The following is a 57,671-nucleotide window of genomic DNA, read 5'->3' as shown; positions in this document are numbered from 1 at the left end:
TCCTGTTTTCTGCTATTGCCGCGCCATTCTGGGGCAGCCTTGCCGACCGGAAAGGCCGCAAAATCATGCTGCTGCGCTCAGCGCTCGGTATGGGGATTGTGATGGTATTGATGGGGATGGCACAGAATATCTGGCAGTTCTTGGCACTGCGAGCACTGCTGGGGCTATTGGGTGGCTTTATTCCTAATGCCAATGCACTCATTGCCACTCAAGTTCCTCGCAACAGAAGTGGCTGGGCTTTGGGGACGCTGTCAACCGGCGGGGTCAGCGGCGCATTAATTGGGCCATTGATTGGTGGGCTCTTGGCCGATAACTATGGCTTGCGCCCGGTATTCTTTATTACGGCCGGGGTTTTGTTCGCCTGTTTTGCTATGACATGGCTGTATGTCAGAGAGCAATTTGCCCCAGTACTGAAAAAAGACATGCTCAATGGGCGGCAAGTATTTAACTCGCTAAAAAATCCGAAGTTAATCCTCAGCCTGTTTGTCACCACCATGATTATCCAGATTGCCACCGGTTCTATCGCGCCGATCCTGACGTTATATGTGCGTGAACTGGCGGGTGATATTCATAATCTGGCATTTGTCAGCGGCATGATTGCTTCGGTGCCCGGTGTTGCCGCGCTGATGAGTGCGCCGCGCTTGGGAAAACTGGGCGATAAAATCGGCCCGGAACGTATTTTGATTGCCATGCTGGCGCTCTCCATCTTGATTCTGATCCCGATGGCTTTTGTTCAGACGCCGCTACAACTGGGCATTCTGCGCTTTTTATTAGGCGCAACTGATGGCGCATTGCTGCCCGCGGTACAGACGCTATTAATTTATAACTGCACTAATCAGGTGGCTGGTAGGATTTTTAGTTATAACCAATCATTTCGTGATGTCGGTAATGTCAGTGGCCCACTATTAGGTGCGGCGGTTTCCGCCAGCTATGGCTTCCGTGCCGTGTTCTGTGTCACGGCGGTCGTCGTGCTGTTTAACGCGATTTATTCTTACTGGTGTTTGCAGCGCCAGCCACTAAAAGCACGGCAGCGTGAAGTTCAACAACCGCAAGACAGTTGAAAATAAGACGCTGAACCAATAAAACCTTCAGTTTTCATTTTAACTTATTGATAAATATAATTAATAAGTCCACATTTCATTAGAAAATATCACGTATTATTGTAGCGAAAAGCGGTTAAAGCCAGAAACATAACCCTGATAAATGCGATGCGTGTCGACTTTTCATCTAAAAATACGATATAACCCCGATGGACACAAAAAAATGACGTTATTATTGCGTTAAATTCTACTGTAACGAGTGTTAAGCCTGAGAACCGGCCGCAGTGCCAAAAGGGTGACATTCGATGATGGTTTATTCGCTCATTTTACGGCGATTCTATGGGAAGACTTTATGCAAACCTCTGTTAACAACCAAAGCGGTCGTACGTTCTTTGGTCATCCTTATCCGCTCAGCGGGCTGTTTCTTTCCGAAATGTGGGAGCGTTTCTCGTTTTACGGCATCCGCCCCCTCTTAATTCTATTCATGGCCGCCACAGTATTTGATGGTGGTATGGGTCTGCCGCGTGAACAAGCTTCGGCTATCGTCGGGATTTTTGCCGGTAGCATGTATTTGGCAGCATTACCCGGTGGTTGGCTGGCTGACAACTGGCTTGGGCAACAGCGGGCGGTATGGTACGGCTCTATCCTGATTGCGCTGGGTCATCTGTCGATTGCTATGTCCGCCTTCTTTGGTAATGACCTGTTCTTTATCGGCTTAGTGTTTATTGTGCTGGGTACTGGCCTGTTCAAAACCTGTATCTCCGTGATGGTCGGGACGCTGTATAAGCCCGGCGATGCTCGTCGTGACGGTGGTTTCTCACTGTTCTATATGGGTATCAATATGGGATCGTTTATTGCGCCACTGCTCTCCGGTTGGCTGTTGCGCACCCATGGCTGGCACTGGGGCTTTGGTATCGGCGGGATTGGTATGCTGGTGGCATTACTTATCTTCCGTGGCTTTGCTATCCCGGCGATGAAACGCTATGACGCAGAAGTTGGCCTGGACTCAAGCTGGAATAAACCCACCGTTCAACGTCAGGGTGTGGGCAAGTGGGTTACCGCCATCATGGCCGTGGTCGTGGTCATCATAGCCTTGATTTCTCAGGGCGTTATCCCGATTAACCCGGTGTTGATTGCCAGCTTACTGGTATATGTTATCGCCGCTTCCGTTACCCTCTATTTTGTCTATTTGTTTGCTTTTGCCAACATGAGCCGTAAAGACCGCGCCCGCCTGCTGGTGTGCTTTATTCTGTTGGTGTCAGCGGCATTCTTCTGGTCAGCTTTTGAACAGAAGCCAACTTCATTTAACCTGTTTGCTAATGACTATACCAACCGTACTGTTATGGGTTTTGAGATCCCAACAGTCTGGTTCCAATCGATAAATGCACTATTTATTATTCTGTTGGCACCAGTATTCAGTTGGGCATGGCCTGCGCTGGCGAAGAAGAAGATTCAACCGAGCAGTATCACTAAATTCGTCATTGGTATCTTATGTGCCGCTGCGGGCTTCGCCGTAATGATGTATGCCGCGCAGCATGTGCTTAACAGTGGTGGTGCCGGTGTTTCGCCATTGTGGCTGGTGATGAGTATTCTGCTGCTGACGCTGGGTGAATTGTGCTTAAGCCCTATTGGGCTGGCGACGATGACGCTACTGGCACCAGACAGAATGCGCGGTCAGGTCATGGGGCTATGGTTCTGTGCCAGCTCACTGGGTAATCTGGCGGCGGGTCTGATTGGTGGTCATGTTAAAGCAGACCAGCTTGATATGTTGCCAACCCTGTTTGCCCGCTGCTCAATTGCTTTAGTTATCTGTGCGGCCGTGTTGATCTTGCTTATCGTGCCTATTCGCCGCTTGATGAACAATACTCAGGGCCAACAAGCCGCCTAATAGTTATTGCTCAACCAAGCTCGATTCAAAAACCCGTCCTTGTGGCGGGTTTCTTTATGGCAAGTTTATATTAGTGAAATAGCTATAGCGCCCACCCTCGTTGCTGCAATACCACTCGATAACCATCAGGATCCTCAAAGGTTTTTCCGCTCACATCCCAATAAGGGTTATAAGATGTTACTGAGTTAAAACCAGCGACTAACATTTGTTGGCATTGACTGGCCCACAACTCCTCGTCCGGTATATAAAATACCAATAAGTTGTCCTGCGTAGGTGCCCTTCCTACCTCAACGCCACGGTGATGAGTAAATTCTAAATGATAGGCGTGGTGCGGATGACCAAGAATGACGCCATCGAATCCCTGATGATCAGTAAAGCGGCCTAATGGGGTGAACCCCAGACCACAGCAATACATCTCACTGACAATTTCAAGGTTATCTGTCGGTCTGGCAACCCGCATTATCGAGGTTGACGCTAATACCGGTGGATGAGTGGTGGCTGGTTTGACTGGCATCTATATCGCTCCTGCTGTTATTCGTAGGGGCCGTGGCTGGCATCAATGGGGAGCATAAAAGTATCAACAATCATTGATAGGGGAACATCAATCACCGTGACATATTTCCATGGCCCCTCGCGCATATCCCATTGCACTCCGGGATAATATTGGTGTCCATGCCCCTGCCCCGGCACTGTACGGCTGATAATGCTACCGCAGCCGGACAACAGCATCAGACTTGTCCCCAGCAGTAAGCTTCGTATCAGGCCAGACCGGCGATTGATTGGTTTAAACATGGGACTCACACAATTTGCAGTTCAGATAATGAACGTTTTCAACTTCAGGACTGAATGTAGTTTATCATAGTGGCGTGTTAAGAAGCCGTGCAGCGAGTATTAAGAGACGGCTTGATTAGCTGTAAAAAAAAACGGGCAATACATGCTGTAGGCCCGTTCTCTATTTTAGTATTACCGGATTAGCTACTTAGCTGCCGGGAACGCCTTCATATTATGCGCCAACTGGCGATAATATCCGTTCCAGACTCGATATTGCTCCGGCTGCTGCCACACTTGCTGGTGCAAACGCGCAATCAGTACCGGATCACTAAGCAGTTCCAGTCGCTGTAATTTAGCCAGTTTCTCTGGCCCAGCGTCCAGCGCCTGCGCTACCCGCTCGGTACGCACCTGTTCGATAATCGCGCGAGTGTGATGACGCGCCGTTGCCATGGCACAAACCAACGCGTTATATGATGGGTTCATCACTGCATGAAAGAAGCCATTACTGAGCGCACGCTGATGGTTAAGCTTCAGATACTCTTCCGTCGCCACCAATTCCCGTGGTGGACTATATTCTTCCGGGATCAGGAACAATTTAGCCCGTTTACTGGCAAGCCCCAAAGTGCGGCGGCTAGACAGAACCGAAACTACTGGCGAGAGAATCAACGAAAAGACAATCGGCGATAGCCACCACAAGAAGCGCAGATCCAGCCAGGCCACTCCACCCGCCCAGACCAAACCCAGTAATAGCTGTGGCCCATGACGCACCATCGCTTCACTCCAGGGAGTGGCATCATCATCACGCTGCGGTGAATTCCATTGCACTGACCATCCGAGGAAAGCGCTGACCACGAATACGGTGTGGAATAACATCCTAACCGGTGCCAACAATACTGAGAACAGCATTTCAGACAACATCGATATCAGCAGGCGTATTGCCCCACCATACTCTTTCGCCCCTTTCGCCCAGATCAAAATGATGCTGAGTAACTTAGGCAAGAACAGCAAAACCAAAGTGGTGGAGAACAGCCCGATGGCCAGTTCTGGCCGCCATTGAGGCCAAACCGGGAACAACTGACGTGGTTGCAAGAAATATTGCGGCTCCATTAGGGTATGTACTGCTTGCAGCGCAGTACACAGCACCAAGAACATAAACCACAACGGTGCCGACAGATATGACATGACGCCGGTGAGGAACACGGCCCGATGAACCGGGTGCATACCTTTAACCAAGAACAACCTGAAGTTCATCAAGTTGCCGTGGCACCAACGGCGGTCGCGTTTTAGCTCATCAAGCAAGTTAGGTGGCAATTCTTCATAGCTGCCCGGCAAGTCATAAGCAATCCACACCCCCCATCCGGCACGGCGCATTAATGCCGCTTCCACAAAGTCATGAGACAAAATAGCGCCAGCGAATGAGCCTTCACCGGGCAAAGGTGCCAGCGCGCAGTGCTCAATAAAAGGTTTTACCCTAATGATGGCGTTGTGGCCCCAATAATGGGATTCGCCCAATTGCCAGTAATGCAGGCCGGCAGTGAACAGCGGGCCATAGACTCGGGTCGCAAATTGCTGAACGCGGGCATACAGCGTATCCATACCGGATGCTTTCGGCGCAGACTGAATGATGCCAGCATTCGGATTGGCTTCCATTAACCGCACCAAGCCAGTCAAGCAGCCACCGCTCATTACGCTGTCAGCATCCAGAATCACCATATAGCTGTACTGACTGCCCCAACGGCGGCAAAAGTCATCGATATTGCCACTTTTACGTTTAACCCGACGGCGGCGACGGCGATAGAAAATACGGCCATGACCATCAACATCGCGGCACAGTTCCAACCAGGCTTTCTGCTCTGCTACACAGATATCAGGGTCATAGCTGTCGCTCAGCACATAAATATCGAAGTGCTCAAGCTGCCCCGTCGCGGCCACAGACTCATAGGTTGCCCGCAGCCCGGCGAATACTCGCTCTACATCCTCATTACAGATAGGCATAATCAGCGCAGTTCGATGCGCGGGATTTAACGCCTCATCCCCTTTAATGGTGGAAGAGATACTGTATTTATCTTTGCCAATCAGTAATTGCAGGAACCCCATCAGCGCGGTCCAGAAACCGGCAGAGACCCAGCAGAACAGAATGGCGAACAGAATAAGGATGCCGGTTTGCAGTAAATAAGGCAGCAATTGCATCACCGACACCTGCCAGTTCTGTTGCCAGATCTCGAAAGGATCGATTAATGCCCAGCCCTGATAAGGCAGAATGGTCTTCATATAGCTGGTAGCTATCGTGGTTTGCAGCACGATCAGTATCAGCAAGATATAGCGGCGCAGCGAACCTACGCTACGCCACTTTTTCTCAGCCGCCGCTTCTTCATGGCTCTGTGCCCGCGAAACAGGGCTGCGACCCAGTAATGAATCCCAAAAACGGCCTACCGGATTGGTGCGCCATGCTTGCGGCGCCATACTGGTGCGTTTGATCGGCGGCATGGCATGAATAACCGTGCGCCCTTCTGCATCTTGCGCCAATAGCTTGCCATCATTCAGTGCATCCGGCCATGCAGCTTGCAAACGCGCATCAACGGAAGCCAACGCGCTGTCTTGCTCACTACAGGTGGGTTCAGATTCAGACATGCTGGCCGCCAGTTGCTGATGCAACCGAGGGATGGCATCCGGTGTGCTATCAAGTAGCACATCCTCAGGTAAAGCATCACGTAGCGCCCCTTGCTGCTGTGCAGTCAGGGGCAAGTCCGCAATGTAATCCTGTACAGGGGATTGATTTGACTTATTCATCGGCAGGTAGCTGATAGCTCCAGGTTTCAGTCAGGGTTTTATCGCCATTAACCAGCGCAGCGCGCATCTCTATCGGTTTTTTGGCATCCTTAACTTTTAGCCGCAGTGTCAAACGCCAGCCCTTAGTGACTGGGTTATAGCGGACAGAGTTTTCAATCAACTCACCGTTTTCATCAACACTCACCTGCGAGGCCAGTGGTGCATTCTCATCAAGTGATTTCAGCACTGGGCCGACAAAATCAACCAGGAAAGCCACACTGCCATCGGGTTGGCGAATCAGATTTGACTGTTTCACATCACCGGTTGAACGTAGAGTCTGTTTCACATAGGCCACTTCCGGTGAATGTAATTTCTCTTCATCACGGGTGAAATGCAGACGATAGTTTAGATCCAAGGAGTTCTTCGCATCTGGCAACACGTCAGGTGTCCAGAACGCGACGATATTATCGTTGGTTTCATCGGCCGTTGGGATTTCCACCAGCTCAACTTTACCTTTACCCCAGTCACCGCGCGGCTCCACCCACGCACTTGGGCGCAGATCGTAGCGGTCGTCTAAATCCTCATATTGCGAGAATTCACGGCCACGTTGCAGCAGACCGAATCCTTTAGGATTTTCCACCGTATAGGTACTGACTGACAGATGTTTCGGATTGTTCAGTGGTCGCCAGATCCATTCACCATTGCCCGCATGAATAGAAAGACCATTCGAATCATGCAGTGCCGGACGATAGTTCAACACAGTAGACGGCTGGCTCGGGCCAAATAGGAACATACTGGTTAATGGTGCAATCCCCAGCTTCTCAACTTTATCGCGCAGGAAGACTTTGGCTTGCACATCAATAGTGGTATCGCGCCCCGGATAAATCACAAAACGGTAAGCACCAGTGGCGCGCGGGGAATCCAGTAAGGCAAAAATCACCAAATGTTTATCATTAGGTTTTGGCCTTTCAATCCAGAACTCACGAAAACGCGGGAACTCTTCACCAGAGGCCAATGCCGTATCAATAGCCAACCCGCGCGCAGAAAGGCCATATACCTGACCTTTACCAATCACGCGAAAATAGCTGGCACCCAACATACTGATGATTTCGTCTTTTTTATCCGCCTTGTTAATCGGATAAAGCACTTTAAAACCGGCAAAACCCAAATTCTTCACTGAATCAGGATCGTGTTTGACCGAGCCGAAATTAAAATAATCCGGGCTATAATTGATAGGTTTTACACTGGTGGCAGTCACTTCATTAATCTGCACCGGGGTATCGAAATACATCCCCTGATGATAAAACTCTAACTTAAATGGCGTATCCAGTTTGGTCCAATATGACTTGTCATGGTTGAACTGAATCTGCTGGTAGTCGGCAAATTTCATTTCTCGAAATTGCGATGGAAGATTACTTTTTGGTGCTTCAAAGCTTTTACCCGCCAGAGCCTGTGCCTGTTTAGCCACATCATCTAATGAGAAAGCCATTGCCTGAGAAGTGAATAATGATAGCAGGAGAGTGATCCCCAGCCATTTGACGCTATTCGCGCGCGACCCTTTTGACATTCTATTGACGTTCGACAAAATATTAACTTGCACATCTCCCCCTAAATCACAACAGCCAAATTATTGACGGTTTATCCAGCAGGGCAAGCAGATAAATCCAGGTTATTGTTACGCCCGGAGTTAAACCGCCAGCTCATTGTGTAAACCAGTGGCTAAGCCACAAGCCTAGCAAGCCAGGCTAAAATACGCTATGGAAAATTATTAACCCTTATAGTAGTGTTTCTCGTCGCACTGATCCATTGATAACGTATATAGTTATCAACGAATATTTATTATAAAGAAAAAACCTCGGGCAAAATCAGATACGTTATTCTAATTCCGATAACAAATAGCGAATAAGTATGAAAAAAAACACTAACCAGCGGGAGTACTTTCTAGACGCAATACGCGCCTATTTGATGTTACTCGGCATTCCTTTTCATCTTTCTCTTATATACTCCAGCAATCATTGGGCCGTTAACAGCAGCCACCCGTCACTGCTATTCACTATACTGAATGATTTCATTCATGCCTTTCGCATGCAGGTTTTTTTTGTTATTTCAGGCTATTTTTCCTTCATGTTATATCAGCGTTATGAGCGCCAGCGCTGGCTCCAGGTCCGCCTGGAGCGTGTGGTTATTCCGTTAGTTACCGCCATCCCACTCATTACATTGCCACAGTTCTTCTTGCTCAAGAACTACACCGATAAATTACAAGATTGGAATTCATTTACAATTTATCAAAAAATAAATATTGCTATTTGGGAAGTTGTTTCGCACTTATGGTTTTTGTTAACCCTCGCATTACTGACCGGTATCTGCTTTTATCTGTTCCAGAAAATGAAGAATAAAAAACATGCAGTTCCTGCGGTGATAAAGGGGATGAATAATATAGGAAAAATCTCACTATCATTGTTTCTATTTGTATTTATTTATTCAGTAATACGCCGGATCATATTTCTCCTTAACCCAGAAATACTCTTTAATAGCGTCTTCAATTTCTTTGTTATGGAGACACTATTTTATCTGCCTTTCTTTTTGCTGGGTGCCTACAGTTTTATCTATCCTCCACTTAAGCAGGTATTTCTCAGGTTTTCACCGGGTGCGTTAGTGGCCTCAGTACTATTGTTCTGTGCTTATTATCTGAACCAACACATTAATACTTCTGAGTTTTTTGCTTTCGAGTTGGACCTTATTATCAAAGCATTAATGGGCGTTACCATGACAAACGTTGTCTACTCTTTTGGACATCGACTGCTCAATTATCCGTCACCACGTATCACTTATCTGGTTAACGCCTCGCTCTTCATCTATCTGGTACATCACCCATTAACCTTAATATATGGTGCCTTTATTACGCCACAAATTGACAATAATGGCCTGGGTTTCATACTTGGAATGGTCTTTGTTTGTCTGATTTCGTTTGTGCTATACGAGGTTCATCGCCGTATTCCTGTGCTGAAATTCTTGTTTTCTGGAAAGCCACAGCAGCAAACGGCGTAATCAAAGTATTATCCAAACGAATAATGTTATTGCTAAGCAATCTATGCATCTACATACCGTTTTGGCCATAAAACCGCTACACTGTCAAACCATCATGTAGATGCGGGATGGCAAGTGCCTCACTGTGCGCTCTGTTTTCAGAGCAACTATCCTGTTGATTCCTTAGCAGGATTTGTTTCACTTGCAGTGACAACAAAAAGAGGAATTGTGATGAATAAGCAAGAATCTGTTGAGAATAATCCCACATCTGATACTACGTCCATCACCGAGTTCAGCGCCCTGTTGGCCTTGGTCAGCCGCCTAAGCGGTGCACTGGACAGCGCGATAACGGGTAAAGATCGCAGTGTATTAGTCCATGAGCTGTCACAACTTTCTGTCGATACCCTGCCTGAGCAGGAAAAAATAGTCACCAGCGAGGCCCTACGCAGAGCATTAGCAACCTTAAAACGTGACTAGTTTATAAACCAACGCTCACCCTTGATTCCCCGCTGGGCGATTAAAGGTGAGCGACCTGGCGGTTATCTGTACAATTCTGCTCTTGTCCTCTTTCCTTCCCCAAAGTCATTGTCATTACGGCGTCAATAACACATTGAATTAGGTCATATCTTCCCATCGATTCCAGCAAATCTGTGTATAATAATTTTGCTCGCCCTTCATTTATTTCGTTTACATCAGGAGATCTTCCACCTTGGACGCCATCACTATTAATAGCCTTTTTTTGATCGGCGCTGTGCTGGTAGGAGCCAGTATTTTACTGAGCTCACTCTCTTCTCGGTTAGGTATTCCCATCCTGGTTATCTTTCTCGGCATCGGTATGTTGGCGGGGACCGATGGCATTGGTGGCATTGCTTTCAATAACTATCCCGCCGCCTATTTGGTCAGTAACCTAGCTTTGGCGGTAATTCTACTTGATGGTGGTATGCGCACCCGGGCTTCATCCTTCCGCGTCGCGCTCTGGCCGGCTCTCTCACTAGCCACGGTGGGTGTGTTAATCACCGCAGGCCTGACCGGTTTGGCGGCGGCTTGGCTATTCAACCTAGATATTATTCAAGGCTTATTAATCGGTGCCATCATAGGTTCCACGGATGCGGCAGCCGTATTCTCCCTATTAGGTGGCAAAGGCCTCAATGAGCGCGTCAGTGCAACTCTGGAGATAGAATCGGGCAGCAATGATCCAATGGCGGTATTTTTAACCATAACCTTAATTGCCATGATTTCCGCCGGTGAAAGCAGCCTCAGTTGGATGTTCTTGGTGCACTTAATTCAGCAATTTGGTTTAGGGATTTTCATCGGGCTGAGTGGCGGCGGATTACTGCTCTTGCTGATCAACCGGATAGAATTACCGAATGGTTTATACCCACTACTGGCGGTCAGCGGCGGGATTTTAGTCTTTGCACTCACCACCGCAATGAATGGTAGCGGCATCTTGGCGGTCTATCTCTGCGGCCTGTTGCTCGGCAACCGCCCCATCCGTAACCGGGCTGGAATTTTACAAACCTTTGACGGCCTGGCATGGCTCAGTCAGATTGGCATGTTCGTCGTCTTGGGGCTGCTGCTTAATCCGAGTGAGTTGTTACCGATTGCCATTCCGGCGCTGATCCTCTCCTTGTGGATGATTCTGTTTGCCCGCCCGCTGTCGGTATTCATTGGTTTGCTGCCATTCCCAAGCTTTAATTTGCGTGAGCGAATCTTTATTTCATGGGTGGGCTTGCGTGGCGCAGTGCCGGTTATTTTGGCTGTATTCCCAATGATGGCGGGAATACCCAATGCAAATCTATTCTTTAATGTCGCCTTTTTTGTCGTGCTGGTTTCACTACTATTGCAAGGGACCAGTTTGTCATTTGCCGCACGCAAGACAAAACTCGTGGTGCCTCCGGCCTTGGCTCCGGTCGCGCGGATTGGTTTAGATATTGATAAAAATAATCAGTGGGAGCAGTTTATTTATCAACTAAGCTCCGACAAATGGTGCATCGGTGCCGCCTTGCGTGACTTGAAAATGCCGCAAGAAACCCGAATTGCAGCACTGTTTCGTGGCAAGGACTTGCTGCATCCAACCGGCAGCACCCGCCTGAAAGAAGGCGATATCTTGTGTGTTATCGGTCAGGAGCATGACTTACCGGCATTGGGGAAACTGTTTAGTCAGTCGCCTAGTATCCAGTTGGATGAGCGTTTCTTTGGTGATTTCATTCTAGATGCGGATGCAAAACTCCATGACATCTCCCAGATTTATGGCCTTAATCTGGAGCCTGGCATCGATAAGCAGCAAACTCTGGGCCAATTCGTGCTCTATCTCTTTGGTGGTGAACCGGTTATTGGTGATCAGATTGAGTGGGATGGCCTGACTTGGACAATTGCCGAAATGGACTCTGATCGTGTCAGCCGCGTTGGGGTTAAAATTGTGACGGATAAAGCCTGATTTCCTCGTTACTTATTATCTTAGGCATGCCACAACTCACGGTGGCATGCCCAAATTATCGCTCAATCATTGTCATTCGACATTAATCATCCAGCCCACACCAAATTTGTCGGTCAGCATGCCGAAGCCTTTGGCCCAGAATGTCGCACCAAACGGCATAATCACCTGCCCCCCTTCAGATAAACGCTTGAACAGATCTTCACCTTTGCCCATATCTGCCACATTAATTGAAAGTGAATAACCTTTATGTGGGCTATCACCCTCATCAGGGCAACCATCAGAGGCCATAATGACATTGCTACCGATTTGCAGACGGGCATGCATGATGGACTCAGGATCAGTATTGGGAGGACAACTCTCAGGGTTGGGAATTTCTTTATAACGCATCATGGCAACCACATCGCCCCCTAATTGCCGGGCATAAAAGTTGACCGCTTCTTCGCAGTTGCCATTAAAAAACAGATAAGGCTGAATCAGCATGATTTTGCCCTCTTTAGAGACCCACGCACCGCAATCATTGTGGTGTGTGGGCCAGATAGTTATCACTAGCAATAATTGCTGGCAGTGACTTATTAGTGTAGTTCTGGGCAGAATAAAGAGGCAAATAATGTGTGTACTTTAAATAATAGTCTTGTTATTCAAGGTGAAAAACTAGGTTTTGCTCTGTTTAATCCGATTAACCAAGATAATCCCCACGCAAACCAGGACCAACGCAATAGCATTTTTCCATTCTAAAATACTTTCGTTCAGGAAAATGGCCGACAGAACCGCACCAGAAACCGGAATGAGGAAATTGAATGGGGCCACCATGCCAACCCGGTTGTATTTGAGCAATAAGCTCCATAAAGCAAATGCGGCCGACGATAACAGCACCAGATATGCCAGCAATAATAGTGCCTGCCAACCAAACTCACTCAAGTTACCACCGAATAGATAGCCACCAACCGTCAAGACCAGTCCGCCAATAGCCAGCTGGTAACCTGTCATCACCGTCGTATCCATGGTTTGTGAGATTCGTTTACCATAAATACTGGCCGCCGAAAGAATAAAAGCTGCCAATACAACACAACCCTCCCCCATCAGGGAAAAATTAAAATCCATCAAGTCGGAGCCGAAATTAACCACCATGACACCGGCAAAGCCCAATGCACAGCCAATGATTTTATTGAATGTTAGCCGGTCATTTTTATAAATGTAATGCGCTAATAGCACACTAAAAAATGTGCCTGTTGCATTCATAATCGAACCTTTGACTCCGGTGGTATATGCCAGACCAATATAAAAAAATACATACTGCAAAGCGGTCTGTGTTAACCCCAAAATAGCAATTTGCTTATATTGGCCTTTTTTAAGGCGACCAATGGCTTTACCACTAGCAATAGCAAAAAGAAGTAACACAATGCCGGCCAATAAAAAACGATACCCGGCAAACACCATTTTGCTCGGAATATCATCTGGCGCGATATGAAATAGCGCATAACCATTTTTAATAGCAGGATAAGCGCTGCCCCAAAGTAAACAACAGAAAGTCGCCACAAGAAAAACAAATTTTTTATTGGTAAAAAGCGGAGGACTACTGTCCACGTCAACATCCTTTTCGATAAAGAAATGAAACATTGTTTCGTTATAACCATTTCTCACCAAAAAGTCCTGTCTGATGTCACTTTTTCTCTAAAAAGATTGAGGCAATCCAATTACATCGCACCAATAGCCCATATCAAGCCCAAAAAGGTGTGAAAGGTTGAGTCGCCTGCCGAATAATTGTACAGTGATGTGGACTTTTATTTACCATTCACCTGAAAATTTAGCATCGTTCAATGTTTGCACTGACAGGCAAAGATCGTGTACGATGTTGTTTTAATTAAATAACTTTGGTTTTTATTATGTTAAAACTCTTTAACGTAAACTTTAATAATATGCCTGAAAGAAAGTTAGACGAGGTCTTTTCACTCAGAAAAATAACATTTAAAGATCGACTCGACTGGAAAGTAACTTGCATTGATGGCAAAGAAAGCGACCAATATGATGATGAGAATACCAACTATATATTGGGCACCATAGACGACACTATTGTCTGCAGTGTCCGATTTGTTGAGATGAAATATCCGACAATGATCACCGGACCATTCTCACCTTACTTTGCTGATATTGACTTGCCGATTGATGGATTTATTGAATCCAGTCGCTTTTTTGTTGAGAAAGCATTAGCAAGAGATATGGTAGGTAATAATAGTTCTCTTAGCACAATACTTTTTTTAGCTATGGTTAATTATGCTAAAGACCATGGGTATAAAGGGATATTAACAGTCGTCAGTCGCGGTATGTTTGTGCTACTTAAACGTTCCGGCTGGAATATCACGGTAGTAAACCAAGGTGAGTCAGAGAAAAATGAAGTCATTTATCTTTTACATCTTGGTGTCGATGTTGATAGCCAACAAAAACTCATAAATAAAATACGCAGAATACATCAAATTGAGCCTGGTATTCTTGAAAATTGGCCACTGACAGTACCCAATATCATAAAATAGATTTAATTAATTTTAACTCGATGCCAAGTCTTATTGCATGCTTGGCATTTAAAACGCCAAGTTTTCTGACAACATTACCAATATGGAACTTAACTGTACTTCTTTTTATTCCTAATATAATTGATATTTCAGAATAAGTTTTACCTACACTGGCCCAATATAATATTTCGTTTTCTCTAGGAGAGAATATATCCCGCTCTATTTTATTAGAGCCTGATTCATTTTTTTCGGTACTATTATGATAGAGCCCTAACATTTTCTCATGGGTAAGAATGAGCAACATTTGGATTTTTTCTTTATTTGTTTCAATGCTTTCATCAAAATAGATACTATCGTCGCTACCATTAGAAATACTTAGCGTAGCCATATTGTTACTATTATCATGGAGTACAAAAGTATAACCATTAATAATGTTATATTCTCTGGCTAGCTTAAATACTGCCGAATCTGTTGATTTCTTGTTGATAACCGAGTTGTCATCCCATGCAAAGGGGGCAACTTTGTCTTTCGCCGTCAAAATAACTGGATCAATAAGATGATAACTATTTTTTTTGTATTTTTTTACCCAATCCAATGGATAGTTAGAGATAATTGTAGGATGCAACGGTGTTTTCTTATTCATAACTAAATAAGAATAACGAAGATCACCATAAGACTTTATTCTTCTTTGAATATAGTTTCTGATGTCTTCATTAATACTTTCATTATCAAAATAATCAATTATCATAACAAACCAAATTTACCTGATGCGTAGTGCCACAGTACAATTTTATCACATTGTTTTCAATAGAAAATACGGTATAAGATATCCTCACAGAAATTTCTTATATGAAATTAGCTAACAACATAAAACGAAAAAAAACCTAGACCAAAGGATAGTTTTGGAAGCTAGACTTAAGGTCAGCTATTATTATAGCCCTATGTTAATTAAACTGTTTTTGCTTTACAGAATTAGTTTCAAATATAATAGAACTAATATCTTAGCGCACTAATGCTAAGAAAGTTAGTCTGCAATGAATATATTTTCGCCAATACCAGGGACTTTAGTCCACCAACACCAAGTTTTACCCTGCCGTCTGGATGGCTTTACATTCAGATGGCTACTATCCTTCTGAAATCTAAATTCCATATCCAATAACCATCCTGCCAGTTTAACCTTCAGACCAATATGCCATCCCACAGCACTATCATTCTTCATTTAACTGTCTGTTATTAAATAATTTTAATCTAATTATCATATTTATTTTACTGCTAACATGGCTCACTAACGCCCTTGTGCAACAGCATCAATAACCTCAGAACGAAAAAAAAACCTTTAATGGCATAATAAACATTAAACAAATTAATGTAATCTTGATAAACTTGACTTAAGTCATGTCATTAACTCAAATTAATCGTATGATAAATAAACGGTTATAATGTTTCCCTGGTGTTGGCCGAATTGGCATCCCTTACCAAATGAGATTGGTAAGGGTTTTTTTTGCCTATTATTTGAGCTTAAACCGCTATTTAACAAAACCCAATAATTGCCACCACACGAAGCCCACCGTCATTGTTACCACGAAACAAGCCATCGCAATCACAGCCCCTGAAGTCCACCATGTTTTGACGTCGCTATAACCGGCACCAAAGATAATGGGTGCAGCACCGCCTCCATAATGTGTCAATGAACCACCGTAAGAGTTTGTCGCTGCTAACACCAGCGCCAGCGCCATTGGGTCAGCGCCAGCCACCTTGCCCACAGTAAGAAATACTGGCAGCATAGCAATGGCATAAGAGCTGGCTGAGGCAAAGAAATAACGCACGATGATACTGAGGAAGCCAATAATGGTTAAGGTTAAGTAGGGATTGTTTCCAAAATCGATATTGTTTTGTAGGGTCTCCGCCAGCCAGTCAAACACTTTGGCTTTATTCAGTGCCGAAGCCAAACCAATAATACCGCCGAACCACAGCAAGGTATTCCAAGCACCTTTGTTGTTAAGCAGATCATCCCACTTAATAATCCCTAGCAGGAAGCACAACACCATTGCGACCATGGCAACCGCAGTAGCATCAATATTAAGTGTAATTCCTGTCCCTTGAGCCAACAGGGACGGTAAAGCCCAACCAATAAGAGCAAAGACAAAAATAGCCACTAAGATTTTTTCTTTTTTAGTCATCGGCCCGAGTTCTGCCAGACCCTCAGCTGCAATTTTTTTATTATCGATCTTGGTCAGTGTTGGCTTATCCATGTAATAGCCAATAGCCGGAACAATCAACAATAGCAACAAACCGGGGACGATCATCGCCAATGCCCAGACACCCCAGTCCAAATTTACACCCAATATTTGAGCGGCAAAATCTGCGGTCAGCAAGTTGGGTGCCATCGCCGTGATGAACATAAAGCTACTGACTTTCATTACGAAGTAGATGTTAGACATCAAATAAGAACCGGCTTTCTTTGCCGTTTCACCAGGCTCCGAACCCAAGGCTTTCACTACCGAGTGGATTATCGGAAAAACAATACCACCACTGCGCGCTGTATTAGAGGGGGTTACTGGTGAAATAACAAATTCCAAAAATGCTGTTACATAACCGAGCCGCAACGTGGTACTACCAAAAGCCCTGATCATCAGAAAAGCAATGCGCCGTCCTAACCCTGTTTTGACAAAAGCAACACTGATGCCGAAGGCTGCAAATACCAACCACACTGTTGATGAGGCATATCCACCAAGCAGTTGAGTCGTATTATTAAGGAAAAAACCGGCAAACCCGACCACACCGAGCAAAACAACCGCTTCCGAGAATGGTTTTAAAATAAGACCGAAAATCGCAGCCAGATAAAAACCAAACAGCCGCCATGAGGATGCAGTCAAACCTTCGGGGGGAGGGATAAACCATATCACTAGTGGGATGGCCACCAGCACGCCGAGTTTCCAGATTCTATCTTTCATAATGCAGTTCCTCTTTTTAGAGTGTAGTGATATTGGAACTTTGTAGGTAACGGTCAGACGAATTACTCCCGCCTATTTTTCCCGTAGTGAGGTAAGTTTATTGGTCATCAATGGCCCCCCCAAACAGAGCCTGATATAGCGACACGGCCATCAAATAGCAGGCGTGCAGTGCGAATTAACCCACTTTTAATGACCTCGCCCTCAGTATTACGGCTCAATAGCACACTGAATTCGCCACTGGGGTGTTCAACAGAGATACGCAGGTCCTGAGCTGAAGTGACCACGGCCATATCCTCGGCTACGCTACCTGGCAGCAAACAAACTGTTGCCACGCTGACAGCACCAAGTACACCGATTGAAGCGTGACAGCGGTGGGGAATAAAAGTACGTGTCGCGATAGTCCCACCGGAAGTAGCAGTGGCAATTAGGGTCATTTTGGGTACCGTGCGTAAGGTGACATCTCCCAGATTCATTTTCCGCCCTGCAATAAGGCGAATTGCCTCTAGCCGAGCCTTCAGTTCGCTGTCTTGATCCAACTGTTCGCGACTTTCGTAACCAGTGCGACCAACATCAGCAGCACGCAGAACGACAACCGGCATGCCATTGTCGATACAGGTCACATCCACCCCATTGATACTGTCACGTACTTGTCCAGTCGGAAGTAAAGCCCCGCAACTGGAACCGGCAACATCGCAGAAATTAAGTACCAATCCGGCAGCGCTAGCGGGCACGCCGTCGATACGCACCTCACCGTCATATTCCACATAACCTTCCGGCGTTTGCACCACCGCTTCCGCATCCTGACCGGTATTTTCCATATGAATACGAACCAGCGTTCGTGCTGCCTGAATGGGTACTAACCCTTTTTCGATAGCGAAGGGGCCGACTGCCGCCAAAATGTTTCCGCAGTTCTGCCCGTAATCGACGATAGCTTTATCGACATTGACCTGAGCAAACAGGTAGTCCACATCGGTTTCAGCACGTGCTGAGGAGCTGATGATCGCTACCTTACTGGTGAGTGGATCTGCGCCACCCAGTCCATCAATTTGACGCGGATCAGGTGAGCCCATGACAGCCAGTAGCACGCGATCCCGTAGCGCGGGGTTAGCGGGCAGATCAGTCGCCAGAAAAAAAGCCGCTTTCGAGGTTCCACCGCGCATCAGTACGCAAGGGATAGAAGTCTGTTTCATGATGAGCTATACCTCTAAGTCATCGAGGGAATCGACATAGCGCAGCCCTTTTTCCGCCAGTTGCGCCCGCATTTGATATATATCTAACCCCAGCTCTCCACTCGCCAAACGCTGACGTTTACTCTCTTCGAGGTTCATTCTTTTTTGTGCTGTATATGCCACATTCGCTGCCTGTAGCCGTGGCACGATCACCACGCCATCATCATCTGCCACTACGACATCACCTGGCGTCACTAACTGACCAGCACAAATCAGGGGGATATTGACGGAGCCGAGGGTCGCTTTTACTGTGCCTTGTGCCCAGATGGCACTGGACCATACCGGAAAGCCCATTTCACGTAGGGTTTCGCTGTCGCGAATGCCAATATCTCCAACTAATGCCACCACGCCGCGAGCTTGCAATGAGGTTGCCAAGAGATCGCCAAAAAAGCCGTCATGGCAGCGGGATGTGGGGGTGACCAGCAGCACATCACCGGGCTGGCACAACTCCACCGCCACATGAAACATCCAGTTATCACCGGGCGTGACCAGTACTGTCACGGCATTGCCCGCAATCTTGTGCCCTTGCTGAATAGGCCGAATGCGTGCATCCAGCAACCCCTGCCGTTGCTGTGCTTCGTGTACGGTTGCCACACCGAATTCAGCAAATTTTGGCAATAATGACGGGTCAACACGTTGGATATTTCGTACTGCAATCCCTTTCATACCGACGATACTCATGACAAATTCTCCGTTACACGGGGGAAGAGGCTTTGATAGCCTTCGCCATAAGTGATGACACGGGAGTCAGCAATACCGACGTTGCGTTTTGCCTGAACGCCACGTTGCAGCGCAACGCGGGTGTAGTATTCCCAAAGGTGTTCTTGGCCTGCCATACATTGGATTGCGGCATACTTTTTCGCCCAGACCGACGTGATATCCAGCAATACGTCAGGTTTCCACTGGCATTGCTCCGGCTGATGTGGCTCAAAACAGTAAACCGGCGGTGCTCCAATAATTTGTTCACCCGGACGATACCCTTCCGCTTGCGCAATAATCCGGGCTTCCTGTGTCAAACTGGCGGCCAGTGGATGGTCATAGTTGTAGGGGTCGGCGATGGAGTGTGTTAGTACAAAATGAGGCTGTTCCCGGCGAAATACGTCAGCCAAGCGGAACAATGTTTCTTTGTCGGCCCGCAGCGGGTAATCGCCCATATCGAAGAACTCAATGCTAGCCCCGAGAATGTTTGCAGCTGCTTCAGCCTCTATCCGGCGACTTGCTTTAACTCGCTCTTCGGTCATGTTGCCTTTGCGCCACAATTTTGCGGACTCACCGCGCTCACCAAAGGAGAGACAAACAATATGTACCTGATAGCCCTGTTCAACATGTAACGCGATAGCCCCTCCCGCCCGCCAGACGAAATCTGCCGAGTGAGCGCTGACCACCAGAGCACTTTTTTTCGCAATATTTACCATGTTCATGTCCTGTTTTGGCTGTTTTGTCTACTTAACATCCTTGCATGGCCCAGTTAACACGGGACAGTGCGTTTCATTGCATTAGCTATGATTTTTATTTATGTTGTTAAAAAATAGACAGCTGAATGAGCATGAGGGATGAGAAAAACAAAAACTGAAAATATGATTAATATTATGCAGATAAGAGCATTTTGCATGGTGGTAGAGCGAGGAACTGTATCCCGAGCGTCACACGATTTATTTCGCACGCAATCAGCAATCACTCGCTCTATTCGTGATCTTGAACACACTTTAGCCCTGTCACTGTTTGAAAGGCACAGTAACGGCATGCTCTTGACGGATATTGGAAAATGCATACTGCCGCGAGCCCAGCGCGCACTGGTAGAGTTGAATCAGATCCCTGCATTGCTGAACCGATTGCAGCAACAAGATGATCGTCGCCGTGAAGATACTGAACCTATTTGGTTATTCAACGTGCGCCGTTTGCAGATTTTTCTTCACCTGTACAACCTAAATCACACCCAAAGTGTGGCAAACACCTTGGGTATTACTCAGCCAGCCGTGAGCGCTGCATTAAAAGTTCTAGGGAAAGGTGCTGGAGTGGCATTATTTCAACGCACCCCTAAGGGTATGATGCCCACCCCTGCTGGTCGTGAAATTGCCGCTAATATCAGCCGAGCACTGAATGAGCTTCGCCATATTCCAGAGGATATTGCCGCAAGACAAGGGATGCTGACTGGAACTGTGCATGTCGGCGCACTACCACTAAGCCGTGCACGCCTCTTGCCGCAAGCATTAATAAAATTAATTTCTCGTCACCCTGGCATCAAAGTGGTGACTAATGAGAGCGCTTTTTCTGCACTGATCACCGAACTGCGCGCTGGCAATATCGATTTTATTATTGGTGCTTTGCGCAAAGAGGAGAAATTGCTGGAAATTCAAAATGAAGTGTTATTTGAAGAGGAATTGATTCTGCTCGCGCGACCACAGCATCCATTGGCTGGCCGACAAGTACTCAAGCAGGATTTGCGCAAAATTCAATGGGTTTTACCACGCGAAACCGCGCCATCACGCTTCTTGCTAGAGCAGGCTTTGCAGAGAATGGGGGTTGAACCACCGCATCCCGTAGTGGAAAGCGGCGATCCGGCGGTAGTGCGGGCACTGCTGCTGGGATCTGATATGGTGGCGGCAGTCTCCTCACATCAATTGGACTACGAAGTATCGGCGGGCATATTGATACCACTGCGTATCAACCTCGTGGCTACTCGCCGCGAAATTGGCCTAACTTTTCGTCAGGGAGCCCTGCTCTCCCCTGCGGCGGCGGCCTTGGTTCGCTGTGTGCACGAGGTTATTCCTGGCGAAACAATTTGAATATCCACTGACACACGCAATATTTATCCCAATGATACTTTGCTAGTTTCAAGCAAAATACCCCTCTTAGCCAATGACAGATAAGGGGGCATCTCAACAGTGTGTTGACTTGCCGAGCTTATTTTCCTTGTTGGCGGAACTCCGTCACGGTATCCCAGGCAACTTGTTGCAGCGCCCGGGCGGTCTGTTCTGTCATGTCACTATCAACTGGCAATGCGCCGCCAACAGGGGATTGGTCATAAATCGTAGCAAACAACACCGCGGCGGCCAGATAAGTACCCGCTAAAGAGGGATGATTACCATCACTGTGATACAAATCTATTTCTGGGTGGGCTTTGATTGCACGGCTAAATGCCAGACCGATCGGAGCCACATACCCGCCGGTTTTACTGGCAATATCGATATAGGCTTTGGCCAGTTTATCTGTTTGCTCTTGTTTATCCTTATTTGCCCATGTCATGAAATAAACAACTTTAGATCCCGCTTTATGAGCGGTATCCGCCATAGCAGTGGCTGAGTCAGTAAAATATTGGCGTGAGTCTGCTTTAGCCGAAATAGGCTCCATAGAGTTGCCCTGAAGAACAACAACATCCCATTTCTGGAGCGAATTTTGGAAACTCAAGTTAGGGATATGCCAGCCTAATTGTCCGCTGGAAATAGTTATCCCACGGAAGGCATATCCTTTAGCCTCATCGGATAACAGTGAACGGCTTAAATCACGCAGTCGGGTATTCACATGATTGTTGTAATGCATATATGAATTTCCGTAGAGCGCGAATGTTTTCCTTTCGCCATCCATTTTCGCCTGAGGCTGCGGCGCAATAATCGTATCCGCCCGAGCACTGGCTATCGTGATTAACCCACATGCCAACATTAACATTAGCTTTTTCATTATATTTATCCTTAGAAGTCGTAACGTAATCCGAGAATAATGGCATCATCGTTTATTTTGAGATTGTTATTCGCCAGCACTTTGTCATAGGTCAACGAGAGATAAGCATTCTTCGCCACAGTTAACTGAGCTTCTGCTCTCCAGCCCTCTTTCTCATATATGTCTTTACCATCCTCATCCAGGAAGCTATATCCACCTAGAATTTTAATATTTTTAAACTGATACGAGGCCACTGAGTCGAAGCTGAAATAATCATTATCAGATTTATTATCGCGCTCGATAGAGATCTTTCCTGCGGTGATCGCCAGAGACATAGCATTATAATCAAGCTGCAATCCACCCATTATCTGCTGGTGTTTCTTGCGACCATCAGTAGTCTTTTTCTGCGGGTTATCTTTACGGTTAAACTCACTGGCAGCAATGGCTGGCGTTATTTTCAAGTCACCAAATTTAATCATTTTTCGATAACTAATCATCATGCCGTTATCGAGCCCTTCATTGTCGCTGTTAGCATTACCGGCAACATAAGCCGCTTGAATCTGGTGCCCATCAAATTGACCATTCCATTGGAGAGTACCGTCCTGACGGTTATATTGGTAGGACGTATCAATGGTGCTAATACCGTAGTTATATACATTTGGTGTAAAGTTTTTATATTTATCAGTCATTCTCATCACCTGATATAGCGGGTTCTGAGTACGGCCACCAATTAATTCACCGTAGCGCGCATGAGATAAACCGAGCCAGGCATAACGTGCATCCAGATCTCTATCTTTGGTTTTATTGTCGTTTTTCTCGGTACGTAACTGCCACTCCAGGCGGCCGATAATTTTAGTATCTTCAAGCAGTGAAAGGTCGCGGGTTACATAGATACCTAAACGCCCGCCTAATTGATTTCGTACATCGTCCCCGGCAAATGAAGAATCACCATGAGCAAATTGATACTCCAGGCGTCCATAAATATCTAGCGTCGTTCCTTTATCCTTGTAAACATTCATCGCGAAGGCTGATGAACTCATACAGGTTAAAAGCATAATCGGCATTATTTTAATTTTCATAATTTACCTATAATTAAAAGCGAATAAAGCACCCCAGTCAGAAGCTCTCAACTGATAAGAAGATAAAAAACATTTTTATCGTGAATATTATTAAGATCAAAAAAATAATGTGAGGTATGGGAATATTTCTTTCTCACTTTAAAACGTGATAATCCGCTCAAAAAATTATTCAAACAGGATTTAAATCACTATTTCCCAGTTCAATTTAATAAGTGATAAATAAAAGTTAAGTAATATTTCTCCCGCAGCACGCCATAAAAAGGTGGTAATAAGTATTTTGTGTTAAGTTTGTCACGTTTTTAGGAATAAAACGGGGCGAGTAGAGGGGAAATTCATATTCTCATTTTTATGATCAGAAATTTAGACCAGACTTTCGGTCATCAATTGGATATAAATAGAAACAACTCACTGATATCTTTCATCTACTTATTTTGGAGTCAATAATGCAGGGTAGTCATAGTTCAGTATTTGATTCAGAACTGTATTCATCCTTGTTCACTCACCCTGAAATGAAACAGGTTTGGTCTGATGAAAACTTAATTCGCTGCTGGCTGGAGTTTGAAATGGCGGTAGCCCGCGTGCAGGCTGAATTAGATATAATTCCAGCACAGGCCGCTGAAGAAATTGTCGCTACTTGCCAATCGTTAAATGTTGATTGGCCGCGACTGGCCGCAGAGACACGTTCCGTTGGCATGGCGATAAAACCGCTGGTTGACCAAATAACGGATGTCGGTACACCGCTGGTGAAAAAATATCTGCATTGGGGCTGTACGACTCAGGATTTATTGGATTCCGCACTAGCGATGAGAATGAAGCAGACATTGCTGTTGCTGCGCCGCCAGCTTATTGAACTGGGCGAATGCTTAAAAACTATGGCGCAGGAACATAAAGCGACCGTGATGGTGGCCAGAACCAATTCTGTAGATGCCTCAGCAACCACCTGGGGATTACAGGTCAGTAGTTACCTGAGTGAGTTAACCCGCCATATTCATCGTCTTGATAATCTCTACCCAACTGCCATTACCGGTTTATTTGGCGGGGCGGTGGGCAATCTCGCCTCCGTGGGACATGACGGCATAGCGACCCGAAATAACTTAATGAAATTATTAGGTTTATCTTCACCTATAGGAATGATGAATGCCAGTCAGGATAACGTGGTGCAGGTGGTCCAGTTTTTTGCTCTGGTACACGGTACCCTGTGTCGGATTGCCAATGATGTCGAAACCATGGGAAGGCCATCCTTTGGAGAAGTCAGAGAGGGTGAAGGCGGCGGCGGCTCCAGTACTATGCCGCACAAAACCAACCCTCGCGCCAGCAATATGATCCAAACACTGTCTCGCATGGGCTGGATGTATGCCTCTGGTGCCACCAATTTGCTGGATCAGCAGGATGTGCGGGCCGCGTCGATGCGCGTATTAAACTGGACCCTGCTACCTGAATCGGCGTTAAGCCTCTCCACCAGCCTTGATCGTGCTTGCCGCCTTATCAGCCATTTGGTGATTGACAAACAGCGCATGGCGGACAACTTCAACATATCGAAATATTTCATTATGTCGGAGTCGGTATCAATGAGATTGGCTGACAAAATTGGCCGGGATCAGGGCTACAACATCATGAAAAATCTATTAAAAGAGGCTGATGGTACCCAAGATTTACAGCAGTTGGCGCTCAATAATGCTCAGATTCGTGAATTCTTAACAGAAGAAGAGATTATTACCGCCTGTGATCCCTCATCCTATCTTGGCTGTAATGATGAATTGATTGAGGAAACATTGGCATTCTTTGATGCCACTGAAAAGAATTTGGTCGGTTGATAGAGTAAAGACTCCCCTAAGCATCGCCCTTGGGGGAATCTTTACTCACCTATTTAGGGAGTGGAGAAAAGAGTTCGAAAAAGACAAATAGCTCTTCCAACTGCTCAAAGTTCCCCTCACCTTCCCCTTTTTCATAGGCCAGATGCAGGACGAGTTCGACAAAAAAGAAACTGATAATTCTGCTTTTAAAAACTGACTGTACATCGCTTGGCAACACAAACTGTAGATTACAAAATTTGCCATAGGGATTGGATTCTGAATTGGTTATCAGCACCACTACCGCATCCTTCTTGCGAAACCACTCTGTTACTCGAATCACGACTCGGTTAAACCGGTAATAAGAAAAGGTGATCAGAACATCTTTACTGGATAAATTAAGCAAATCTTTAGGTAAATCACCGACATCCACCGAAAGCAGCGTCACTTTGTCCCTAAAGTATTTAACCAGGGTGGTGAAATGCTTAGCCATAGCATGAGACGAAGAAGGCCCAATAACATAGAGATGTCTGTCAGTATCCAAAATAAGACTGATAAACTCATCCAGACTCTCGATATCGATATTATCTTTGAAGCTCTCAAACAGCATGGTCACATTCTTATTAAATTCAGAGACTATCTCTGCGGTGGTGACCTTGGCTTTCTCATGAGCCCGTGATACCAGCTCAAATGGCGGTACCAGTTTTTGCTGTGACAGCGCTTCCTCCAGTTCACGTCTGAAAGCCGAATAACCGGTAAACCCCAATTTATTTAAAAAACGCCCAACAGTTGCTTTACTCACCATGGCATTACGTGCGAGATCGACAATGCCATGAAATGGCAGCTCGTTAAAATGCCCTTGAATATATGCATCAAGGCGACATTCTGATTCTGTCAATGAATTTAATTGGATAGTTTGTGAAATATATTTCTCAAGTGTCAACAAATTATTAATTTTCATTCATTATTGCCTCTTGACCTTCAAATTGACTAGCTAACATATAAATATATTATCGGAAAAAATATCTTGTTAATGATCACGCAAAGTATAGGTAAAATGAAATCATTTATTGATGTAACAAAGAATTTCAAGGAATGAGACACCGCGCACAAATTACTGTGAGAAAACTATTTTCTCATTCTGCCAATGATTTCTTACTTCTACTATGGATACATTGCAAACAGGCACACAGATTAACCGTTCACGCCTGAGATATATCTGAAAAGATTTATTTAACTGTGGTTTTTCACTCGGGAAAACAAATAAAAAGGGCTCATCTCATGATTGCATTTATAATCGCAATAGTGATTACTATCATTGCTGCATGGTTAATCATTAAGAATTACCAACCGCAAACCGTGCTGTTGTTAGCCGGTATTTCATTACTGACTATCACTGCTATTTTTTACCCAGAACACGATATTTTATACGATAAAGCGAAATCGACCGGTTCAGTTTGGATTGATATTTTTGCCTTTGCAAAAAACTCACTCTCTACTCAGGTTGCTGGCATCGGTTTGATCATTATGGCTGCCGGCGGTTTTGCCAGCTATATGGACCATATCAAAGCATCAAATGCCATGGTTAATGCCTGTATTCGCCCTCTACAACTGATTAAAGCCCCCTACCTTATTCTGGCAATTGGCTATATTTGCGCACAGTTATTGCACGTGGCAATTTCCAGTGCTGCCGGGTTAGCCATGCTGTTGTTGGTGACTTTCTTCCCGGTACTGGTGCGCTTAGGTGTGAGTAAAGCCGCAGCAGCCTCAATGATTGGCCTTTGTGCCTTTATGGATCTTGGTCCTGCGGTGGGGACAGCTAACCTCGCGGCAAAACACGCAGGTATGGAAACCGCAATCTATTTTGTCCATTATCAGATGCCGATTGCTGTTGCCGTGATGTTAGTGGTGTCGGTGTTAGTCTTCTTTACCGCCAAATATTACGATAAAAAAGATGGTCATTCTGTTGTCGTTCAAGATATTAACAGCGCCGAAAACACCGAAGAAGCACGTGTTCCTACCTTCTACGCATTATTACCTATCTTCCCGGTTGCTCTGGTTCTGATATTCAGCCCGTTATTTATTGATACCATAAAAATAGATGTGGTCACCGCCATGATTATCGGTACGTTGACGGCATTTGTTTGTGACCTGTTGGTGAAACGTGATTTCCGTGGCTGTTGTAAAGGCATTCAAGTTTTCTTCAAAGGTATGGGGAGCATGTTTACCAGCATCGTTTCTTTACTGGTTTGTGCTGATATTTATGCCCAAGGGATGCAGAAAATTGGGGCGATAGACTATTTACTGGAGTCAGTCCAAAACGCCGGTTTTGGCTTTGCCAGCATGACAATTCTAATGACGCTGCTGGTCGGTGTAACTGCAGTATTAACTGGTTCTGGTGTCGCTGCCTTTTTCTCCTTCTCAGGTATGGCACCCTCTATCGCCAGTAAATTCGGCCAAGAAGCAGTTACCATGATTCTACCGATGCAGTTAATGGCCGGGATGGGCCGATCTATTTCTCCGGTAGCCGGTATCATCATCGCCGTCAGTAAGGCTGGTGAATGCTCTCCATTTATGATTGTAAGACGAACGCTAATTCCGGCTATCGGTGGCATCGTCACCATGATGATAGCTAATTACCTGCTGTTTTAAATTCAGAACATTTCATCATCGTTGAGTATTTGGATATTTAATATGTTTCATGAAGATAGCCAAGAATCACTGTATATTCCCTATACGGGCACGTTATTGATGGACACTCCCCTGTTAAATAAGGGGAGTGGATTTACCAGTCATGAGCGGGAAACTTTTAATTTACGCGGGCTGCTGCCCGCGGCAGTAGAAACTATTGAAGAACAGTCGCAGCGGGCCTATCAACAGTTTCTCGACATCAAGTCCGATATTGCTCGCCATATTTACCTGCGCAATATCCAAGATACTAACGAAACACTGTTTTACCATATGGTCGGCAAGCATATTTCAGAGATGATGCCGATCATTTATACCCCGGTTGTCGGCCATGCTTGTGAGCACTTTTCTGATATTTATCGCCGAGCTCGGGGGCTGTTTATCTCTTGGCCTGACAGGCATATGATTGATGATATTTTGCATAATGCGACTAAGCAGAATATTAAAGTGATTGTTGTAACTGATGGTGAGCGCATTCTCGGTCTTGGAGACCAAGGTATTGGCGGAATGGGGATTCCAATAGGCAAACTCTCCTTATATACCTTGTGCGGTGGTATCAGCCCAACTCAAACACTGCCTATTTTACTTGATGTGGGAACGAACAATTCTCAGCTGCTTAATGACCCACTCTATATGGGTTGGCGTCATCCACGGATTAGCGGCGATGAGTATTTTGAGTTTGTTGATATCTTTATCAGCGCAGTCAAACGCCGCTGGCCCCATGTATTATTACAGTTTGAAGATTTTGCCCAGCATACGGCTATTCCACTGCTAAACCGCTATCGCGATCAGCTCTGTTGCTTTAACGATGATATTCAGGGCACCGCCGCCGTCACGTTGGGCACCTTAATGGCCGCCAGTCGCGCCGCAAATAATCAGCTACGGGATCAGCGCGTGGTATTCCTTGGTGCTGGTTCTGCGGGATGTGGTATTGCTGAGCATATCGTGGCACAGATGGTATCCGAAGGCTTAACCGACGCCCAAGCGCGCGCCAATATCTATATGGTTGACCGGTTTGGTCTGTTAACCGATGACCAAACTAATCTTGCGGCTTTCCAGCAGCATCTGGCGCAACCACGCTCAAGTTTGACAGGCTGGAATTGCCAAGGTGAAACATTCTCACTTATAGAAGTGATCCAGAACGTCAAGCCGACAGTGCTGATTGGGGTCACGGGTCAACCGGGATTATTCAGTGAAGAAGTGATCAGGACAATGTATTGCCACTGTCAAAAGCCCATTGTTATGCCGTTATCCAACCCAACCTCGCGCATGGAAGCTCGCCCGGAGGATATTCTGCGCTGGACTGAGGGTCATGCCATTATCGCCACTGGCAGCCCCTTCGAACCCATTGTTTATAAGGATAAGGCCTACCCTATTGCCCAATGTAATAATGTTTATATTTTCCCCGGCATAGGGCTGGGTGTTATTGCCAGCCAGGCACGACGTGTCACGGAAAGTATGTTAATGGCCGCCAGTCGGACGCTGGCCGATTTCTCGCCCCAAGCTCGTGATGGCAATGGCTCGCTGCTACCGGATATTAAAGATATTCAGCAAGTCACACAGGCCATTGCTTATAGCGTCGCGAAAGAAGCTCAGTTAGCCAGCGTAGCAAACGAGATCCCAGATGATATGCTGAAAGAAACTATCATTAAGAATTTCTGGCAGCCGCAATACCGTCTTTATAAACGGACGTCTTTTTGATTATTTTTAAGAGGCTGGGGAGCAACGTATTTATAAAGTGCCACTGGCACTAAATATGATGCTCCCGCTATCAATACCTAGTCTTGATTTTTTACTTCATTAACTGATGGGTATCAGGCTAAGGTCTGAGTTAATTGGAGTCGGAAGCGGTAGACAAGATCTATAACAAAACTAATTATCTTGGTGTTGTAATTTTCGAGTTTTGGATATGGGGTAACAAGTCACTGGTAATTAAAGGTGACCCGCACACTGAGCCTCGCATTACGGATGCAGAAAAACTGGAGGTTTCCACTGCACTCAAAGTAGTAGCTGCAGTCTATCCCAAATCCAGTCTTTCATTTTCTGGTAATCAATTTAATTGATTCGAGAATTTCATTACTACTCAGCGAATCATTATCAACGTTAAACTAACAGAAGATTAAATTCTATAGTCATATTTGCAACTATATTAATTTTTCAGTAGTTTTTCTTTCCAAAGAATCCATCTTCATATTTACACTCCTTATCCTCTTTTCCCCAATACCTTGGAATACCATCAGTATGATTTAAATCAACAATTTTAACACCAGAATTCACTGCATAAATATCATAGTCATGCCCTGTTTCAGGAACAAAACCTATCCAACGCGTTGCGATTATTTGGTTATACTGCGACCTAAATGTTTCTTCCTTATATGTTATTCTTATATGCTGATTAGATTTAATTCTATACTCCAACGAATCCATTCCATTCATTTCCGAAGAAGGAGGCCGCATTCCTGTTATTTTCTTATTGTACGTCGATTTTATGCCAACAAGATTAATACCTGCGGTCAAAGATTTTGTACTTACCAGTTTAAAACATTGACCTGATTTTTCATAAATTTCTAATGTCAGTGGTGGAAGATAGTTTTTGACTCTTATTCTTGCCGAATCACTTCCAGTGTAATCCTCCAACGATTTGGTCATATTAACTGCACATCCTGAAATGGCACAACTCAAAATAAATACTGTATTAAGCTTAATTAATTTCATTAAAAACATAGCAAATCCTTTTCCATAAGTTAATTTTACTACAACAAAAAATATTAGCCCTAAGTTTATCGCTGATCTTCAGTTAGGTCTTCACGTTTGATACCCAGGTACATCTGTTGGGCAATATACTTACCCATTACCCCACCAGACGCGTCGACCACCACATTACTGGCAAAGGGCTGATTTCGAGAGTGGGGAAACAGACATCACTAACTGAGCATTTTATCTATCCCTAAGGGATATATTGCTTCATCCAAAGGCATTTTTAGTCACTGCGCGGAACAAATGCCCCCTGTGATATCAGGGGACATGGGCACTAAAGAGAGTTACTTAGCATCTTTACCGTAATTGGGTGAACGCGGCCCGTACAGAATGCCGTTAGGCGTTCCTGCCGTCAGCATTCGGGTGCTGGTAACTCCAGCAATATCATGACTATGATCAGTCAGTGTATTGCTGATTTGTGTGACCGCCGCTTGCACCAACATGTCGATGACACCACCAGAAGAGTTATCGCCTTCATTACTGGACGCAGTAGCACTGCCGCTCCACAACAATTTTCCGGTTCTCAAATCAACCAGTTTGGCATTCGCTGTGACACGAGTATCACTGGTGATAATCTGATAAGAGGTACCGTATTGCACCACAGTGATGTACAGCACTGCATCTGCGCCGAAGATTTTATGCAGTTTGGCTGGGCTGGCAGCATGGATGTCACCCGCATTTGTCATGCCATTTTGCTTAAATGTCTCTTCCACGACAGCAACGGGCAGCACGTAATAGCCCGCTTCAGCTAACGGGTAAGTGACCTGAGACAACATACCATGGCTGGCAGCCACTTCTGGTGATTGGTTCTGCGGCAGCAAGACCAAAATACTCTTTGGTTTGCTTTGCTTAAATGCAGAATAGTCCTGCTGCTGTACTGGCTTGGCACAACCAGTCAACAGTAGCGCCATCATAACAGCACAGATTGCGAAAATAGATTTCATTTAAATGCCCCTTTATCCTTGCTCATCAAGAAATCCATAAACGGAGCAGACTCAGGGAATGCCGTTTTCTCGGTATTGAATTCAGCCATCGCCAAATCTGTATGCCCGGTATTGCCATACAGCATGCCCAAATGAGCATGTAAGCCCGGAGGAACTGGCATATTTTTCGCGCGTGACTTTTCAATATTCTCTTTTAAAGCAGCAATTTGCTGTTCAGGGCTGGCATCCGATTTATAGTAATCATAAATCGTCGTTTGGTAGTTATCCCAGTTGTAAATAGGTTTCGGTGCCGTGGCACAGCCCGCCAATACTGCGGCAGCTAACACCAAAGAGAGCTTTCTCACTAATTTCATATTGTGGTATCCATACTCATTATTAGGAATTATTTTGCCATTAACGTCTATTTCGCCGGTTGCCATGCACCCGATTCAATGCCAGCAACCAGATTGTTGACAGCTTCACGGATAGCCAAGTCCAGCACCTTGCCATTCAAAGTTGAGTCGTAACTTGCTGTTCCGCCAAAACCGATCACTTCGCGGTTGGACAGTTCATACTCGCCAGCACCCTGTGAAGAGAACACCACTTCAGAGGTTTTCACATTGACGATATTCAGATTCACTTTGGCGTAGGCAATCTGAGATTTACCCCGACCCAAAATGCCAAATAACTGACGATCACCAGTCTCTTTGCGACCAAACTCGGTCACATCACCGGTCACGACGTAAGTCGCGCCTTTCAATTGCTGGCTTTGCCCTGAAATAGCCGCTTCGGTTTTCAGTTCTTCCATATTGGTGCGCTCTAATACGTTAAAGCGGCCAGTTTGTTGTAAGTGCGTCACCAGAATGGTTTTTGACTGGTTCCCCAAACGATCAACACCATCGGAGAATATCCCGCTCATATAGCTTGAACGGTTGTCAAATTTACCCACAGAAATAGGGCTGCGTGGGCCGTTATATTGCGTGCCATAAGAGGCGACTTTCGCCACTTCTAACGACCGCGAGGACTCAGAGGCACACCCACTTAATAAAAATGCAGTTATTAAGGTGGAGGCTAAAAATATTCTTTTCATCATAAAAGCACTATTCTCGATAAAAGATTGAACAATTATATCTGATCCCCTTGGCAGACCTGTTATGGAGCACTTGGGCTGCCAAAAGACTCAGACGGTTAAGCAGGTTACTGTTGGGTCTCTTTTTTTTATTAAAAATACATATTAAATCAAAAAGATAAAAACATTTTCATTGTTAGGTAAAGCCAGTTTTCTACATCAATGTGAGTTCACCGCATTGATCTTAAATTTATGTGGATATATCAAGATAATTAATTACTTTCTCTCGTTACATACTGTAATGGTAGGGAGTCAAAAATATTTATCTCATCTCCTAGACTAATGATAATCAAGCTGAGTCCATCCTCAAAGCCAGCTTTGTTCCTATAGTGGCCTTTTCAGTATCTGAGTAAATTACAAAAAATTTTTGCTCCCATTTCCCCGATATATTGGGGAAGTAACCACAAGTCTGACATACCCATAATTGCTTCTTTACCATACTCAGCGAGTCTCACTCTCTCTTGCATCGGTAATTTAATGAGTTCAAGATTTGGCTCTTTTTTTCACAACAAAAGCTAATCATCCTAATAAGTATCAGAAAAAATGAGTTGTAACTGTTGAGGGTACTCTAAGTTGGAAACCTCAAAAAACATTAAAATATTGATATTAAACAATTTTATATCAATAGTGCCATTCACCTACTTATGATACATCTCTGGGAAACATCTCATTTCAGAGCCCCTTCAGTGCATTTATCACTTTGGATCAATCTATACTTAGTATCTGTTTATAAAAAAACTCACCAAAATCATTTGCTAGGGGCTTAAATGCAAGTTGATTGTCATTTACACCAGGAGACCATAGTTTAACAGGTGCTTCAATACCTGGCTGAGCACAGTCTAAAACCACATAATCCCCAGATCCCGTAGAACTGATAATTATATAATTACTTGGTAAGTTAGAATTATTTCGCTCCTGCATAGTTATCCAGACAGCATCAGGGACACTTGAGTTAAAAAAATCAGAGTTAATCAATCCATAAAACTCTTGACCTGCTATATCCCCACACCCTAAATTCTCCAAAAAGTATCGATATGTCGTAGGGAAGCTTAAGCCGAGCACTTTCTCAGCAGATTTAATGAGTGCATCATCTTTAGGCCCATCAAAATCGGCCCCGTCAATCTTACCATTGATAATATCAATGGCATTTTTCATATTATTCAAGCTCATATCATCTACCCTTTAAAAGCCTGAGCGCGTTCTTTCCAGTAATTAGAACGCCATTTATCAAACTCAGTCCGATTAATGCCTGAAGGTATACTGTTATCATTAATATGGATAACACCATGATTATCCTTATGGAAAGTTTGTGTCACCTCCGCTATAGGGCCATCTTGACGTTGCAACATGTGATGTAAATTCACAGAGTTTCCATTAGCATCAAGCGGGGCCAGCCCTTTTTCCATCCTTTGAATATTACTTCGTCCCCTAGCATCTACAGCATTTAGATCAAACAAATCATTCCGCTGATAGACCTTGTTACCATTAAATTGTATTGGTTCAGCAGACCAGTATTTTCTTTCCTGACCAAAGTAATTGGCACTACTAACCTCATCACTGGCCTTATTGAGTAACTTCGATGCTTCAGCAACATCGCCTTTCTTCAGTGCTGTTTCTGCAGCCTTAATAAGCTTACCTGCAGTGTCACCCAAGACAGGAACCAAGCCTACTGTCGCGATCAGGTAATCCAGTGCACTCTGTGCTTCCGCAAAACTTTTGATATCACCGATGATGGGAACGAAGTCTATCCCAAAACCCACAGCCCCTTTCAACAGCTCATCGCGATGTTCACTTATCTTCGCCGAACAAGCATCTGCACTAAGCCCGGCGCAGTTCTGTGCCTTGAACTCCTCAACAGCGGCAACCAGTTCTTTCTGCGCATTCTGGTATTTCTGTTCCTGCGATACACCAGAGGTTTTATTATCAATAATGTCATGGAGCGAGTTATTCTCCACCGCATTCTTCCCGGTCTGCGCACCTGCAACCGTATCAGCGGTGCTGTCACCGGTCAAGCCACCCGCCAGCCCTGCTGCCAGTGTTGCCAGTGCACTGACCGTCTGTTTCTGGTCTTCCGAGAGATTGTTTTTGTCCCAGCCCATTGTCGCGATGATAATCGGTGCCATCAGTTCTGCCGTCGCCGCACCCGCTGCACCCGCCAGTGCATTGTTACCACTGGCATACGCCGTCACCGCACCCAATACCGCGTGCGCCATGGCATTGGCTACCTGATTATCCCCTGTACCAGCCTTTATCACTTCCGCCAGATACGGTGCCGAGGCGCCGCTCAGTGCCTGTGCCATATTGCCGCCCGCCAGTCCCTGTATTGCTGCAGTGGCCGCCTGCATCGCACGCTGTACCGAGCCGCCTGTTCCCAGACCTGACTCGTTAAACGCCTGATTGTAAGCAGTTTGGTATATCTGGTTATTGATATCCTCAGCGGTGGCTACTTTGCCCGGATTGACTTTTTCCCACTGTTCTTTTGCTGCCGCAATATCTTCAGGCCGGACATCCTTCATCTTCTCGTTAGCCGCATTGGTCGCAATAATCTTGCCCTGCGTGCGCGCAATATCCATCGCCTGACCGCCAATCTCGCCAATCAGCTGGGCTTCTCGCAGGCGGTTTTGCTCTTTCTCTTTATCAAATATCGGGCCGATGCTGCCGTTGGCATTCTCGGTGTCGCGGCTCAGGTCTTCAACATTCTGCTGCTGTTTATCCTGGTCACGGATGGTGATAGTGCCATCCGCGATTGCCGACTGAGTGGTGCCCTCGGCATGGCCGTCATTACTCAAACCCGACAGCACCACGCCGCCCAGATTACTCAGCAGGTCAGACCCGACCGGGCCACCGGAGCTCAGGCTGCCGCCCTGATGTTCAGCCTTGAAATCGGCCTTGTTCTCAATATCACTGAAGCCCAGTGTGCCGGTATCCAGACTGTTTTTGCTCTTGTCGGCGGTGCTGGCAATCACCGCGCCATCAAGCTGCGTATGTTCACCGACGGTGATATCAAAACCGCCCTTGCCAGCATATATTCCGGTCTGCTCCTGCACCGAATCATAATTGCTGTGCAGCTTGTCCTGACTCATGCTCAGGTTGGCTGAGCCGCCGCCGCCGGCCACTGCCATGCTGATACCGCCGCTGGTACTGGTTTGCTTCGCATCATAGTTATCGCTGTCTTGCTGGCTTTGCAGCAACAGGTCGCGGCCCACATCTACCTTGACGGTTTCGCCGCTCGCCTGAGCACCGATTAGCGCGGTATCACGGCCACTGTGTAGCGACAGCGTGCCGCCACTGTCGACCTGGGTTTCCGTCCAAGTCGTGCCGTCGCCGTGCTCATTGCCCTGACCCTTGTTGGCATTGGCAAAGATGCTCAGGCCACCGCCAGAGCTACCGAACCCCAGACTGACCCCCACACTGCCGCCACTGCTGCTGTTACTGCCGTCGGTTTTTTGTGTGTTGGCGGCACCCAGCAGCAATATGTCGCGCGCAGCATCCAACGTCGTATCGCCACCGGCTTTGAGCTGGCTGCCCTGCACCACGATATCGCCGCTGTTCGCGGAGTTCCCATCACCGGTCGCATTGATGGTTAGATTGTTACCTGCCGTCAGGGTCGAACCGGTCACGCTGGTCTGTTCCTGATGCTGTTGCGAGGCCGATTTTTGTGAGCCTAATGAGGCGCTGATGCCGAACATGCTGGCGGTATCGCCCCCCTGCGCCTGCACCAGTTGCCCAGCCTGTACCGCCTGAGCACCACTGAGCGCAGCCTTCACGCCTTGCAATGCCGCCAGTCGGCCATTGCTTTCGTCGCTGGCAGCTTTGGCGGTGGTGACCGCGGTATTGAGGGCGCTGCCGACTGCGCCGGATAGCGCCAGTGTCAGGCCGCTGGATTTTTGCTCGACGGTATGGGTCTGGCTGCTCTGGTTTTCAGCCGCCACAATGGCAACGTTTTTCCCGGTCAGATTGATATCTTTAGCCGCCAATACATCGGAGCCTTGCACCATCAGGTTTTCACCGGCGGTCATGCTGACATTGCCCAGTACACTGCCCACTGTACTGCCGACGTTGGAGATGGATTTGCCGGTGTCGGTGACTTTGGTGCTGTTGCTGCCGACCGTGACCCCAATACCGCCAGTGCTCATCAGGCCAGATTTTTTCTGCTCATACAGGTGAGACTCGCTTTCGCTCTGCTGCGCAGTGCCGACGATAATGTTCTCTTGCGCGCGTAGGCTAATGTCGTTGTCAGCCACCACATTGCTGCCGATGACGGCGATATTTTTACCACTGATATCCATAGAGCCGGCTGACAGCATCGAACCCACCGCCAGCGTCTGGCTAATACTGTCTTCAGTGCGGGTGGTGGTGCTGGAGGCCAGCCCTTTTTTAGTGCCGGTATGATTGCGCTGCTCGTCATGCTGCTCAGTCTGGGTGGTGAGGGTGATATCGCCGCCCGCCGCCAGCTTTAGCGCACCGTCGGTTTGTATCGCACTGGCACTGAGGCTGATGTCTTTCGCCGCCTGTAAATTGATGTCACTCTTGGCATTCAACTGGCTGCCGAGCAGGGTTTCATCATAGAGATCCACCGAGCTGCGACTGCGTTTGCTCGACGATTCACCGGTGACATGCAGGCTGTCAGTGGCGGCACTCAGGCTAATATTCTGCGCCTGTACATCAATAGTATTGGCATTAATATTAGCGCCGATGGCGGTCAGATTGTTAACGTTGGCGGTCAGTGCGCCACCGACATTCACTTCACTGCCCAGATGGCGGATATGCTCACTGGTCGAGCTGCTACGGCCATAATTTGCCGTTATCTGGTCGCGGGTTTGCACCGTATTGAGCAACCAGTCGCCGCCAGTATTGACCTGTAAATCCTGACCGACATTGAGGCTCGCGCCTTGCATGATAAAGTCACGTTCAGTATTGATAACCGCGTTATTGCTGACATTGATGCTGGCCAGCGGCCCCAGCACGGTTTGGCTGCGCTGGACGGCCCCATTATCGCTGTTGAGTTGCGCACTGTCGGTGCGCAGAATGATATCGCGGCCGCTGTCCAGTTGCAGGTTAGTGGCATTTAATCGGCTGCCCGTCAGGTCAATATCACTGTTCAGTGTACTGAGTAACATGTTGCCGCCCGCCTGAAGTAAGCCGCCGCGGTTATTCAGGTTGATGTCTTGCGCCATGCTGATGCTCAGGTTATTGCCAGCTTTCATCGCCCCCTGATTGGTGAAACCCTGAAGCTCGGTTAAGGAGATATTCTCGGCGGCAATTAATGCGCCGTTGGCCTGTAAGTCGCCCGGCTTGACCCCTGCCAGATAGACCACCGGTACCAGCACCGTTTGCCCGGCGACTTCACGGCTTTCCATCAGCACGATATTGGTGGTTAATGCCGCCATCTGCTCAGCACTAAGGTGCGTGCCGAGGGCAATATTAAAGGCTTCACTATATTCGAGGCCCGCCGCAAATAATTCCTCGAACTGCTCCTGGGCGCTACGGTAATCACTGGCTACCGCCTGACCGGTCAACGCCAGAACTTGATCGCGCACCAAACGCTGCTCATAGGCATTATCGCCCAGCCGTTTGAATATCACATTCGGGTCGTTATTCAACTGCTGGAGCACGTAGTCGGATCCGCGCCAGTTATTCAGGTTGGCAAAGGCAGGATTCGTTTCTATCAAGTACTGGCTGTTGACGGTGTAGTCAGTACTGAACTGATACAGCCCGCCATTAGGCGGTGTCAGGGAAATGCCGTTAAACTCGATGGCAAGGTCTTTCCCGGAATTGTTGTTTCCATTGGGTGGCGCAATAGCACCGGGATTAGCCCCATTGTTGATCGTGGTGCCACTGCCGCTGACGGTTTGTGCGGTGAGGCTGGAGGCATATTGGTGAGTCGCGCGCGCGCTCACCTCGGGGCCCCAATCTCTGTGCCATAACCCGCCTTTATAGTTACGGTAATTCCACTGACCGGAGGAGGTGGTCTGCTCCATCAGGCGTTGTGCACTTCCCCAGCCATCCTGTTGCAGGGTGACGCCGGTGAGGTTAATCTCACCCTGAGCACTGATTTTACTCCAGAAGTTTTCCAGCGTACCCACTTGCGGGGTCAGGTTGCCCCCCGCCAGCAGTTGCGCCTCCGGGCTGATGTTATCGATGCTGTTATAGGCGATAGTCGACGTATAATCGGTGCCAATATAATCGCTGTTATCTGCCCCCTCATGAGGCGGCTCGCTATAGCGCCCACCCGGTATATCGGGGTTATCCACTGTCCAGTAAGCTGACCCATTCACCGTGTCGGCCACCACAAAGTCGCTATTGGCGGTGAGAATATGGCGGCGATTGGTCAGCGTTGTGGCGTAAACCAGCAAATCTTTGCCGGATTCAATCAAGCCGGACAGGTTGAGTACCTGAGCCGCCCGCAGATAATTCCCGCCGCTGTCTTGCCCCCCCGCCAGAATAATCGTGCCCATCCCTAAAATCGTGGTGGTCGGCGCGGTATCGGTGTCAGTGACGGTATCACTGTTTTCAATCACCGGAGCCAGTAAGGCTAAAGTACCGTTTTCATCCGTAGCACCGATCAGGGCGTTCGGGCCGGAGTTAGTGATGCGCTCGCGTGCTTTGAGTGTGGCTTCGGCACCAATCAGGGTGCCGGAGTTGAACAGGGTATTAACGTCGGTATTGAGCAGGCCGCGGGTCAAGATATCGCCGCTATTTATCAATGCGCCAACGGTGGTGAGGTTGGTTTGTGCCGCAATGATATCGGCGGTATTCAGTAAGCTGTTTGAGTCGGTGCTGAATTTGCCGCCCGCGAGCATTTGCCCGCTATTGGTCACGTCGCCAGCGGTGGTCAAAGTGAAATCACGCCCAGCCTGAAGGGTAGAACCCGCCAGATGGGTGAAATCACGCTGTAAGCTAATCGCCAAATCTTCGCTGGCTGTAATCTTGCCAGCATTATTATCCAATTGGCCCAGATTCAAAGAAACCGTGTTTGCCGCCAGCGCGCCACTCTGGTTATTGAGGGTTTGCCCGGCATTGGCACTGGCGTTAAGGGTCAGTGCGCCAAGGGCGAGTATATTGGCACGCTGCGTGCTGATATCTCCCTGAATGGCAGTGATATTCATCTCACGGGCTTGCGTGTAGCTGTCAGTCAGATCAATCCGGCTGCCCGTTAACGTCATGGCACCTGCGGCGAGGGTTTGTCCTTGTGCGACTAATTCTTGCCGGGTTTTCACCGCCAGATCACCGCTATCCGTCAGGCGACCATCACTCTGTATACCCGCGCCCAGCAGGCTATTACCGTTGCTGTTTACACCTTCGGCTTGTAGCGAGAATGTCCCGGCAGACAGCAGAGTGCCATCACGGTTATCAATATAACCCGGCAGATTCAGATTAAAATCGGTGGTGCCGGTTTGCGCAATCACGCCGCCCACATTAGAGAGAGTTTGCGCGTTAAAGGTTATCTTATCTGCAATCAGGCGGGCATTATTGGTATATAACACCGAAGTCGTTGATGCCGACAGGCTCTGGCTGGCAAGCACCTCAGCCCCGGTGAGATTGATGTCCCCGCTTTGTGCTGTGAGGGCCACATCACGGCTTTGTGTCTGACTGCCGCTTAAATCAATACTGCGCGCATTGAAGCTCTGTGCTGTTCCACTGATATTCTTGCCTTGCGCGGTGAGTTGCCCACTGGCGTCAATGCGCAGTGTGCCACGGGTAATGCTGCTGTTGTCGGATTTTACGCCCGCACCCAACACAGAATTTCGGCTGCTGTTAACCTCAGCCGCACGCAACGAAGTGTCACCCGCCGCCGCAATGGTGCCACTGTTAGTCAGTTTACCGGCGGTGGTAAGCTGGGTATTGGCGCTGGCGTAGAGCACTCCGGAGTTTTCTATGCCAGCGCCGGTTTTCACCACTAAGTGCTGTGCGCTGTTGATTTGGCCGCTGTTCATTAGCATGCCATCGGCGGTTATGGTGATATCGCCCGCAGCAGCCCCTATCTCTCCGGCATTGCGCACACCGACACCGCTTTCAGTACCAATTAGACGAATTTTACCGGCATACATGCCGCCCAAACTGGCAACATCCACCGCCACACTTGGCCGTGAACTGCCATCAGCGGCTTTAGCATTAATGGCCTGATGTGCAGCATCCACCTGATTACGCCCGGTGGTGACATTCAGCTCATTGGCCCAGATCCCGGCATTCACTTTGACAGAACGGGCGATCAGATCGGTATGATCCTGACGGCTGCTGTCCAGACCATTGCCCTGAATAACAATTTCGCCCCGCTCGACATCGTAGCCCGTCAGTTGGCCATTAGTGAGTTGCGCCTGACCAGTGGTTAATGTCGCGCGGTTGGCGTTGATAAAGCCGCAGCCCTCGCAGGTAATACCGGCCGGGTTAGCGATAACCACCTGTGCCTTGCGCCCGGCGACTTCGATATAACCATTAAGTTTACTGGGGTCGCGGCTGTTGACCTCATTAAGGATCACGCTGGCTTCGCCTCGTGCCAGCCAGGGGTTGCCATCCACCACGCCAGCAATCTGGGTTTGGTTGGGACCGTGGCCGTTATTGAGGATCACCCCGCGATTATCGACATCGAACTGGCTATAAACGTTGCGCGACACCCCACCGCTACTCGGGGTCTGGATATTCACCTGTGGTGTGCCGTTGGCGCTGTTAATAATAGTCGGCTGCTGATTACCCGGCGCACTGCCATCGGCAACAATATTGGCCTGGGCCGATAATGAGACACAGCCCAATGCCAGTAACAGGCTGAAACTGAGTGGAGATAATGCACTGATACGACGGCTCTGAGTCTGCCCAACCCCTGATGACGCAGAAGAGGCGGCCCGACCGGAAGCGGCAATATCAGCCACCACCATCAACATGCCACGCGCCTGGTTAAATACGATACGGTACAGGTTCTTATTCATGGTTCATTCTCAAAGAGTCGTTATTAATCAGGCGCATTAGTATTGCCAGTTCAGGTTAAAGCCCACCGTCACCGAGTCGGTTTTGAAGCCGTCGGGTTTCGACAAGGGTTTGCCAGCAAACAGGTCATATTGGGTATGAAACACGCGGCCACGCACCCCGACGACACTGCCCGCTAAATGCTGGCCCAATAAGTAAGGGTCACTGCGGCCACCCACTTCGCCATAATCCACACCGACATACAGCTCATGCCCCGGTAATGGCGTATACCAGCCGAGATCATTGCGCACCGTCCAGCCGCGATCGGCATTAAGGGTGCGTTCGCCGTCAAACCCGCGCACTGACCAACGGCCGCCGATACTGAACTGATCCTGCGGCGTCAGTGGCGTGTTAGTGCTTTGGCGCTGATATTGCAGGTTGTAATGGAAGTTTTGTTTTTGAATGGCAAAAGGAATATCCAGCTGTGCATTCAGCCGCAGGATCTTGCTCAGGGCGGTGGCTTCGCCAAAGAATTCTTCTTGTGCAGGTACCGCGCCAAACCAGCGAGTGCCGCGCTGATAGCTGATACCGGCGTCCAGTGTCGCTTGCGAGATAAAGTGACGATGCTGTAGCCCGACACGCCAGGCCGAGGTGCGGCGGCGCTGCACTTCCACTTCCGTATCATTAATGTAGTTTTTCGAGGCGCGAGTCAGCACATCGTAAGTAAAGGTGGTTTTTTGGCTGGCATTGCGATGCAGCAGGCGGCTAAGTTGCAGCGAAACATTCTCACTTTCGCCCCGGTAGCCATAATCGCCATTCAGACCTGCCACGGTTTGGTGATAGTCGTAACTGCTGGCCGTAATACCCGCGGTCCAGTAACCGAACGGCAGCGAATAATGGCCAGTGAGGTTATTGGTGCCTTTCTCGCCGCGACTTTTCAATGAGCCACCAGCAGAGACATAAAACTGGTCACTCAGGGAGAGCGGATTATCCAGAAACAGGGTTGCGCCACCTTGATAACGGCCGGTGCTGCGGGTGCCGGAGTCATCCAGCGAGGCCGCCAGCCGCCACATTTTGCTCTGTTGCCAGCTCAGCGCGATATCAGTCTCGCCGGGGGCATCACCGGGAAGCAACTCCATGCTGGCCTGTACCGTGGGGAGGCGCTGCAAATTCTCGAGCCCTTGTTCAATATCGCGCAAATCCAATAAGTGACCGGGACGAGCGGGGAAAGCGCTGAATAACGTGACATAGCGGTCACTGTCGGGAGTTAGCTCAACACGACGAATTTTGCCGGGCACCACTTGTAACGCCAGGGTACCGCTGTTCAAATCCTGCTGGGGAGCCAGCACGCGGGTGGTGACATAGCCATGATCCACCAGGCGGTTTTGTATTTGGCTCATCAGCAGATTAATGCCTTTCGCTCCTAAGCACTGACCTTGCGCCTGATCGGCAATGCGTTGTAGTGGCAGCCAGCGCGGTAATGGTTCTGCGCCACTGATTTTTATACGATCAATGACAAAACAGGGTTTTTCTATCGGGAAAGTAAGGTGACCAAAGGAAGCAGGAGGTGCAGATAAGCGCACGTCAGGTGTTGCAGGGGCCAAACGTTCTTCCAGGGCGCGCTGACGTTCTTGTTGATGAATAGTTTGATCGACAGGTGCTAATTCAACACCTTGACTAATAGGTGAAATAACTATTGCTGTCAGCAATATACTGCCAAGTAATATAGAATAATTGGAACGCAGCACAGGGCATATCCTTATTCGCCCGGCTGGGGCAGATAAATAATATAATCAAAATAATTTGGCGCATTATGCCTGTGGGAAGATTATTTTCAATGTGTTTTTAACCTCATTAAAAATATAGGAAATTTCGCTAAATTATTGTAGGAATAATCCCACCCCAGCAAGATAACCCCAGAAAACATCCTATTTAGAGACGTTTTAGCATTAAAAAAACAGATTAAATCTTCAAATAAATAATTAATAAAGCTATGCCACTGATATAGAATTATTTAGTAAATTCTTTATTTAAAATGTGTATAGGCGCTGTTTTTAATTTAAAGAAAAATAACGTGGTTAAATATAAAATCATTATTGGATTAGAACAATATTCGCGGTAATTGCAGCTACAGTTTGACAGTGTTCTTGGTTGGAAATTTCAGCCCACGTTGTCTAACGGCAGTAAAAGGGGAAATGGCATACAGAACAACAAAGTAAGAGATTAGATTGGAGTGAAAAACGAACAAAACAGAGAAGATAAAGAGAAATGATGGCGGAGGAGGAGAGATTCGAACTCTCGAACGGTTTCCCGTCGACGGTTTTCAAGACCGTTGCCTTCAGCCACTCGGCCACCCCTCCGCAACGAGCCGAACTATAAACAGAGCGCCGCTGCTTGTAAAGCTTGTTCGCGTTCAACCGCCCAAAAAGTCATCATTCAATTGTTAAATGCTGAATTAATCGTCATCCGCGATACTGGCTGATGGTTCAGTGTACAGCTCCCTGACCTTGTTCTGCATCAATGGAATCTTACAGCGTAAAAATACGGACTTCATTGGGTTATCGGCAAAGATTTGCTAAATTAGCCACCGTTTCATTAATTGAATCTGAGGTTGTATGTTGGAGTTTGAAGGTCGGACAATTGAAACCGACGCACAAGGGTATCTAAAAAACAGTGCAGACTGGAACGAAGCTTTGGCTAGCATACTTGCCGAGCAGGAAGGTATTACGCTCACCGAGCCTCATTGGGAAGTGGTGCGCTTTGTGCGCGCTTTTTATCAAGAGTTCAATACCTCACCCGCGATTCGTATGCTGGTAAAGGCGATGGCGCAGAAATATGGTGAAGAAAAAGGCAATAGCCGTTATCTGTACCGCTTATTCCCCAAAGGGCCAGCAAAACAGGCGACCAAAATTGCGGGATTGCCAAAGCCGGTGAAGTGTATTTAACGCGGAGCCGCGCGTAACGCTTTTTCCGGTGCATACCTTGGTTAATAACGAATTTTAAAAGTATCAAACTGTGTGGGAGGATAAGGCTCGGTCAGCAAGCGCTCAACTCGCGCTCCGCGTGGCCCTCCCTGCTTGATCCACTCCATTAGCTGCGCCACAGCTTGCTGCTCACCACAAGCAACCACTTCCACACTGCCATCATCACAATTCCTGGCATACCCCGTCACCCCCAGTTCTTGCGCCTGGCGTTGCGTGCTATAGCGAAAACCGACACCTTGGACGACACCATAAACATAGGCCGCAGTGCATACTTGAGGCATATCGACTCCTTATCTCCGTGATAATTTGCATTTTACGGCTCATACTCCGACAATACCGCTCTTTTTTACCTAGCTGGCAGCAACCTAATTATGACCGTACGCTTGATTCTTGCCAAAGGACGTGAAAAATCCTTACTTCGTCGCCATCCATGGATTTTCTCTGGGGCTGTTCAACGCATTGAAGGCAATGCTATTTCCGGGGAAACCATCGATATTCTTGATAGTCAGGGAAAATGGCTGGCCCGTGCCGCCTACTCACCAGAATCTCAAATTCTGGCACGAGTCTGGACATTCCAACAAGATGAAGTTATCGATAGCGAATTCTTTGTTCGCCGTCTACAGCAAGCACAAAGCTGGCGGGATTGGTTGGCACAACGAGATGGCTTGAATGGCTATCGCCTGATTGCGGGCGAATCTGACGGCTTGCCCGGTATCACCATTGACCGCTTCCAAAACTTCCTGGTATTGCAACTGCTGTCAGCGGGTGCCGAATATCAGCGAGCGGCGCTGGTCAGTGCCTTGCAAAAGTGCTACCCAGAATGCTCTATTTATGACCGCTCCGATGTCTCAGTGCGTAAAAAAGAAGGCTTACCGCTGACCCAAGGTACGGTCTATGGTGAGATGCCTCCGGCACTGTTGCCAATTACTGAAAATGGCATGCAATTGCTGGTTGATATTCAGCAAGGTCATAAGACAGGCTTTTATTTAGATCAGCGCGATAGCCGCCTCGCGGCGCGTAATTACGCCGATGGCCGCCGTGTTCTGAACTGTTTCTCTTATACCGGGGCTTTCGCTGTTGCCGCGTTAATGGGGAATTGCCAACAGGTTATCAGTGTCGATACGTCACAATCAGTGCTGGATATCGCCAAACAGAACGTTGAACTCAACCAATTGGATTTGAGTAAAGCTGAATTTATTCGTGATGATGTATTCCAATTGCTGCGCAACTACCGCGCGCAAGGGGAAAAGTTCGACATGATTATCATGGACCCACCGAAATTTGTAGAGAACAAAAGCCAGCTCGCCAGTGCTTGTCGCGGTTATAAAGATATCAATATGTTAGCCATACAGCTATTACGCCCAGGCGGGATCTTGTTAAGTTTCTCCTGCTCAGGTTTAATGCCAACAGATTTATTCCAGAAAATTTTGGCCGATGCTGCGTTAGATGCAGGTCATGATATACAATTTATAGAACAGTTCCGTCAGGCAGCGGATCACCCTGTTATCGCGACATATCCAGAAGGTTTGTACCTGAAAGGATTTGCGTGTCGGGTAATGTGACTTGAAATGCCCTACACTGCCCTCATATAGAAGGCAGAGTAAGTTTCTCAGGAGGTTATCATGATCGCCAGCAAATTCGGTATTGGGCAGCAGGTTCGCCATAGCCTACATGGCTACTTGGGTGTGGTGATTGATATCGATCCTGAATATTCTCTTGAGCCACCAGCACCTGATGAAGTTGCAAACAATGACATTTTGCGTTCATCACCTTGGTATCATGTGGTCATTGAGGATGATGAGGGGCAACCGGTACACACATATCTGGCTGAAGCACAGCTGACTTATGAAGATATGGATGCTCATCCGGAGCAACCTTCATTAGATGAACTGGCGGCGTCTATTCGCCATCAGTTACAGGCTCCGCGTCTGCGCAACTAAGTCTTGAGACTAATCAATAAAACCCGGCGCATTTGGCCGGGTTTTTTATCGTCAAAAATTCATCCCATGGGTAGCGAGAAGATCACTCTTTTTCTAATCCCAATCGCGGGATTTCAATTTTCGGGCAGCGGTCCATAACCACCTTCAGCCCAGCATCTGCCGCCAAAGTTGCCGCCAATTCATTAATAACCCCAATTTGCAGCCACAGAACCTTAGCACCGATAGCAATAGCATCCTGTGCGACACCATACGCAGCCTCAGCATTACGGAATACATCCACCATATCAATCGGATGAGGTATATCAGCTAACTCAGCATATACCTGCTGACCCAGTAATGACGTTCCAGCCAGTTTAGGGCTGACAGGTATCACCTGATATCCCTGCTGTAACAGGTAAGCCATGACACCGTAACTTGGACGTGAAGGCTTATCACTCGCGCCAACTAATGCAATTGTTTTTACCTGCTGGAGAATGTCAGCAATGTCTTTATCGTGCATTTTTCAGTTCCTCTGATGCGCTAAAAGAATGTTCCAATCCATTTACATCCGGATGGATTTACAAATAGGGGTGACGTCTTAAGTGTACATCATGATGAAAAACGATGATAAATGCAGACTAATTGATTTGGTTTAATAGTTAGAGAAGTATTAACTGTTAGATTAGCTGTTTTATCTTTAGAATTCATCAGGATAAAATGCCGTATTTATACTGAATATTTCAAAACGTAAATAAATGTGGGCAACCGGAAAGAGTTTGACACATAATCTAGCTGGTCTGACAAAATAAGCAGATATCGCCTTCAGGAGTAGCACATGAAATTTGGTCTGGTGGTCGCAGGGATTTTGGCCGTTTGCTGTAGTGCTTCAGCTATAGCCACGACCTTAAAACTTGCACCGGAAATTGACCTGTTGGTGGTCGATGGAAAAAATATGTCGGGTTCCTTGCTGAAGGGAGCTGATAGCTTGGAATTAAATAGTGGGCAGCACCAAATCCTGTTCAAAGTCGCTAAAGCACTTCCGGCCGACCCGAAAGTCTTGTACACCTCTCCGCCGTTAGTCGTGGTATTTAACACCCGTAACATTCGTTCAGTTGCTATAAAATTACCGACGATTGATACCGAGCGAGATGGCTATAAATTCTCTAAAAACCCGCTATATCAACTTATTGGAGATAATGGTCGCCCATTGTCTGTACGTCATGACGTATTGCATCAGGACAACCTCAATACTGCTGCCACACTTGAAACAGCCATGGCAACTTATAATGTCGGGCAATTTAGTGCTTCAGTCCCCTCTTTTGCCACTATTCCTCCGTCGCCAGTAAGTGCGGTACCGGGTACTACCATTGCCGTGGCGGGCACCAATGCCGCACAGAAAGCCACCAACTTGCAAGGTGAGAATGTCGCCGAGCAGATGCTGCAATATTGGTTCCTGCAAGCGGACAAAGAAACCCAGCAACGTTTCCTGTTATGGGCAAAAAAACCGCCGACTAAGTAGCCCAACAGTACTAAGGCCGTTTTTAAACATCAGGTTATGCTTGTTTCCTCGCATTTCTTTGCGTTACCACTATGCACAAAATCGCCATTTCAGTAATCTGTCAGCAAACCGTCGGCACTTATTGAAGGATATTTTGATGGAACTCACTACCCGCACTATTGCGGCACGTAAGCATATTGCTCTTGTTTCTCACGACCACTGTAAGAAATCACTGCTCGAGTGGGTGATGGAAAACCGGGATCTTTTATCACAGCACGAACTTTATGCCACCGGCACCACAGGGAACCTGGTGCAGAACGCAACAGGTATTGATGTTCACTGTTTGCTCAGTGGCCCAATGGGTGGAGATCAAGAAGTGGGGGCGCTGATATCTGAGAAGAAAATTGATATTTTGATTTTCTTCTGGGATCCGCTCAATGCCGTCCCTCATGATCCCGATGTCAAAGCCCTACTGCGCCTGGCTACCGTGTGGAATATTCCGGTTGCCACTAACCGCTCTACCGCAGATTTCTTAATTGGGTCGGCGTTATTTAGCAGTGAGGTGACCATCGCGATCCCCGATTATGAGCGCTATCTAAAACAACGTCTTAAATAAGCATTAAGCCCGGTGCGTTAAAATCACCGGGCTTAATCTATCGAGAATCCCTTCGTAAACCTTAATTAGGGCTTGCGCTGAGTTGGCACACCTAACTCACTGAGTTGGCTGATAAAGACTGAAGGGTTAGCGGTATCTTGCAGTAACCAAACTTGATGTTTTGCTCTGGTCATCGCGACATAAAGTAAACGCCGTTCTTCCGCGTCAGGGAAATCCTCTGGAGCGGGTAGCAGCACATCCTCCAGAATAGATTCGCGCGCGACGGCTGGGAAACCGTCATTCCCATCATGCAGACCAACAATGATGACGTAGTCTGCCTGTTGCCCTTTACTGGCGTGAATAGTCATAAAATCAATCGTTAACTTTGGCCAACGGGTTGCTGCTTTTTGTAAAATCTCAGGTCGCAGATGATGATAACGCGCCAAAACAAGGATACGTTCATCATCCTTAACAAAACCACTGCATTTATCCAGCAGTGTTTCAAGCTGCTCACTTGGCAAGATAACCACTGACTTTTTATTGCCTTTACTCAAGCTATTTAGTGGTTTTTTCAGTTGGTATGGATTCTGCTGAATAAATCGGTTAGCAATCTCACCAATACGGTCATTGAAACGATAGGTGGTATCCAAGGCGCATTCCGCCCCTTCACCAAAATTCTGCTTAAAAGCGGTAGTGAGAGAAAGCTCTGCACCACTGAATCGATAAATAGCCTGCCAATCATCACCAACAGCAAATAAACAAGTTTGCTTATTTTGCTTGCGCAAGGCAGTCAGCAACATTGCGCGTTGTGGCGAGATATCTTGAAACTCATCGACCAATATATGTTTCCACGGGCTGACAAAACGCCCTTTATCCAGCAAGTTAACGGCTTGATGGATAAGCCCGGAAAAATCGACCGCGCCCTCTTCTTTCAGTGCAGTCTTCCATGCTTTGAGTAGCGGTGCCATTAGCCGTATACGTTTTTGGAAGAGATCACGCACTTCTTCATCAGCCTGCTCTATCATTTCAGCCTGGCTGCCACCATGCATCCGCATTAATCCTAACCAACGTTCCAGTCGCCCTGCCAGCCGTGCCGCCAGCCGTTTATCCTGCCAAAACTCACCTTCGGCGACGTCCCACTCCAGCTCGTCAGTAAGCCATTCGCGCCACCCTTTGGCTTGGGCTTTTTTCTCACTACATTGTTGCTGCCAATTCTGAATCAATAATGACCGTCTGGCCTTGCTATCAGACTCAAGCTTACTGATCACTGGCGTTTTGCGACTACCTTGCTGGATTATCTGCAATGCAAGGGCATGGAAGGTTTTGGCCTGAATATCATCCACCGCCAGCCGTTGCTTAATGCGGCTATTCATTTCATCCGCCGCTTGACGTCCAAAAGCCAGCAATAAGATTTGCTCCGGTAATGCTTCATTGCGACGTAATAGCCAACCTGCACGCGCAACCAACACGGATGTTTTGCCACTCCCGGCACCCGCCAACACCAATACCGAATCTTCACCATTAACCACCGCTCGGCATTGCGATTCATTCAACGGAGAAGTTTCGACACTCTGGAAGAAGTCTTGATGCTCTTCCAACATGCGGTTAGTCCACTGCTGATTACGGTGATCAACACTGCGGCTGCCCTGCTGTAGCCAGCGCAGACAGAGCTCATAATCGGCGCGGCACGATGCAAACTCGGGCAGGCGCTGAACCGGCATTGGCAGTGATGCAAAAGCCTCACCAATGGCAGCCTGCACTTGACCTAATTCGCTACGTTTAAACCACTTATCCTGCTGCTCAATTCGCTTAATTGATTCGACTTGTTTCTGCAAAACCGCAACACAAACCAGGCTCATCTCCTCACTCCATTGCTGCCAGATGCCCAGTAAGTGATGATAAAAGCGCTGAGTTTCCTGCCATTCAGTGCCATGCAAGCGCACAACTTGTTGATTTGGCAATTCAAATTCCATTTCACCCCAGACAATACCGCGCTTACATTGAATGTTAACCAACTGGTTAAAAGGAATCAGGTATTGATGTTTATCACCGCATACTTCGATGCCCGCATTGAGCAAACGAACCCGGTTATAGGGGTGCTGAGCCAGATGCTTGCCAAAGGATGTCGCTTTAAGTTCCATATCTGCGCGCCATAACTCGTATTAAGTGAATTGAAGTAACATAAGGGAGTGTAAATAAAATAATTGAGTTTAAACAACAGGTATCCGATAGTTGTTTAAGGAAACTAACTGGCGCTATCCGTATAGAATAGATAGCACCTGTTTTTACTCATCCGCATTGCGGTTTTTTATTCAGCGAGGCTGACTAACTATTATGCGTACTGTACTGAATATTTTGAACTTTGTTTTAGGTGGTTTCTTCACAACATTAGGCTGGCTACTCGCAACCGTGGTCAGTGTTATCCTGATTTTCACCTTACCACTAACTCGCTCTTGCTGGGAGATTACTAAGTTATCATTTCTGCCTTATGGTAATGAGGCGATCCATGTCAATGAATTATACCCAGAAAAAAGTAATCCTCTGTTATCCGCAGGCGGTTCTTTACTGAATATAGTCTGGTTTGTTTTGTTTGGCTGGTGGTTGTGTTTATCGCATATTGCGACCGGCATTGTGCAATGTATAACCATAATTGGTATTCCGGTTGGGATCGCCAATTTTAAAATTGCCGCTATCGCATTATGGCCAGTGGGCCGACGTGTCGTTTCTGTCGAAATGGCACAACAAGCAAGAATAGCCAACGCCCAACGCCAGTATCAGCAACGCTGACTTTTCTGTTTTTAGAGGTTTTTTGTGCTCACTTTCGTCACTGGTTTACGTCGTTACGTCTACAACAGCAACCTGCTTTACCATGTCCGTATTTTTATCGCATTAGCAGGAGTAACGGCGGTTCCATGGTGGATTGATCAGCCCAAGCTGACAATCCCCTTAACTCTCGGTGTCGTTGCCGCAGCACTTACTGATCTTGATGACCGCCTGGCTGGGCGGTTACGTAACTTATTTATTACGCTGATTTGTTTTTTTATCGCATCAGCCTCTATTGAACTGTTATTTCCTTATCCATGGTTTTTTGCCCTTGGGCTGACCTTATCAACTTGCGGCTTTATTCTGCTCGGAGCCTTAGGCCAGCGTTATGCCACCATCGCTTTTGGCGCATTACTTATCGCCATCTACACCATGCTGGGCACCTCGATGTACCATATTTGGTACCAGCAACCACTGTTACTGATAATCGGTGCCGTTTGGTACAACGTTCTGACCCTGTGTGGGCACCTGATTTTCCCTATTCGTCCCTTGCAGGATAACCTGGCCCGTTGTTATCAGCAGCTTTCTCACTATTTGGAAGCAAAAGCCAATCTATTTGACCCAGATATTGAATCTGATGTTGACCAGCCGCTTATTGATGTGGCGATGGCTAACGGTATATTACTGACGACATTGAATCAGGCCAGAATTTCACTGGTTTCACGGCTGAAAGGTGACCGCGGGCAGCGCGAGACTCGACGAACGCTTCATTATTATTTCGTGGCACAAGATATCCATGAACGCGCCAGTTCATCACATGTTCAGTATCAGTTGCTTCGAGAGAAATTCCGCTACAGTGATGTTTTGTTCCGCTTTCAGCGCCTACTTAGCATGCAAGCCAGAGCCTGTATGCAACTCTCGCAATCCATTTTAATGCGGCAAAAGTATCAACATGACCCACGTTTCGAGCGCGCGTTTACCTATTTAGATGCCGCACTCGCCAGAGAAATGGCTCAAAATGAGAATGTGCCACAAGTGAAAGCGCTGTCACTTTTGCTTAAAAACTTACGTGCCATTGATGCACAACTGGCTGGTATTGAATCTGAACAGGTATTAGCCGAAGGCTCACAACCTGAAAACCGCCTATCTGATGATCGCCTCACCGGATGGAGCGACATTAAGCTGCGTATCAGCCGCCATCTGACACCGCAATCTGCACTATTTCGCCATGCTATCCGCATGTCAGTGGTACTTTGCGTGGGTTATGCTTTCATTCAGCTTACTGGTATGCGCCACGGCTATTGGATTCTATTAACCAGCCTTTTTGTCTGCCAACCCAACTACAACGCGACGCGCAGCCGCCTTACTCGACGTATTATTGGTACCCTCGCAGGGATACTTATCGGGCTACCTATCCTGTATTTTGTCCCTTCCATTGAAGGGCAACTGATCTTAATCGTCATTAGCGGCGTGCTGTTTTTTGCTTTCCGCAATGTTCAGTATGCTCATGCAACAATGTTCATTACCTTGTTGGTTTTGTTATGTTTTAATCTATTGGGTGAAGGGTTTGAGGTTGCCATTCCGCGAGTGTTTGACACATTGCTCGGCTGCGCCATTGCCTGGGTTGCGGTGAGTTTTATCTGGCCTGACTGGAAATTCCGTCATCTTCCCGCTGTGGTGAATAAAACACTGAATGCCAACTGCCGTTACCTTGATGCTATTTTAGTGCAATACCATCAAGGTAAGGATAATAGCCTGTCCTACCGCGTTGCGCGCCGCGACGCGCATAATTGCGATGCTGAACTGGCGTCAGTGATTTCAAATATGTCAGCTGAGCCCAACAGCAATAAAGAAACTCAGGAAGCGGCATTCCGTTTACTCTGCCTAAACCACACGATGTTGAGTTATATCTCTGCGCTGGGCGCCCATCGTGAAAAACTGAGTAATACCGCCACCCTGAGTTTACTCAATGACGCGATTTGTTATATCGAGGGCTCACTTGAGCAAGAACAACCCGACAGTAGCCAAATGGCGCGAGTGCTAACCGGCTTATCTACCAGGCTGCAAGACTGTAATCCTGAGCCGGAAAGTATAGACCAGTTGGTTTTACAACAAATTGGCTTATTGCTTGAATTGTTACCTGAACTTAGCGAGCTGAATAAACGCATCAGTCAAGCGAGCTAATTAATGCTCGGGCCGCGTTCTATTAGTGGCCCACTGCTATACAGTTTCATATTGTGCAATTTTGGGCGAACGAATGTGTATTTCAAACCATTCAATAAGCTCACTTCGCATCATTAGAGGCAATGCTGCATAGTGGTGACCACTGATCGCGCCAGCAAGGGATAACAAAATATTCACTCCGAGCGACCGTCTTAATGCTCGCAATTTAAGATAGCAGCACTTGGCACCCTCGAGGCGCAACTCTGCTGCACTCTTGATGCCCACTTTCCATAATAATCGCTCTAGACTGGCACTAAGATTTGGTAAGTCTTTTAAGCGAACCGCGGGGCCTTTCTTACTTAAAACCTCAGCTTTAGCCCCTTGATAAGCCAACTTAGCAAAATGGCGCAGTGCGAGGTCATCACTCCATAGTAGAGTGTCCACCCAATAGTAGCGCAGCAAAACCGGAAGCCCGCGTTTAGCATAAATAAGGTTGGTCATTTCTCTGGTGCGGAATAAATTTTCAACCTGATCATTACCCCGTAGATACAACTCTCCCTCAGAAACCACAGCAAACATAATGCCGTTAGCCAACAGTCCATAACCGCCAAATTGTGAGCGAACTGTGATTTGACCCAAAAAATCAAAATGAGACTGAGCGCGTACTATCATCCTTTCTGATACGTTTTTCATGACTACTCCTTTAGCAAAAATCCGATCAAACGTCCCTATTCAGTTGTAATAAGTGTAAGAGGAACAACTAATTAGAAAATACGCAATATAGATAACTGAGCCAAACAAAAAATGTGTTTGACGCCCATCTACATCACAATAATGCGAAGCGTCTTGTAAAAATTTAGTTGATCTTCGAACAAACAGTGACTACTGTATATGCATACAGCACACTACAGGCGAGGTTCATAATGCGTACTCAATCACTAAAACCTTATCATGCTAATTATCATTCTCTGAATACCCGTGATACACAGGAAAGAGTTGATGCCCCAACAGATAGCGGTCTTATCAGTGAACTTATGTACAGTGAAAACCAGCCTGCTGTAACACAGTTATTGCTTCCACTTTTACAACAACTTGGCAAGCAATCTCGCTGGTTGTTATGGTTAACACCACAGCAGAAGTTAAGCCGTTCATGGATACAGCAATCAGGTTTACCAATCAGTAAAATTGTGCAGGTAAGGCAGATCAATCCATTATTAACAGTTGATGCTATGGAAAAAGCCCTGTTGACTGGGAATTATAGTGTTGTTCTTGGTTGGCTACCTGAATTGTCAGAAAACGATCGTAGCCGATTACGCTTAGCAGCAAAGTTAGGGAATACTTACGGGTTTGTTATGCATCCTGTGGATGACACAAAATCGCCTCAAGGACAGTGCGCAACGTTAAAAATTCATTCTTCTTTGTATCATTAAGTAAATTTAGGATTTATCCCATGAATTTTTACAATATCTAGCGCTTAGTCCTGTGTAACCAGCATAAAGCGAGTCAGAATGCGGCTTGCAGCAGAAAATAACGTATAAGAAAAGCTGCATTTTCCCGCTAAATCGTTAAAGATCATGCACAATTTCGGTTTTTTTTCAGGCGGTTTATCACATCACACTTGTAACTTTCTCGCCACGTTGTAGACTTTACATCGCCAAGGTTGCTCTAAAACGCCAAATTATACTGGCAGCGTGATTAACGGGAGCGCGAATACCTTGACGAAGAATTTTAACCAAGGGCTTGGCTTTTAAAGCTCATTGCCTATTTGGATGATAACGAGGCGTAAAATGAAAAAGACAGCTATCGCATTAGCAGTGGCACTGGCAGGTTTCGCTACAGTAGCGCAAGCCGCACCGAAAGATAACACCTGGTACACCGGTGGTAAACTGGGTTGGTCCCAGTATCAAGATACTGGCACTGGCGGTATCTATGGCGACGTTGGCAACGACGGTCCTACCCATAAAAACCAACTGGGCGCTGGTGCATTCTTGGGTTACCAAGCAAACCAATACCTGGGCTTTGAAATGGGATACGACTGGCTTGGCCGTATGCCTTACAAAGGCGACGTGAATAACGGCGACTTTAAAGCACAGGGCGTTCAACTGGCTGCTAAACTGAGCTACCCAATTGCTCAGGACCTGGATCTGTATACCCGTCTGGGTGGTATGGTATGGCGTGCAGATTCTAGCGCTTACAATGCTCCAACTGATACTCGTGCTAGCAACCATGACACCGGTGTTTCTCCACTGGTAGCTCTGGGTGCTGAATACGCATGGACCAAAAACTGGGCAACCCGTATGGAATACCAATGGGTTAGCAACATCGGTGATAAAGCTACCGTTGGTGCTCGTCCAGACAACGGCATGTTGAGCGTAGGTGTTTCTTACCGTTTCGGTCAAGATGATGTAGTAGCTCCAGTAGCTCCTGCTCCAGCTCCAGCTCCAGTTGTTGACACTAAGCGTTTCACTCTGAAATCTGACGTGCTGTTCGCTTTCAACAAGTCAACTCTGAAACCAGAAGGCCAGCAAGCTCTGGACCAACTGTATTCACAGCTGAGCTCTATCGATCCTAAAGACGGTTCTGTAGTTGTTCTGGGCTTCGCTGACCGTATCGGTCAACCAGCTCCTAACTTAGCTCTGTCTCAGCGTCGTGCTGACAGCGTGCGTGATTACCTGGTTTCTAAAGGTATCCCTGCTGACAAAATCACTGCTCGCGGTGAAGGTCAAGCAAACCCAGTTACAGGCAATACCTGTGACAACGTGAAACCACGTGCTGCTCTGATTGAGTGCTTGGCACCAGATCGTCGCGTAGAGATCGAAGTTAAAGGCTACAAAGAAGTTGTAACTCAGCCACAGGCTTAAGTTTACTCCTTTAATAAAAAACCCCGCTTTGCGGGGTTTTTTTTATCATCTGTTTCTTATTAGATATTCTTTAGTATCTATATCAGCAAAATACACGGCATATCTTATTGGCTTAATAGCCGTATTTTAGTGCTCTGAATATTGATTCATACCTAAACAGCTTAAATCTCTTTCCTCAGAATATCCTGCAAGTCCTGCTTTAAGGACGACATCTGACTCTCATATTTCTCTTTGCGCTCAGCATCTTCAATTAATTGAACAACGGTCTCTGACAAAGTTATCCCTCGGCGTCTGGCAAGAGCTGCCAAACGTTGCCAAACCAGAAATTCCAAATCGATTGATTTCTTGCGGGTATGTTGATGTTCTGCATTGAAATGCCGCTTACGTCTGGCACGAATAGTCTGCTTCATCCGGTTAGCCAGTTGCCTATTCATGTGAGTATCAATCCACTCCAGCACTTTCACCGGCTCACTTTCCAGTTTCATCAGTTGCTCTACTGCTTCCTGCGCGGCGCTGTTTTCAATATGACGAGTAATAGCCTCACCTTCACGGTGTTTTTTTACCAAATACGCCCATTTCCAACCGCTTTCCAGATTTTCCAGTTGCTGATATTTCATCGTGAGCTCTTTAGTGACCGTGTAACTTAACTCAAGCATAACAGCTTTACACAGAATTTCACCCTACTAAAAGCACATGATTAGTTTGTTTTTTGTACGGAACACTGCCGATTTCTTACTCCTTGCCACCAACTACCACTCTACGTATATGCAGTCTGCTTTATTCTTGTATAATCGCACTTTCCCTTTTTGACGATTGCATCTATCACTTTGACCAATAACAGACTTGAATGGCAGTCACTGCTGCCGAACACAACGCCATATGAAGCGTTATTTGCTACTGCCTCCCAGTTGGAGCCTGTTTCTTTCGCCGCGATTCAGCCCCGGTTAGAAAATGGCATGACGTTATTCTGTCATCCACAATCTCAGCCGCGTTTTATGCTGATCAAAGCACAGGAAAGTACTGAGTATTTGGCATTGATCGCTCAAGCTGTTAAGGAGCTGCAACCTGAGGCCTCTGCCCTGTTTGGCGGAGATTATCTGGTGCACGGTCACCAAGTCACTTGGCAACCAGCGCAACGCGGTGACGAGCCCTTTGCGGCGCTCTCACGCTGTCTCTATCAAGAGTGGGTAGAGCCCGAACAGCTGTTTGGCTGTGTCAGATGGCATAAAGATCAAATAAGTTTACAGCCCGGCTTGGTTCATCAAGCCAATGGCGGCATCTTGATCTTGTCGGTGCGCGCATTACAGGCACAGCCTTTGATGTGGTTACGACTGAAGCAGAT

The 57,671-nt window shown here is 47.0% G+C and carries 46 protein-coding genes and 1 tRNA gene (2 of these 47 running past the window's edge); 20 read left to right on the top strand and 27 right to left on the bottom strand.

The features are described from left to right. Together mdtG and FTA96_RS16390 are read left to right on the top strand one after the other, a co-directional pair. Positions 1-1,061 carry the 3' portion of a multidrug efflux MFS transporter MdtG gene (gene mdtG / locus FTA96_RS16395; protein ID WP_050109033.1) on the top strand. The gene continues 184 nt to the left of window position 1, outside the view, so only the last 1,061 of its 1,245 coding nucleotides appear in the window; its start codon lies off the left edge, out of view; it ends in the stop codon at positions 1,059-1,061. 331 nt (positions 1,062-1,392) lie between these two features. After that, positions 1,393-2,928: a peptide MFS transporter gene (locus FTA96_RS16390; protein ID WP_050109032.1), complete on the top strand. Its 1,536-nt coding sequence runs from the start codon at positions 1,393-1,395 to the stop codon at positions 2,926-2,928. Positions 2,929-3,010: 82 nt separating this feature from the next. On the opposite strand, the gene FTA96_RS16385 is transcribed toward FTA96_RS16390, so the two are convergent. The 4 genes from FTA96_RS16385 to FTA96_RS16370 all read right to left on the bottom strand — a co-directional run bounded on the left by FTA96_RS16385 (position 3,011) and on the right by FTA96_RS16370 (position 8,035). Beyond that, positions 3,011-3,442, bottom strand: a complete 432-nt coding sequence (locus FTA96_RS16385; protein WP_050121053.1) for a VOC family protein — start codon at positions 3,440-3,442, stop codon at positions 3,011-3,013. A 17-nt stretch (positions 3,443-3,459) separates the two neighbouring features. Continuing rightward, positions 3,460-3,720: a YceK/YidQ family lipoprotein gene (locus FTA96_RS16380; RefSeq protein WP_072077478.1), complete on the bottom strand. Its 261-nt coding sequence runs from the start codon at positions 3,718-3,720 to the stop codon at positions 3,460-3,462. A 183-nt stretch (positions 3,721-3,903) separates the two neighbouring features. Then, positions 3,904-6,489: a glucans biosynthesis glucosyltransferase MdoH gene (mdoH, locus tag FTA96_RS16375; protein ID WP_145574326.1), complete on the bottom strand. Its 2,586-nt coding sequence runs from the start codon at positions 6,487-6,489 to the stop codon at positions 3,904-3,906. Then, positions 6,482-8,035: a glucan biosynthesis protein G gene (locus FTA96_RS16370; protein WP_134956731.1), complete on the bottom strand. Its 1,554-nt coding sequence runs from the start codon at positions 8,033-8,035 to the stop codon at positions 6,482-6,484. Before FTA96_RS16370 ends, mdoH begins: the two co-directional genes overlap by 8 nt. A gap of 341 nt (positions 8,036-8,376) precedes the next feature. Between FTA96_RS16370 and mdoC the strand changes: the two genes are divergently transcribed. The 3 genes from mdoC to FTA96_RS16355 all read left to right on the top strand — a co-directional run bounded on the left by mdoC (position 8,377) and on the right by FTA96_RS16355 (position 11,932). Continuing rightward, positions 8,377-9,516: a glucans biosynthesis protein MdoC gene (gene mdoC, locus FTA96_RS16365; RefSeq protein WP_050109029.1), complete on the top strand. Its 1,140-nt coding sequence runs from the start codon at positions 8,377-8,379 to the stop codon at positions 9,514-9,516. 210 nt (positions 9,517-9,726) lie between these two features. Continuing rightward, on the top strand, positions 9,727-9,972 hold the full coding sequence (locus FTA96_RS16360; RefSeq protein ID WP_050135501.1) for a hypothetical protein: 246 nt from the start codon (positions 9,727-9,729) through the stop codon (positions 9,970-9,972). A 232-nt stretch (positions 9,973-10,204) separates the two neighbouring features. Next, positions 10,205-11,932, top strand: a complete 1,728-nt coding sequence (locus tag FTA96_RS16355) for a potassium/proton antiporter (protein WP_050109027.1) — start codon at positions 10,205-10,207, stop codon at positions 11,930-11,932. Positions 11,933-12,004: 72 nt separating this feature from the next. Here the strand turns inward: FTA96_RS16355 and FTA96_RS16350 are convergent, their stop codons facing one another. Together FTA96_RS16350 and FTA96_RS16345 are read right to left on the bottom strand one after the other, a co-directional pair. Next, on the bottom strand, positions 12,005-12,412 hold the full coding sequence (locus tag FTA96_RS16350) for a VOC family protein (RefSeq protein WP_050135503.1): 408 nt from the start codon (positions 12,410-12,412) through the stop codon (positions 12,005-12,007). 171 nt (positions 12,413-12,583) lie between these two features. Then, positions 12,584-13,516 (bottom strand): DMT family transporter, encoded by a 933-nt coding sequence (locus FTA96_RS16345; RefSeq protein WP_050109025.1) that lies wholly within the window; start codon positions 13,514-13,516, stop codon positions 12,584-12,586. Positions 13,517-13,815: 299 nt separating this feature from the next. Between FTA96_RS16345 and FTA96_RS16340 the strand changes: the two genes are divergently transcribed. Then, on the top strand, positions 13,816-14,460 hold the full coding sequence (locus FTA96_RS16340) for an acyl-homoserine-lactone synthase (RefSeq protein WP_050121047.1): 645 nt from the start codon (positions 13,816-13,818) through the stop codon (positions 14,458-14,460). Here FTA96_RS16340 and FTA96_RS16335 read toward each other — a convergent pair. The 5 genes from FTA96_RS16335 to galB all read right to left on the bottom strand — a co-directional run bounded on the left by FTA96_RS16335 (position 14,450) and on the right by galB (position 20,037). Further along, the gene (locus tag FTA96_RS16335; RefSeq protein ID WP_050109023.1) at positions 14,450-15,187 is read right to left on the bottom strand and encodes a helix-turn-helix transcriptional regulator; all 738 of its coding nucleotides are present in this window, start codon (positions 15,185-15,187) and stop codon (positions 14,450-14,452) included. The genes FTA96_RS16340 and FTA96_RS16335 overlap by 11 nt on opposite strands. 778 nt (positions 15,188-15,965) lie before the next feature. Continuing rightward, positions 15,966-17,393, bottom strand: a complete 1,428-nt coding sequence (locus FTA96_RS16330) for an anion permease (protein WP_050121046.1) — start codon at positions 17,391-17,393, stop codon at positions 15,966-15,968. 107 nt (positions 17,394-17,500) lie between these two features. Then, the gene (locus tag FTA96_RS16325; RefSeq protein WP_145534808.1) at positions 17,501-18,583 is read right to left on the bottom strand and encodes a 4-oxalomesaconate tautomerase; all 1,083 of its coding nucleotides are present in this window, start codon (positions 18,581-18,583) and stop codon (positions 17,501-17,503) included. Between the two features lie 6 nt (positions 18,584-18,589). Continuing rightward, the gene (locus FTA96_RS16320; protein WP_050135511.1) at positions 18,590-19,303 is read right to left on the bottom strand and encodes a 4-carboxy-4-hydroxy-2-oxoadipate aldolase/oxaloacetate decarboxylase; all 714 of its coding nucleotides are present in this window, start codon (positions 19,301-19,303) and stop codon (positions 18,590-18,592) included. After that, positions 19,300-20,037: a 4-oxalmesaconate hydratase gene (gene galB / locus FTA96_RS16315; RefSeq protein ID WP_087819093.1), complete on the bottom strand. Its 738-nt coding sequence runs from the start codon at positions 20,035-20,037 to the stop codon at positions 19,300-19,302. Before galB ends, FTA96_RS16320 begins: the two co-directional genes overlap by 4 nt. A gap of 138 nt (positions 20,038-20,175) precedes the next feature. On the opposite strand from galB, the gene FTA96_RS16310 reads away from it, so the two are divergent. Continuing rightward, the gene (locus FTA96_RS16310) at positions 20,176-21,408 is read left to right on the top strand and encodes a LysR family transcriptional regulator (protein WP_087819094.1); all 1,233 of its coding nucleotides are present in this window, start codon (positions 20,176-20,178) and stop codon (positions 21,406-21,408) included. 118 nt (positions 21,409-21,526) lie between these two features. Here the strand turns inward: FTA96_RS16310 and FTA96_RS16305 are convergent, their stop codons facing one another. Continuing rightward, a complete protein-coding gene (locus FTA96_RS16305) occupies positions 21,527-22,300 on the bottom strand; it encodes an SGNH/GDSL hydrolase family protein (RefSeq protein WP_050135515.1) in 774 nt (257 codons plus the stop codon). A gap of 11 nt (positions 22,301-22,311) precedes the next feature. Further along, on the bottom strand, positions 22,312-23,358 hold the full coding sequence (locus FTA96_RS16300; protein ID WP_050109020.1) for a porin: 1,047 nt from the start codon (positions 23,356-23,358) through the stop codon (positions 22,312-22,314). 443 nt (positions 23,359-23,801) lie between these two features. Between FTA96_RS16300 and FTA96_RS16295 the strand changes: the two genes are divergently transcribed. Next, on the top strand, positions 23,802-25,172 hold the full coding sequence (locus FTA96_RS16295; RefSeq protein ID WP_050109019.1) for a class-II fumarase/aspartase family protein: 1,371 nt from the start codon (positions 23,802-23,804) through the stop codon (positions 25,170-25,172). A 49-nt stretch (positions 25,173-25,221) separates the two neighbouring features. On the opposite strand, the gene FTA96_RS16290 is transcribed toward FTA96_RS16295, so the two are convergent. Further along, positions 25,222-26,109 carry a MurR/RpiR family transcriptional regulator gene (locus FTA96_RS16290; RefSeq protein WP_050109018.1) on the bottom strand — a complete coding sequence of 296 codons (888 nt, stop codon included), beginning with the start codon at positions 26,107-26,109 and terminating at the stop codon, positions 25,222-25,224. 320 nt (positions 26,110-26,429) lie between these two features. On the opposite strand from FTA96_RS16290, the gene dcuC reads away from it, so the two are divergent. Beyond that, positions 26,430-27,800, top strand: coding sequence for a C4-dicarboxylate transporter DcuC (gene dcuC / locus FTA96_RS16285; RefSeq protein WP_050121037.1), 1,371 nt, complete (start codon positions 26,430-26,432; stop codon positions 27,798-27,800). Between the two features lie 42 nt (positions 27,801-27,842). After that, positions 27,843-29,537: an NAD-dependent malic enzyme gene (locus FTA96_RS16280; RefSeq protein ID WP_050135519.1), complete on the top strand. Its 1,695-nt coding sequence runs from the start codon at positions 27,843-27,845 to the stop codon at positions 29,535-29,537. Between the two features lie 456 nt (positions 29,538-29,993). Here FTA96_RS16280 and FTA96_RS16270 read toward each other — a convergent pair whose 3' ends face one another. From FTA96_RS16270 to FTA96_RS16235, 8 genes are all read right to left on the bottom strand, one after another. Continuing rightward, on the bottom strand, positions 29,994-30,560 hold the full coding sequence (locus FTA96_RS16270; RefSeq protein ID WP_050135523.1) for a hypothetical protein: 567 nt from the start codon (positions 30,558-30,560) through the stop codon (positions 29,994-29,996). A gap of 317 nt (positions 30,561-30,877) precedes the next feature. Beyond that, positions 30,878-31,537: a DUF799 domain-containing protein gene (locus FTA96_RS16265; RefSeq protein WP_050135525.1), complete on the bottom strand. Its 660-nt coding sequence runs from the start codon at positions 31,535-31,537 to the stop codon at positions 30,878-30,880. After that, the gene (locus tag FTA96_RS16260; protein ID WP_050109013.1) at positions 31,534-31,890 is read right to left on the bottom strand and encodes a DUF4810 domain-containing protein; all 357 of its coding nucleotides are present in this window, start codon (positions 31,888-31,890) and stop codon (positions 31,534-31,536) included. Before FTA96_RS16260 ends, FTA96_RS16265 begins: the two co-directional genes overlap by 4 nt. A gap of 47 nt (positions 31,891-31,937) precedes the next feature. Next, positions 31,938-32,609, bottom strand: a complete 672-nt coding sequence (locus FTA96_RS16255; RefSeq protein ID WP_050109012.1) for a CsgG/HfaB family protein — start codon at positions 32,607-32,609, stop codon at positions 31,938-31,940. Positions 32,610-33,350: 741 nt separating this feature from the next. Further along, on the bottom strand, positions 33,351-33,815 hold the full coding sequence (locus FTA96_RS16250) for an SMI1/KNR4 family protein (protein WP_145574325.1): 465 nt from the start codon (positions 33,813-33,815) through the stop codon (positions 33,351-33,353). Positions 33,816-33,820: 5 nt separating this feature from the next. Then, positions 33,821-41,569, bottom strand: coding sequence for a hemagglutinin repeat-containing protein (locus FTA96_RS16245; RefSeq protein WP_145574323.1), 7,749 nt, complete (start codon positions 41,567-41,569; stop codon positions 33,821-33,823). A 36-nt stretch (positions 41,570-41,605) separates the two neighbouring features. After that, positions 41,606-43,294, bottom strand: coding sequence for a ShlB/FhaC/HecB family hemolysin secretion/activation protein (locus FTA96_RS16240; protein ID WP_145574321.1), 1,689 nt, complete (start codon positions 43,292-43,294; stop codon positions 41,606-41,608). Positions 43,295-43,818: 524 nt separating this feature from the next. Beyond that, positions 43,819-43,906 (bottom strand) — tRNA-Ser (locus FTA96_RS16235). 255 nt (positions 43,907-44,161) lie between these two features. On the opposite strand from FTA96_RS16235, the gene tusE reads away from it, so the two are divergent. Continuing rightward, on the top strand, positions 44,162-44,491 hold the full coding sequence (gene tusE, locus FTA96_RS16230) for a sulfurtransferase TusE (RefSeq protein WP_050121031.1): 330 nt from the start codon (positions 44,162-44,164) through the stop codon (positions 44,489-44,491). A gap of 41 nt (positions 44,492-44,532) precedes the next feature. On the opposite strand, the gene yccX is transcribed toward tusE, so the two are convergent. Further along, the gene (yccX, locus tag FTA96_RS16225) at positions 44,533-44,811 is read right to left on the bottom strand and encodes an acylphosphatase (protein ID WP_145574319.1); all 279 of its coding nucleotides are present in this window, start codon (positions 44,809-44,811) and stop codon (positions 44,533-44,535) included. 90 nt (positions 44,812-44,901) lie between these two features. Here yccX and rlmI point away from each other — a divergent pair, with 90 nt between their 5' ends. Both rlmI and hspQ read left to right on the top strand, forming a co-directional pair. After that, positions 44,902-46,092, top strand: a complete 1,191-nt coding sequence (rlmI, locus tag FTA96_RS16220; protein WP_145574317.1) for a 23S rRNA (cytosine(1962)-C(5))-methyltransferase RlmI — start codon at positions 44,902-44,904, stop codon at positions 46,090-46,092. Positions 46,093-46,152: 60 nt separating this feature from the next. Then, positions 46,153-46,470 carry a heat shock protein HspQ gene (gene hspQ, locus FTA96_RS16215; protein WP_050106347.1) on the top strand — a complete coding sequence of 106 codons (318 nt, stop codon included), beginning with the start codon at positions 46,153-46,155 and terminating at the stop codon, positions 46,468-46,470. Positions 46,471-46,552: 82 nt separating this feature from the next. Here the strand turns inward: hspQ and FTA96_RS16210 are convergent, their stop codons facing one another. After that, entirely contained in the window at positions 46,553-46,969 is a 417-nt protein-coding gene (locus tag FTA96_RS16210) for a CoA-binding protein (RefSeq protein ID WP_145574315.1), read from the bottom strand. A gap of 315 nt (positions 46,970-47,284) precedes the next feature. Between FTA96_RS16210 and FTA96_RS16205 the strand changes: the two genes are divergently transcribed. Together FTA96_RS16205 and FTA96_RS16200 are read left to right on the top strand one after the other, a co-directional pair. Next, entirely contained in the window at positions 47,285-47,968 is a 684-nt protein-coding gene (locus tag FTA96_RS16205; protein ID WP_050106345.1) for a DUF2057 family protein, read from the top strand. Positions 47,969-48,104: 136 nt separating this feature from the next. Beyond that, positions 48,105-48,563 (top strand): methylglyoxal synthase, encoded by a 459-nt coding sequence (locus FTA96_RS16200; RefSeq protein ID WP_145533262.1) that lies wholly within the window; start codon positions 48,105-48,107, stop codon positions 48,561-48,563. Positions 48,564-48,628: 65 nt separating this feature from the next. Here the strand turns inward: FTA96_RS16200 and helD are convergent, their stop codons facing one another. After that, positions 48,629-50,683 (bottom strand): DNA helicase IV, encoded by a 2,055-nt coding sequence (gene helD / locus FTA96_RS16195; RefSeq protein ID WP_145574312.1) that lies wholly within the window; start codon positions 50,681-50,683, stop codon positions 48,629-48,631. A gap of 193 nt (positions 50,684-50,876) precedes the next feature. On the opposite strand from helD, the gene FTA96_RS16190 reads away from it, so the two are divergent. Both FTA96_RS16190 and yccS read left to right on the top strand, forming a co-directional pair. After that, positions 50,877-51,329: a YccF domain-containing protein gene (locus FTA96_RS16190; RefSeq protein WP_050106342.1), complete on the top strand. Its 453-nt coding sequence runs from the start codon at positions 50,877-50,879 to the stop codon at positions 51,327-51,329. Between the two features lie 24 nt (positions 51,330-51,353). Then, entirely contained in the window at positions 51,354-53,489 is a 2,136-nt protein-coding gene (gene yccS / locus FTA96_RS16185; RefSeq protein WP_050106341.1) for a YccS family putative transporter, read from the top strand. A 36-nt stretch (positions 53,490-53,525) separates the two neighbouring features. Here the strand turns inward: yccS and FTA96_RS16180 are convergent, their stop codons facing one another. Continuing rightward, on the bottom strand, positions 53,526-54,161 hold the full coding sequence (locus FTA96_RS16180; RefSeq protein WP_050136589.1) for a TfoX/Sxy family DNA transformation protein: 636 nt from the start codon (positions 54,159-54,161) through the stop codon (positions 53,526-53,528). Positions 54,162-54,391: 230 nt separating this feature from the next. Here FTA96_RS16180 and sulA point away from each other — a divergent pair, with 230 nt between their 5' ends. Further along, entirely contained in the window at positions 54,392-54,898 is a 507-nt protein-coding gene (sulA, locus tag FTA96_RS16175; protein ID WP_050147699.1) for an SOS-induced cell division inhibitor SulA, read from the top strand. Between the two features lie 357 nt (positions 54,899-55,255). Beyond that, entirely contained in the window at positions 55,256-56,329 is a 1,074-nt protein-coding gene (gene ompA, locus FTA96_RS16170; protein ID WP_050106338.1) for a porin OmpA, read from the top strand. Between the two features lie 161 nt (positions 56,330-56,490). Here ompA and matP read toward each other — a convergent pair whose 3' ends face one another. Continuing rightward, positions 56,491-56,946 (bottom strand): macrodomain Ter protein MatP, encoded by a 456-nt coding sequence (matP, locus tag FTA96_RS16165; RefSeq protein WP_050136584.1) that lies wholly within the window; start codon positions 56,944-56,946, stop codon positions 56,491-56,493. A 210-nt stretch (positions 56,947-57,156) separates the two neighbouring features. Between matP and FTA96_RS16160 the strand changes: the two genes are divergently transcribed. After that, positions 57,157-57,671 carry the start of an AAA family ATPase gene (locus tag FTA96_RS16160; RefSeq protein ID WP_186372883.1) on the top strand. Its footprint extends 1,237 nt past the window's final position, so only the first 515 of its 1,752 coding nucleotides appear in the window; the start codon lies at positions 57,157-57,159; its stop codon lies beyond the right edge, outside the window.

Source organism: Yersinia alsatica (assembly GCF_902170305.1).
Taxonomy (GTDB): Bacteria; Pseudomonadota; Gammaproteobacteria; order Enterobacterales; family Enterobacteriaceae; genus Yersinia; species Yersinia alsatica.
The sequence above is the reverse complement of the archived record's forward strand: the minus strand, read 5'-3'. Positions and strand labels throughout refer to the sequence as shown.

What these genes read in the sequence shown, in the direction of transcription:
- rlmI (WP_145574317.1), top strand. Translation starts at nt 44,902, where the DNA reads ATGACCGTACGCTTGATTCTTGCCAAAGGACGTGAAAAATCCTTACTT.
- FTA96_RS16390 (WP_050109032.1), top strand. Translation starts at nt 1,393, where the DNA reads ATGCAAACCTCTGTTAACAACCAAAGCGGTCGTACGTTCTTTGGTCAT.
- sulA (WP_050147699.1), top strand. Translation starts at nt 54,392, where the DNA reads ATGCGTACTCAATCACTAAAACCTTATCATGCTAATTATCATTCTCTG.
- FTA96_RS16305 (WP_050135515.1), bottom strand. Translation starts at nt 22,300, where the DNA reads ATGAAAAAGCTAATGTTAATGTTGGCATGTGGGTTAATCACGATAGCC.
- FTA96_RS16360 (WP_050135501.1), top strand. Translation starts at nt 9,727, where the DNA reads ATGAATAAGCAAGAATCTGTTGAGAATAATCCCACATCTGATACTACG.
- FTA96_RS16335 (WP_050109023.1), bottom strand. Translation starts at nt 15,187, where the DNA reads ATGATAATTGATTATTTTGATAATGAAAGTATTAATGAAGACATCAGA.
- mdoC (WP_050109029.1), top strand. Translation starts at nt 8,377, where the DNA reads ATGAAAAAAAACACTAACCAGCGGGAGTACTTTCTAGACGCAATACGC.
- FTA96_RS16325 (WP_145534808.1), bottom strand. Translation starts at nt 18,583, where the DNA reads ATGAAACAGACTTCTATCCCTTGCGTACTGATGCGCGGTGGAACCTCG.
- ompA (WP_050106338.1), top strand. Translation starts at nt 55,256, where the DNA reads ATGAAAAAGACAGCTATCGCATTAGCAGTGGCACTGGCAGGTTTCGCT.
- dcuC (WP_050121037.1), top strand. Translation starts at nt 26,430, where the DNA reads ATGATTGCATTTATAATCGCAATAGTGATTACTATCATTGCTGCATGG.
- FTA96_RS16205 (WP_050106345.1), top strand. Translation starts at nt 47,285, where the DNA reads ATGAAATTTGGTCTGGTGGTCGCAGGGATTTTGGCCGTTTGCTGTAGT.
- FTA96_RS16290 (WP_050109018.1), bottom strand. Translation starts at nt 26,109, where the DNA reads ATGAAAATTAATAATTTGTTGACACTTGAGAAATATATTTCACAAACT.
- FTA96_RS16270 (WP_050135523.1), bottom strand. Translation starts at nt 30,560, where the DNA reads ATGTTTTTAATGAAATTAATTAAGCTTAATACAGTATTTATTTTGAGT.
- FTA96_RS16350 (WP_050135503.1), bottom strand. Translation starts at nt 12,412, where the DNA reads ATGCTGATTCAGCCTTATCTGTTTTTTAATGGCAACTGCGAAGAAGCG.
- FTA96_RS16200 (WP_145533262.1), top strand. Translation starts at nt 48,105, where the DNA reads ATGGAACTCACTACCCGCACTATTGCGGCACGTAAGCATATTGCTCTT.
- FTA96_RS16380 (WP_072077478.1), bottom strand. Translation starts at nt 3,720, where the DNA reads ATGTTTAAACCAATCAATCGCCGGTCTGGCCTGATACGAAGCTTACTG.
- mdoH (WP_145574326.1), bottom strand. Translation starts at nt 6,489, where the DNA reads ATGAATAAGTCAAATCAATCCCCTGTACAGGATTACATTGCGGACTTG.
- FTA96_RS16180 (WP_050136589.1), bottom strand. Translation starts at nt 54,161, where the DNA reads ATGAAAAACGTATCAGAAAGGATGATAGTACGCGCTCAGTCTCATTTT.
- FTA96_RS16310 (WP_087819094.1), top strand. Translation starts at nt 20,176, where the DNA reads ATGAGAAAAACAAAAACTGAAAATATGATTAATATTATGCAGATAAGA.
- FTA96_RS16370 (WP_134956731.1), bottom strand. Translation starts at nt 8,035, where the DNA reads ATGTCAAAAGGGTCGCGCGCGAATAGCGTCAAATGGCTGGGGATCACT.
- FTA96_RS16190 (WP_050106342.1), top strand. Translation starts at nt 50,877, where the DNA reads ATGCGTACTGTACTGAATATTTTGAACTTTGTTTTAGGTGGTTTCTTC.
- FTA96_RS16260 (WP_050109013.1), bottom strand. Translation starts at nt 31,890, where the DNA reads ATGAAATTAGTGAGAAAGCTCTCTTTGGTGTTAGCTGCCGCAGTATTG.
- hspQ (WP_050106347.1), top strand. Translation starts at nt 46,153, where the DNA reads ATGATCGCCAGCAAATTCGGTATTGGGCAGCAGGTTCGCCATAGCCTA.
- FTA96_RS16385 (WP_050121053.1), bottom strand. Translation starts at nt 3,442, where the DNA reads ATGCCAGTCAAACCAGCCACCACTCATCCACCGGTATTAGCGTCAACC.
- FTA96_RS16295 (WP_050109019.1), top strand. Translation starts at nt 23,802, where the DNA reads ATGCAGGGTAGTCATAGTTCAGTATTTGATTCAGAACTGTATTCATCC.
- FTA96_RS16340 (WP_050121047.1), top strand. Translation starts at nt 13,816, where the DNA reads ATGTTAAAACTCTTTAACGTAAACTTTAATAATATGCCTGAAAGAAAG.
- tusE (WP_050121031.1), top strand. Translation starts at nt 44,162, where the DNA reads ATGTTGGAGTTTGAAGGTCGGACAATTGAAACCGACGCACAAGGGTAT.
- FTA96_RS16300 (WP_050109020.1), bottom strand. Translation starts at nt 23,358, where the DNA reads ATGAAAATTAAAATAATGCCGATTATGCTTTTAACCTGTATGAGTTCA.
- FTA96_RS16210 (WP_145574315.1), bottom strand. Translation starts at nt 46,969, where the DNA reads ATGCACGATAAAGACATTGCTGACATTCTCCAGCAGGTAAAAACAATT.
- FTA96_RS16265 (WP_050135525.1), bottom strand. Translation starts at nt 31,537, where the DNA reads ATGAAATCTATTTTCGCAATCTGTGCTGTTATGATGGCGCTACTGTTG.
- FTA96_RS16330 (WP_050121046.1), bottom strand. Translation starts at nt 17,393, where the DNA reads ATGAAAGATAGAATCTGGAAACTCGGCGTGCTGGTGGCCATCCCACTA.
- FTA96_RS16250 (WP_145574325.1), bottom strand. Translation starts at nt 33,815, where the DNA reads ATGAGCTTGAATAATATGAAAAATGCCATTGATATTATCAATGGTAAG.
- helD (WP_145574312.1), bottom strand. Translation starts at nt 50,683, where the DNA reads ATGGAACTTAAAGCGACATCCTTTGGCAAGCATCTGGCTCAGCACCCC.
- FTA96_RS16245 (WP_145574323.1), bottom strand. Translation starts at nt 41,569, where the DNA reads ATGAATAAGAACCTGTACCGTATCGTATTTAACCAGGCGCGTGGCATG.
- FTA96_RS16255 (WP_050109012.1), bottom strand. Translation starts at nt 32,609, where the DNA reads ATGATGAAAAGAATATTTTTAGCCTCCACCTTAATAACTGCATTTTTA.
- galB (WP_087819093.1), bottom strand. Translation starts at nt 20,037, where the DNA reads ATGGTAAATATTGCGAAAAAAAGTGCTCTGGTGGTCAGCGCTCACTCG.
- yccX (WP_145574319.1), bottom strand. Translation starts at nt 44,811, where the DNA reads ATGCCTCAAGTATGCACTGCGGCCTATGTTTATGGTGTCGTCCAAGGT.
- FTA96_RS16280 (WP_050135519.1), top strand. Translation starts at nt 27,843, where the DNA reads ATGTTTCATGAAGATAGCCAAGAATCACTGTATATTCCCTATACGGGC.
- matP (WP_050136584.1), bottom strand. Translation starts at nt 56,946, where the DNA reads ATGAAATATCAGCAACTGGAAAATCTGGAAAGCGGTTGGAAATGGGCG.
- FTA96_RS16320 (WP_050135511.1), bottom strand. Translation starts at nt 19,303, where the DNA reads ATGAGTATCGTCGGTATGAAAGGGATTGCAGTACGAAATATCCAACGT.